General features: G+C 28.8%; 64 protein-coding genes and 1 riboswitch (1 of these 65 running past the window's edge). Of the genes, 48 read left to right on the forward strand and 16 right to left on the reverse strand.

Features of this window, described 5'->3' with window-relative positions:
* Positions 1–112 precede the first annotated feature (112 nt).
* A complete protein-coding gene (locus B3N22_RS08195; RefSeq protein ID WP_286906183.1) occupies positions 113–625 on the forward strand; it encodes an STM3941 family protein in 513 nt (170 codons plus the stop codon).
* A 7-nt stretch (positions 626–632) separates the two neighbouring features.
* On the opposite strand, the gene B3N22_RS08200 is transcribed toward B3N22_RS08195, so the two are convergent.
* Positions 633–1058 (reverse strand): hypothetical protein, encoded by a 426-nt coding sequence (locus tag B3N22_RS08200; protein ID WP_286906185.1) that lies wholly within the window; start codon positions 1056–1058, stop codon positions 633–635.
* A 235-nt stretch (positions 1059–1293) separates the two neighbouring features.
* Between B3N22_RS08200 and B3N22_RS08205 the strand changes: the two genes are divergently transcribed.
* From B3N22_RS08205 to B3N22_RS08245, 9 genes are all read left to right on the forward strand, one after another.
* Positions 1294–2004 (forward strand): CTP synthase C-terminal region-related (seleno)protein, encoded by a 711-nt coding sequence (locus tag B3N22_RS08205; protein ID WP_286906187.1) that lies wholly within the window; start codon positions 1294–1296, stop codon positions 2002–2004.
* A gap of 680 nt (positions 2005–2684) precedes the next feature.
* Positions 2685–3332: a GntR family transcriptional regulator gene (locus tag B3N22_RS08210; RefSeq protein ID WP_286906190.1), complete on the forward strand. Its 648-nt coding sequence runs from the start codon at positions 2685–2687 to the stop codon at positions 3330–3332.
* A 9-nt stretch (positions 3333–3341) separates the two neighbouring features.
* Entirely contained in the window at positions 3342–4331 is a 990-nt protein-coding gene (locus tag B3N22_RS08215) for an asparaginase (RefSeq protein WP_286906192.1), read from the forward strand.
* A gap of 82 nt (positions 4332–4413) precedes the next feature.
* Positions 4414–5190, forward strand: coding sequence for a transporter substrate-binding domain-containing protein (locus tag B3N22_RS08220; protein WP_286906194.1), 777 nt, complete (start codon positions 4414–4416; stop codon positions 5188–5190).
* 78 nt (positions 5191–5268) lie between these two features.
* A complete protein-coding gene (locus B3N22_RS08225; RefSeq protein WP_286906195.1) occupies positions 5269–5934 on the forward strand; it encodes an amino acid ABC transporter permease in 666 nt (221 codons plus the stop codon).
* Positions 5915–6655, forward strand: a complete 741-nt coding sequence (locus B3N22_RS08230) for an amino acid ABC transporter ATP-binding protein (protein ID WP_286906196.1) — start codon at positions 5915–5917, stop codon at positions 6653–6655. The genes B3N22_RS08225 and B3N22_RS08230 overlap by 20 nt, the downstream gene beginning before the upstream one ends.
* A gap of 152 nt (positions 6656–6807) precedes the next feature.
* The gene (locus B3N22_RS08235; protein ID WP_349676616.1) at positions 6808–7356 is read left to right on the forward strand and encodes a DUF1697 domain-containing protein; all 549 of its coding nucleotides are present in this window, start codon (positions 6808–6810) and stop codon (positions 7354–7356) included.
* Between the two features lie 11 nt (positions 7357–7367).
* Positions 7368–7892, forward strand: coding sequence for a GNAT family N-acetyltransferase (locus B3N22_RS08240; RefSeq protein WP_286906198.1), 525 nt, complete (start codon positions 7368–7370; stop codon positions 7890–7892).
* Positions 7893–8003: 111 nt separating this feature from the next.
* Positions 8004–9143: a hypothetical protein gene (locus B3N22_RS08245; RefSeq protein ID WP_286906200.1), complete on the forward strand. Its 1140-nt coding sequence runs from the start codon at positions 8004–8006 to the stop codon at positions 9141–9143.
* Between the two features lie 20 nt (positions 9144–9163).
* On the opposite strand, the gene B3N22_RS08250 is transcribed toward B3N22_RS08245, so the two are convergent.
* A complete protein-coding gene (locus tag B3N22_RS08250) occupies positions 9164–9412 on the reverse strand; it encodes a CPF_0552 family protein (protein ID WP_073016282.1) in 249 nt (82 codons plus the stop codon).
* Positions 9413–9874: 462 nt separating this feature from the next.
* On the opposite strand from B3N22_RS08250, the gene B3N22_RS08255 reads away from it, so the two are divergent.
* From B3N22_RS08255 to B3N22_RS08265, 3 genes are all read left to right on the forward strand, one after another.
* Positions 9875–11314: an aminotransferase class I/II-fold pyridoxal phosphate-dependent enzyme gene (locus tag B3N22_RS08255; RefSeq protein WP_286906202.1), complete on the forward strand. Its 1440-nt coding sequence runs from the start codon at positions 9875–9877 to the stop codon at positions 11312–11314.
* A 154-nt stretch (positions 11315–11468) separates the two neighbouring features.
* Entirely contained in the window at positions 11469–12191 is a 723-nt protein-coding gene (locus B3N22_RS08260; protein ID WP_286906204.1) for an EcsC family protein, read from the forward strand.
* A 465-nt stretch (positions 12192–12656) separates the two neighbouring features.
* Positions 12657–13526, forward strand: coding sequence for a CPBP family intramembrane glutamic endopeptidase (locus B3N22_RS08265; RefSeq protein WP_286906206.1), 870 nt, complete (start codon positions 12657–12659; stop codon positions 13524–13526).
* A gap of 35 nt (positions 13527–13561) precedes the next feature.
* On the opposite strand, the gene B3N22_RS08270 is transcribed toward B3N22_RS08265, so the two are convergent.
* A complete protein-coding gene (locus B3N22_RS08270) occupies positions 13562–13978 on the reverse strand; it encodes a hypothetical protein (protein ID WP_286906207.1) in 417 nt (138 codons plus the stop codon).
* A 105-nt stretch (positions 13979–14083) separates the two neighbouring features.
* On the opposite strand from B3N22_RS08270, the gene B3N22_RS08275 reads away from it, so the two are divergent.
* Positions 14084–14773, forward strand: a complete 690-nt coding sequence (locus B3N22_RS08275; protein ID WP_286906209.1) for a hypothetical protein — start codon at positions 14084–14086, stop codon at positions 14771–14773.
* Positions 14774–14818: 45 nt separating this feature from the next.
* Here B3N22_RS08275 and B3N22_RS08280 read toward each other — a convergent pair whose 3' ends face one another.
* Positions 14819–15874 carry a UvrB/UvrC motif-containing protein gene (locus B3N22_RS08280; RefSeq protein WP_286906211.1) on the reverse strand — a complete coding sequence of 352 codons (1056 nt, stop codon included), beginning with the start codon at positions 15872–15874 and terminating at the stop codon, positions 14819–14821.
* 8 nt (positions 15875–15882) lie between these two features.
* A complete protein-coding gene (locus B3N22_RS08285) occupies positions 15883–16758 on the reverse strand; it encodes a radical SAM/SPASM domain-containing protein (RefSeq protein ID WP_286906213.1) in 876 nt (291 codons plus the stop codon).
* A 265-nt stretch (positions 16759–17023) separates the two neighbouring features.
* Here B3N22_RS08285 and B3N22_RS08290 point away from each other — a divergent pair, with 265 nt between their 5' ends.
* The 6 genes from B3N22_RS08290 to B3N22_RS08315 all read left to right on the forward strand — a co-directional run bounded on the left by B3N22_RS08290 (position 17024) and on the right by B3N22_RS08315 (position 21244).
* Positions 17024–17923: a DMT family transporter gene (locus B3N22_RS08290; protein WP_286906215.1), complete on the forward strand. Its 900-nt coding sequence runs from the start codon at positions 17024–17026 to the stop codon at positions 17921–17923.
* Positions 17924–18210: 287 nt separating this feature from the next.
* On the forward strand, positions 18211–18534 hold the full coding sequence (locus B3N22_RS08295; protein ID WP_286906217.1) for a PTS sugar transporter subunit IIA: 324 nt from the start codon (positions 18211–18213) through the stop codon (positions 18532–18534).
* A 45-nt stretch (positions 18535–18579) separates the two neighbouring features.
* On the forward strand, positions 18580–18891 hold the full coding sequence (locus B3N22_RS08300) for a PTS sugar transporter subunit IIB (RefSeq protein WP_286906219.1): 312 nt from the start codon (positions 18580–18582) through the stop codon (positions 18889–18891).
* A gap of 109 nt (positions 18892–19000) precedes the next feature.
* Entirely contained in the window at positions 19001–20323 is a 1323-nt protein-coding gene (locus B3N22_RS08305) for a PTS sugar transporter subunit IIC (protein ID WP_286906220.1), read from the forward strand.
* A gap of 97 nt (positions 20324–20420) precedes the next feature.
* On the forward strand, positions 20421–20717 hold the full coding sequence (locus B3N22_RS08310; protein WP_286906221.1) for a hypothetical protein: 297 nt from the start codon (positions 20421–20423) through the stop codon (positions 20715–20717).
* 101 nt (positions 20718–20818) lie between these two features.
* Positions 20819–21244: a hypothetical protein gene (locus B3N22_RS08315; RefSeq protein ID WP_286906223.1), complete on the forward strand. Its 426-nt coding sequence runs from the start codon at positions 20819–20821 to the stop codon at positions 21242–21244.
* 56 nt (positions 21245–21300) lie between these two features.
* Here B3N22_RS08315 and fabF read toward each other — a convergent pair whose 3' ends face one another.
* Complete coding sequence (fabF, locus tag B3N22_RS08320; protein ID WP_286906225.1) at positions 21301–22539, reverse strand: beta-ketoacyl-ACP synthase II; 1239 nt, start codon at positions 22537–22539, stop codon at positions 21301–21303.
* Positions 22540–22659: 120 nt separating this feature from the next.
* Here fabF and B3N22_RS08325 point away from each other — a divergent pair, with 120 nt between their 5' ends.
* Positions 22660–23541 carry an AraC family transcriptional regulator gene (locus tag B3N22_RS08325; RefSeq protein WP_286906227.1) on the forward strand — a complete coding sequence of 294 codons (882 nt, stop codon included), beginning with the start codon at positions 22660–22662 and terminating at the stop codon, positions 23539–23541.
* A gap of 46 nt (positions 23542–23587) precedes the next feature.
* Here B3N22_RS08325 and B3N22_RS08330 read toward each other — a convergent pair whose 3' ends face one another.
* Complete coding sequence (locus tag B3N22_RS08330) at positions 23588–25261, reverse strand: flavin monoamine oxidase family protein (RefSeq protein WP_286906230.1); 1674 nt, start codon at positions 25259–25261, stop codon at positions 23588–23590.
* A 431-nt stretch (positions 25262–25692) separates the two neighbouring features.
* On the opposite strand from B3N22_RS08330, the gene B3N22_RS08335 reads away from it, so the two are divergent.
* The 16 genes from B3N22_RS08335 (at position 25693) to B3N22_RS08410 (ending at position 40028) form a co-directional block, all read left to right on the forward strand.
* Positions 25693–26682, forward strand: coding sequence for a polysaccharide deacetylase family protein (locus tag B3N22_RS08335; protein ID WP_286906232.1), 990 nt, complete (start codon positions 25693–25695; stop codon positions 26680–26682).
* 196 nt (positions 26683–26878) lie between these two features.
* Positions 26879–27349 (forward strand): chemotaxis protein CheX, encoded by a 471-nt coding sequence (locus tag B3N22_RS08340; protein WP_286906234.1) that lies wholly within the window; start codon positions 26879–26881, stop codon positions 27347–27349.
* Between the two features lie 211 nt (positions 27350–27560).
* A complete protein-coding gene (locus B3N22_RS08345) occupies positions 27561–29570 on the forward strand; it encodes a sensor histidine kinase (RefSeq protein WP_286906236.1) in 2010 nt (669 codons plus the stop codon).
* A gap of 46 nt (positions 29571–29616) precedes the next feature.
* A riboswitch (TPP riboswitch) is annotated at positions 29617–29715 on the forward strand.
* 85 nt (positions 29716–29800) lie between these two features.
* Positions 29801–30469, forward strand: coding sequence for a thiaminase II (tenA, locus tag B3N22_RS08350; RefSeq protein ID WP_286906238.1), 669 nt, complete (start codon positions 29801–29803; stop codon positions 30467–30469).
* Positions 30470–31246 (forward strand): ABC transporter ATP-binding protein, encoded by a 777-nt coding sequence (locus tag B3N22_RS08355; protein ID WP_286906240.1) that lies wholly within the window; start codon positions 30470–30472, stop codon positions 31244–31246.
* Entirely contained in the window at positions 31233–32015 is a 783-nt protein-coding gene (locus B3N22_RS08360; protein WP_286906241.1) for an ABC transporter permease, read from the forward strand. Before B3N22_RS08355 ends, B3N22_RS08360 begins: the two co-directional genes overlap by 14 nt.
* Complete coding sequence (locus tag B3N22_RS08365; protein ID WP_286906243.1) at positions 31996–33000, forward strand: ABC transporter substrate-binding protein; 1005 nt, start codon at positions 31996–31998, stop codon at positions 32998–33000. The genes B3N22_RS08360 and B3N22_RS08365 overlap by 20 nt, the downstream gene beginning before the upstream one ends.
* 261 nt (positions 33001–33261) lie before the next feature.
* Complete coding sequence (locus B3N22_RS08370) at positions 33262–34731, forward strand: family 1 glycosylhydrolase (RefSeq protein WP_286906245.1); 1470 nt, start codon at positions 33262–33264, stop codon at positions 34729–34731.
* 77 nt (positions 34732–34808) lie between these two features.
* Positions 34809–35237, forward strand: coding sequence for a GTP pyrophosphokinase (locus B3N22_RS08375; RefSeq protein WP_286906247.1), 429 nt, complete (start codon positions 34809–34811; stop codon positions 35235–35237).
* A gap of 224 nt (positions 35238–35461) precedes the next feature.
* Positions 35462–35890, forward strand: coding sequence for a hypothetical protein (locus tag B3N22_RS08380; RefSeq protein WP_286906248.1), 429 nt, complete (start codon positions 35462–35464; stop codon positions 35888–35890).
* Positions 35891–36040: 150 nt separating this feature from the next.
* On the forward strand, positions 36041–36964 hold the full coding sequence (locus B3N22_RS08385) for an aldo/keto reductase (RefSeq protein WP_286906250.1): 924 nt from the start codon (positions 36041–36043) through the stop codon (positions 36962–36964).
* A 270-nt stretch (positions 36965–37234) separates the two neighbouring features.
* Positions 37235–37390, forward strand: a complete 156-nt coding sequence (locus B3N22_RS08390) for a hypothetical protein (protein ID WP_175550831.1) — start codon at positions 37235–37237, stop codon at positions 37388–37390.
* A 160-nt stretch (positions 37391–37550) separates the two neighbouring features.
* Entirely contained in the window at positions 37551–37859 is a 309-nt protein-coding gene (locus tag B3N22_RS08395) for a winged helix-turn-helix transcriptional regulator (protein ID WP_073016223.1), read from the forward strand.
* A gap of 224 nt (positions 37860–38083) precedes the next feature.
* The gene (locus B3N22_RS08400) at positions 38084–38785 is read left to right on the forward strand and encodes a pirin family protein (protein ID WP_286906252.1); all 702 of its coding nucleotides are present in this window, start codon (positions 38084–38086) and stop codon (positions 38783–38785) included.
* A gap of 46 nt (positions 38786–38831) precedes the next feature.
* Positions 38832–39431, forward strand: a complete 600-nt coding sequence (locus B3N22_RS08405) for a nitroreductase family protein (RefSeq protein ID WP_238905701.1) — start codon at positions 38832–38834, stop codon at positions 39429–39431.
* 123 nt (positions 39432–39554) lie between these two features.
* Complete coding sequence (locus B3N22_RS08410) at positions 39555–40028, forward strand: hypothetical protein (protein WP_073016219.1); 474 nt, start codon at positions 39555–39557, stop codon at positions 40026–40028.
* A 24-nt stretch (positions 40029–40052) separates the two neighbouring features.
* Here B3N22_RS08410 and B3N22_RS08415 read toward each other — a convergent pair whose 3' ends face one another.
* The 5 genes from B3N22_RS08415 to B3N22_RS08435 form a co-directional block, all read right to left on the reverse strand.
* Positions 40053–41147: a GerAB/ArcD/ProY family transporter gene (locus B3N22_RS08415; protein ID WP_286906256.1), complete on the reverse strand. Its 1095-nt coding sequence runs from the start codon at positions 41145–41147 to the stop codon at positions 40053–40055.
* Positions 41148–41166: 19 nt separating this feature from the next.
* On the reverse strand, positions 41167–41379 hold the full coding sequence (locus B3N22_RS08420) for a hypothetical protein (RefSeq protein WP_073016216.1): 213 nt from the start codon (positions 41377–41379) through the stop codon (positions 41167–41169).
* A 2-nt stretch (positions 41380–41381) separates the two neighbouring features.
* Entirely contained in the window at positions 41382–42527 is a 1146-nt protein-coding gene (locus B3N22_RS08425; RefSeq protein WP_286906259.1) for a Ger(x)C family spore germination protein, read from the reverse strand.
* A complete protein-coding gene (locus B3N22_RS08430) occupies positions 42517–44043 on the reverse strand; it encodes a spore germination protein (RefSeq protein WP_286906261.1) in 1527 nt (508 codons plus the stop codon). The genes B3N22_RS08425 and B3N22_RS08430 overlap by 11 nt, the downstream gene beginning before the upstream one ends.
* Positions 44044–44152: 109 nt before the next feature.
* Complete coding sequence (locus tag B3N22_RS08435; protein ID WP_286906263.1) at positions 44153–44743, reverse strand: hypothetical protein; 591 nt, start codon at positions 44741–44743, stop codon at positions 44153–44155.
* Positions 44744–45122: 379 nt separating this feature from the next.
* On the opposite strand from B3N22_RS08435, the gene B3N22_RS08440 reads away from it, so the two are divergent.
* From B3N22_RS08440 to B3N22_RS08485, 10 genes are all read left to right on the forward strand, one after another.
* Positions 45123–45764, forward strand: a complete 642-nt coding sequence (locus B3N22_RS08440) for a DUF3794 domain-containing protein (protein WP_286906265.1) — start codon at positions 45123–45125, stop codon at positions 45762–45764.
* A 115-nt stretch (positions 45765–45879) separates the two neighbouring features.
* A complete protein-coding gene (locus B3N22_RS08445) occupies positions 45880–46539 on the forward strand; it encodes an SIMPL domain-containing protein (protein ID WP_286906266.1) in 660 nt (219 codons plus the stop codon).
* 118 nt (positions 46540–46657) lie between these two features.
* Positions 46658–47170 (forward strand): YcxB family protein, encoded by a 513-nt coding sequence (locus tag B3N22_RS08450; RefSeq protein ID WP_181603520.1) that lies wholly within the window; start codon positions 46658–46660, stop codon positions 47168–47170.
* Between the two features lie 100 nt (positions 47171–47270).
* Complete coding sequence (locus B3N22_RS08455) at positions 47271–47699, forward strand: hypothetical protein (RefSeq protein ID WP_021802053.1); 429 nt, start codon at positions 47271–47273, stop codon at positions 47697–47699.
* Positions 47700–47912: 213 nt separating this feature from the next.
* Entirely contained in the window at positions 47913–48656 is a 744-nt protein-coding gene (locus B3N22_RS08460) for a nucleoside/nucleotide kinase family protein (protein WP_286906271.1), read from the forward strand.
* A 152-nt stretch (positions 48657–48808) separates the two neighbouring features.
* Positions 48809–50368 (forward strand): FAD-dependent oxidoreductase, encoded by a 1560-nt coding sequence (locus B3N22_RS08465; protein ID WP_286906273.1) that lies wholly within the window; start codon positions 48809–48811, stop codon positions 50366–50368.
* An 85-nt stretch (positions 50369–50453) separates the two neighbouring features.
* Complete coding sequence (locus B3N22_RS08470; protein ID WP_286906275.1) at positions 50454–51410, forward strand: methyl-accepting chemotaxis protein; 957 nt, start codon at positions 50454–50456, stop codon at positions 51408–51410.
* A gap of 132 nt (positions 51411–51542) precedes the next feature.
* Positions 51543–52535: a sulfide/dihydroorotate dehydrogenase-like FAD/NAD-binding protein gene (locus B3N22_RS08475; RefSeq protein ID WP_286906276.1), complete on the forward strand. Its 993-nt coding sequence runs from the start codon at positions 51543–51545 to the stop codon at positions 52533–52535.
* The gene (locus B3N22_RS08480; protein ID WP_286906279.1) at positions 52532–53809 is read left to right on the forward strand and encodes an FAD-dependent oxidoreductase; all 1278 of its coding nucleotides are present in this window, start codon (positions 52532–52534) and stop codon (positions 53807–53809) included. Before B3N22_RS08475 ends, B3N22_RS08480 begins: the two co-directional genes overlap by 4 nt.
* A 91-nt stretch (positions 53810–53900) precedes the next feature.
* On the forward strand, positions 53901–54758 hold the full coding sequence (locus B3N22_RS08485; RefSeq protein ID WP_286906281.1) for an N-acetylmuramoyl-L-alanine amidase: 858 nt from the start codon (positions 53901–53903) through the stop codon (positions 54756–54758).
* Positions 54759–54784: 26 nt separating this feature from the next.
* Here B3N22_RS08485 and plsY read toward each other — a convergent pair whose 3' ends face one another.
* The 3 genes from plsY to B3N22_RS08500 form a co-directional block, all read right to left on the reverse strand.
* On the reverse strand, positions 54785–55381 hold the full coding sequence (gene plsY, locus B3N22_RS08490) for a glycerol-3-phosphate 1-O-acyltransferase PlsY (RefSeq protein ID WP_286906430.1): 597 nt from the start codon (positions 55379–55381) through the stop codon (positions 54785–54787).
* 115 nt (positions 55382–55496) lie between these two features.
* The gene (locus B3N22_RS08495; protein WP_286906284.1) at positions 55497–56519 is read right to left on the reverse strand and encodes a branched-chain amino acid aminotransferase; all 1023 of its coding nucleotides are present in this window, start codon (positions 56517–56519) and stop codon (positions 55497–55499) included.
* Between the two features lie 101 nt (positions 56520–56620).
* Entirely contained in the window at positions 56621–57004 is a 384-nt protein-coding gene (locus B3N22_RS08500; RefSeq protein WP_286906286.1) for a PadR family transcriptional regulator, read from the reverse strand.
* 153 nt (positions 57005–57157) lie between these two features.
* On the opposite strand from B3N22_RS08500, the gene B3N22_RS08505 reads away from it, so the two are divergent.
* Positions 57158–57382: a hypothetical protein gene (locus B3N22_RS08505; RefSeq protein ID WP_286906288.1), complete on the forward strand. Its 225-nt coding sequence runs from the start codon at positions 57158–57160 to the stop codon at positions 57380–57382.
* A gap of 40 nt (positions 57383–57422) precedes the next feature.
* Here the strand turns inward: B3N22_RS08505 and B3N22_RS08510 are convergent, their stop codons facing one another.
* Positions 57423–57671 carry the 3' end of a TIM barrel protein gene (locus B3N22_RS08510; protein WP_286906290.1) on the reverse strand. Its footprint extends 567 nt past the window's final position, so the window shows 249 of its 816 coding nt (coding positions 568–816); the start codon falls outside the window, past its right edge — the gene reads right to left on this strand; the stop codon is at positions 57423–57425.

Below are 57671 nucleotides of genomic sequence, written 5' to 3' on the forward strand. Positions count from 1 at the left end.
TCTTAACTTAATGACATTGGTAAATCCTCTGGCTTTTTTATTATTATTTGGTAATTATATGAAGATAATGTTATAATATTTGTAATAATTTATGAAAATTGGAGAAAAGCGTATGAATGAGATTATAATAAGAGAAAGTTTATCAAAAGTCATAAAAACTATAATTTTTGCTACAATAAATATCTTTTTATGTTTTTGGTATTTTTTTAATGGTACAGTAAATAGTATGATTCTAAATTTAATACTTGGGATACTTCTTTTGCTTTTATGTACTCTAAGCCTAGCTTTCATAATAAAAAACGTAATTCACAAAAGAGCTTTATTAAAAATAGACGATAACGGAATTACTGTTATATCCTCTTTATCTAGTATAGGTTTTCTTAATTACAATAACATTAAATCAGTTTATGCATTTGAGAAGTTAAAACAAAAGTTCTTAGCTATAGATTTAATTGACCTACACAAAGTTATTAATAATATTTCTCCATTTAAAAAGTTAATAATAAAATTCAATCTTAAATTGAAATATCCTGTTATCTGTATTAATCTAGATACTTCTGATATGGAATTTGACGAGGTTTTAAGAATAATTAATGATAGATTAGAGTGCAACTTAATTCCATAGAATATATTTATTTAAGACGTTTTAATGACATAAAAGTAATTATAGACATTAGTAGAGATATAAATACTAATATTATAGATGAAACTAAAAAACTCCCTGTAAAAAAATTAATCCCATACCATTGTCCTAAGAGCAATATTACAAAAATCAACGCCCAGTTTGCTGTCGCCCCACTTACATTAATATAAATAGTTAAAAGGGAGAGTACTAGCATTATAATTCCAAATACCAGACAATATTTTAATACACTACGATTTTTAAATCTGATGCTTATTAACAATATAAATATCCAAATCAATAAGTAGGAAAAAGTGACTATTAAATTTTTATAATTTGCAGGGCTCCCCATTAAAAATTCTTGAAAATTTAGAAATCCTCCTCCAATAACAGCCACAATAGATAATATAACTAATAATAATGTGCTAATTCTCATTTTTATCCCCCTAATATTCAAATAATTTATAAAGTTCTTTAATATATGACTTACTTATATTTTAGTTGCTTTTTCTATTAAATTCCATAACATATTGTGTATATTATGGTAATTATGTTATAATTTATATCAAATATGCTTCATATTAATAAACCAATCTCAAAGGAATCCTTTCTTTTACAAACCTTAATCTAATATCATTATTATATAAAATTTATGGGGGTGGGGCGATATAATGGATAAAAAAACAACAAACTCAATAAAAATAGGAATAATCGGTGATTATGATAGTGAAAGAATATCACATATAGCTACGAGCGAAGCTTTAGTTCATTGCGGTAGATCCTTAAATGTGCATGTAGAAATTAAATGGATATCTACTGACAGCCTTGAGAATGATGTAGAAAAACAACTAAGTGAATTCAATGGATTATTTTGTGCACCTGGAAGCCCGTACAATAGCCTTAAGGGAGCGCTAAATGGAATAAAATTTGCAAGAGAAAATAACTATCCCTTTATAGGTACTTGTGGCGGTTTTCAACATGCTGTTATAGAATACCTTGTTAATAAACTAGACTTAGGTGATTTAAAAAATGATGAGGAAAAAAGCATATTTATTACTCCCTTATCATGTTCTTTGCTTGGAGAAACCAGTAAAATTTTAATAGATAAAACCTCAAATTTATATAATTACTATAAACAAGAAGAGATTGAAGAAAGATATAACTGCAATTTTGGAGTTAATCCTGAATATGAGAAACGCTTACATAAAGATGGGTTTAAAATAGTTGGAAAAGACCTTTTGGGAGAGGCAAGAATACTTGAACTTCCTAATATGAAATTTTATGTAGCTACTTTGTTTCAACCACAATTAAGCTCAACTCCAGAGAATCCTCATAAACTTATAATAGAATATTTAAAAGCAGTTATGAAATTTAGGGAGTAGTATACAAATAAACAGTTACTCAATTGTTAACTTCAAGTTTCAATAAAAAGTTGCTTAGATTTAAGTGATTTAAACTTTGCAATACTCTTTGGATTTCTATATGCTTTAAATGAGTTTCTTTTTGCTAGAAGATGTCAGGTTAACGATAATGAAAATATTATAGATAATGCTGGAATCTAGGATCAACAAATATCAAAATGAATGCTACTGCTTCACATTCTTGCAAAAAAGAAATAAATTCTTGCAAAAATGAATTGCCAGTTATTTTACTTAATATAGATTTAATTATTAAATTATCATCAATTACAGGAGTATAGTATACGAATTGATTATTTTAAGATAAAAACTTGACAATCAGTAATTTTTAAAATATACTTTAGTAAGTGAAAGCAATGAAGCTTTAAACATCGTAAGACTTCTTTGCTTTTTTTATTCTTTAGGGAATTAATATACATTATTTCTATAGAAACGATCGTGTGGGTTTTATTAAACTTCTGTATTTTGATTCAAACTTCTAAAGAATAAAAAAACAAGAAAATTGAACGCCTGCCAGTTTTCCTCACATGCGTTTGGAAAGGCAGATGCGCAAAAAAAATCGACGGCTCATAATCGCCTTTACGATTTTTTTATTTACATTTGCTGATATATCAGTGGGATTTCAGTGAAAAGGAGGGGAATTTTTGGGACAAGTTGATAAATCATTTGCAAAAGATATTTATGACAAAATCAAATCCGATATATTAGGATTAATAATAAAGGATGGAGACTTTTTAACTCTTGCTGAACTTGCAAACAAATATAAGGTTAGTAAAACGCCAGTTAGAGATGCACTTGGAGCTTTAGAAATAGAAGGTTATCTAACTTCATTACCTAGAAAAGGGTATTTAGTAAAACCAGTAACAAATACTAATATCAAAGAATGTTTTCAAATGAGATTAATTTTTGAAAAAGCAGCTGTGCATTTGGTTTCTAAAACTGCAACTGAAGCAGAATTAAATAGAATTTTACAACTTGCTATGAATTTTCCCGATATACATAAAAAGGACAACTTCAGTGACTTTAATTCCTTAAATGACAGTTTTCATATGTCTATAGTAAAGGCCACACATAATTCTTTATTTACTGAAATGTTTAAAAATATTATGGAGAATCTTTCTAGAATTCTCATTATAGATAGTCAACATTTAATATATAAAGATGAGATTGAAGAACATATAAGTATAGCTAAAGCTTTGATCGATAGAGACAGTAAAAAAGCGGAAGAGCTTATATATAAACATATTTCACATTTAGAAAATAGAGTTTATAGTAGTCAAAGCGCTATTTAGGAGGACAAAATGAAAAAGATACTTTTATTAACAACAGGAGGAACAATAGCTTCTGTAAAAACCGATAAAGGTCTTGTGCCAGGCTTAAGTGGAGAATGGCTAGTAGAGAAGATCCCTGAGGTTAAAACCTTATGTGAAATAACTGTAAAACCTATATTAAATATTGACAGTTCAAACATGTCTTCATCTGATTGGTTGGTTATAGCTAATGCTATACATGAAGGTTTAGATAATTTTGATGGTATTGTAATAACTCACGGTACTGATACTATGTCATATACAACATCTATAGCTTCTTATATGCTTAGAAACTTAAATAAACCAGTTGTATTTACAGGTTCACAACTACCTATAGATGCTGAGGGTAGTGATGGTGTAATTAATCTATTCCAATCCTTTCAAGTAGCAACTTCTGATTTCAAAGGAATTTGTCTTGTATTTAATGGAAGGATTATAAAGGGAACTAGAGCATTTAAAATACACTCTATTAGTGAGGATGCTTTTGTAAGCTGTAATTATCCATACCTAGGAAAGTTCCAAGATGGTAAAGTTGTTTTAGAACAAAATGATGAAATTTCTGATAAGTTAGAGTTTTCACCAAAAGTATGCGATGAAGTGTTTTTGTTAAAAGTAATACCTGGTATAAAACCATCTATAGTTGATTACATAGTTAGTCAGTCCTATAAAGGAGTAGTTGTAGAAGCTTTTGGACTTGGTGGAATTCCTTCTGAATACACAGACTTACTAGAAAAATTTCAAACGATGACATGTGTTCATAAAATACCTGTTATTGTAGTTAGTCAATGTCTTTACGATGGAACTGACCTAAACATTTATAATGTTGGTGTAAGAGCTGAAAAAGCAGGCCTTATTTCTGGAAAAGATATGACTACTGAAGCAGCTGTCACAAAGCTTATGTGGGCTCTTGGCCAAACTGAAGAGTATGAAGAAATTCAAAAAATCATGCAGAAAAACTTATCAGGTGAAATTAGTATTTAATAAAATTTAAATAAATTACAAACTAATAATGTATATCAATTTTATTTTATTATATTTTTTAGATATGAAAGGGGACATAAAAATGAAAAAGAAATCAATAATAGGGCTAGTACTATCAGCTGTTATGGCTTTTGGTGTATTAGCTGGATGTCAAAAAGCAGATGCTTCTAAGGAGGATGCAAGTAAAAAATACATAATTGCTTGTGATTCAAAATACGCACCATTTTCTTTTGAAGAAGGCGGAAAATATAAAGGTATAGACGTAGAACTTTTAGAAGCTATAGCTAAAGCAGAAGGTTTTGAGTATGAATTAAAACCAATGGACTTTAGTGCAATAATCCCAGGTCTTACATCTAACCAATTAGATGGAGCTATTGCTGGAATGAGCATAACTGAAGAGAGAAAGAAAGCTTTAGATTTTTCTGAAGGATATTTTGAATCAGGATTATCAATAGTTGCAAATGCTAAAAATGCTTCATTAAATGGATTAAACGACTTAAATGGTAAGTCAGCTGCAATTAAAAAAGGTACAGCAGGATCTCAATTTGCAGAAGATAATCAATCAAAATATAGTTTAAAACTTAACTATTTTGATGATTCTCCAACAATGTTCTTAGATGTTGAAAATGGAAACTCTGACTTCTTATTAGAAGATTACCCAGTTATAGCTTACAAAATAAAAGTAGACGGATCTTCTAAATTAAAGATCGCTGGAGATAAATTATCATCAGTTGATTATGGTTTTGCAGTAAATAAAGGTAAAAATGCAGAGTTACTTAAGAAATTCAACGATGGACTTAAAAAGTTAAAAGAAAATGGCGAATACGATAAAATCGTTGGTCAATATATAGGTAAATAATTATTTTTGATAATGATAGGGAATGGATTTTAATTCATTCTTTATCATTAATTATCATTTTAGTAAGGAGAGGAAAATATGCAGCTTTTGGAAATACTAAAGGAAAGTTTGCCAAGCTTAACTACAGGTATTTTAGTTACAATTAGAATATCAATAATATCTTTGATACTTGCATTTATATTAGGAATTATTTTAGGAATCTTTACAATAAGTAAATCAAAGATATTAAATGCAATATCAACAGTATATATCTACATAATAAGAGGAACCCCTTTAATGGTTCAAGCCTATTTCATATACTTTGGTATAGCACCATTAATCGCACAAAGGTCAGACCCAATGGTATGTGCTATTATTGCAATTACTTTAAATGCTAGTGCATATATGTCTGAGATTTTTAGAGCAGGTATACAAGCTATTGATATCGGACAAATGGAGGCTTCTAGAAGCTTAGGACTTGGTTATTTTAAAACTATGCAAAAAGTTATACTACCACAAGCTATTAAAATAATGATTCCTTCTATTATAAATCAATTTATAATAACAATTAAGGATACATCTATTTTATCAGTAATAAGTATACGTGAACTTACAGCTAGTGGACAAATAATAGTTGCTAGAAACTTTAAACCACTTGAAACATATGCTGCAGTTGCTCTAATGTATTTAGTTTTAATTACTTTACTTACTTTATTATCTAAGTATATAGAAAGGAGACTTCATCGTGGTCATAAAAGCGTCTAATGTTAAAAAAAGGTATGGTAAACTTGAGGTATTAAAAGATATATCACTTGAAATTACAGAAGGAGAAGTTGTATGTATAATAGGTCCATCTGGTTCAGGTAAAAGTACTCTTTTAAGATGTTTAAATAGATTAGAGGAAATCCAAGCTGGAAGTATATCTATCTTAGGAGAAGAACTAGTAAACAACAAAAGCATAGATACACTAAGACAAAATATAGGCATGGTTTTTCAACACTTCAATCTATTCCCTCATCTAACAGTATTACAAAATATGATTTTAGCTCCAGTTGAGTTAAAGAAAATGAACAAAACAGAAGCAACAAAAAAAGCTATTGATTTATTAGATAAGGTTGGATTAAAGGATAAAAAAGATGTTTATCCTGACACTTTATCTGGTGGACAAAAACAAAGAGTAGCTATAGCTAGAGCTTTAGAAATGAATCCTAAAATAATGTTATTTGATGAACCAACATCAGCATTAGATCCTGAAATGGTTGGAGAGGTTCTTAAGGTTATGAAGGACTTAGCTAAAGAAGGAATGACTATGGTAATAGTTACTCACGAAATGGGCTTTGCAAGGGATGTTGCTGATAGAGTAGTATTTATGGATCACGGCTATATATTAGAAGAAGGCGAACCAGATAAAATATTTACAGCACCAACTAGTGATAGATGCAAAGAATTTTTAGATAAAGTTATTAATGCTAATTCAATTGCATAATAAAGCTAAAAAAACTAAAGTTATTAATTTAATTAATACTTTAGTTTTTTTATTTAGCTAAAATCGGTTATTATAATATTATAATGATCGGTTGACCAGTTGACCGGTCAACCGGTTGTCAGGTCAAGTAATTTAGGTAAAGGAGTTTTATGATGAATTATATAGCACTACTTAGAGGAATAAATGTTGGTGGGAAAAATATAATCAAAATGGCACAGCTAAAAGCAATTTTTGAAGACATAGGATTTCAAAATGTAAAAACCTATATTCAAAGTGGTAATGTATTGTTTTCTTCAGATAAAAGTGAAAGTGTCCTTATTAATATAATTGAAGAAAAAATATATACAAATGTGGGTTTTAAAGTTTCCGTAATATTACGAAGTGAAGAAGAACTTAATAAGATTATACAGAATTGTCCTTTCTCAGAAAAAGAAATATTAGAAGTTCAAGGAAATTCTTCTAGCGAGGTATTGTATGTAGCCTTTTTAAAACAAGAACCTCTAGAAGAAAATATTGATAAATTCAGTGTTTATGAAACTGGTGAGGATAAATATAAAATAATAGGCAGAGATGTTTATTTATTATTTCATGACAGCATAAGAAATTCAAAACTTGGGAATAACCTAGGTAAATTAGATAACTCTGCGACTACACGTAATTGGAAAACAATAAATAAGATTAGTGACCTAGTTAATTGTTAGGAGAATAGAATATGAAAGGATTTTTTCTGAAAAGTGAGAGGATAGGATTTTCAACATGGAATATTGAAGATTTGAAAGACGCAATAGAGCTTTGGGGTAACCCAGAAGTTACAAAGTTTATTACTTCAACTGGAGTAATGTCACATAAAGATATAGAGAGTAGACTACAAAAAGAAATAGCTACATATAATAATTACAAGGTTCAATACTTTCCAATATATCTTCTTAAAAATTTTAAAAATATAGGTTGCTGCGGGTTAAGACCTTATGATATAGAAAATAATATATACGAAGTAGGAATTCATATAAAACCAGCTTATTGGGGATGTGGTCTTGCTTTTGAAGCATTAAATTCAATAATCAATTATGCTTTTAATAGCTTAAATATAAAAGAATTATTTGCAGGTCATAATCCTTATAATAAATCCTCAGAAGCTCTTCTTAAAAAGATTGGATTTAACTATTTAAGAGATGAGTTTTACAAGCCTACAGGTCTATATCATCCTTCCTATAGCTTAAAAAATACAGTTAATTAAATCCACCTTCTTAAAATTTATATAATAAGAAGCTAATAAGAAAGTTTAATTTCTAAATATTTACTCTTATTATGTTATAATAGTTCTTATATCATATTGAAAGGAGTTTATATGAGTAACAAAATAAAAAAATATTCAAAGACAATAAAAAGCCTTATTTTAGGTGCTTTTATCGGACTTTTTTTGGCACTTTTCATTATAAAATCTCTGTCACCCTATATAGAAAGTGAAAGTGGATTGTTGTTTATATTTAAAATCTACGCACTAATAGGAGCAGTTTTTTTCTTCTATCTAGTGCATATAATAATTCACGAAGCTGGTCACTTAATATTTGGCCTTTTAAGTGGATATACTTTTGTATCTTTTAGAATTGCTTCTATTACTTTAATCAAAGAAAATAATAAATTTAAGATAAAAAAGTTTAGCATTCCAGGCACAGCAGGTCAATGCCTTATGATGCCACCTGAGCTTAAAGATGGAAAATATCCTTTTATAATATATAATCTAGGTGGAGGATTAATGAACTTATTAATCTCTTTCGCTAGTATACTAATAATTATAATTACTGAAAATAGAGTCTCGACTCTAAACTTAATACTTACTTTAGAAAGTATAGCTGGAATCATAGCTGGCTTGACTAATATTATTCCTCTTAAGGTTGGTGGAGTAGCAAATGATGGTTATAATATCCTGTCTATGTTTAAAGATGAATATGCTAGATATGGTTTTTATGCTCAACTTAAAACTTATGCTCTTTTAACTAAAGGATATAGAATGAAGGATATCCCATTTAAAGATATTGAGTGTAAAGAAGGGGTTGACCTTAGTAACCCCCTAGTAGCTTCTCTTAAGCTTTTAGAGCACTCTTGGTATTTAGATAAGATGGATTTTGATAATGCCGAACTTTGCTTAAAAGCCTTTGATTCAAATACTGATTTAATACCAATTATTAGGTACGAAATAAACTGCGAAAAAATCTTTTTAGAGCTTACAGGTGATTGTAATAAAGATGTAGTAGATAAATTATATGATGATAGCTTAAAGAAATACATTAAGGCTTCAAAATTTTCTATTAGTAAAAAGAGATTCCTAATGGCCTATGAAGCTTTTTACGAAAAAGATTTAGATAAAGCACTTAAGTATTTTAAAGAAGGAGAAGTATTAGCATTAAAATATCCTGTAAAAGGAGAAGCGGAGATGGAGTTAATGCTTATGAATTGGATAAAAAATTCTATAATAGAAAGAACCTGATANNTATCAGGTTCTTTCTATTATAAGGTCATATATTTAACCCTAACTCCATCTATATCTATAAGCTCATCTTCAAGTTCCTTTACTTCTTGTAAATCCGAGCTAAGATGTAAAAGAATTAACCCCTTTTGGGAACAAGAATCTTCACTTGCCTCATGTAATCCTAGTCTCGTTTTTATAGCGCAACCATGTTTTGTTAATACAGTTTGAACTTGCGGTGCATGAGCAGTTCTAGGATCTATGCTTAACGCCATTATTGTTGTTTCCATAAATAATCCTCCTAAATAAAACTTCACTTGATATCATTACCATTATCTATAAAAAAATTCTGATTTTTTTAATCTATTTAAATTTTTTGTAGAAAATTTTAAGTTCAGAAATATAGTTATGTATAAATATTTATTTTTATTTATAAATATGCGTAAGACCGCTAAAGACATGGGTTTGCGACTACTTTTTTAATAGTAATTTTTTCTTAAAACCTAGATTAAAACGATAAAAAAGTCCTTCAAAAACTACATTTTTTTTAAAATAACTTATATATTAAAAATTATTTGTGAACAATACGACAAAATAATATATTATGCTTTACTTTTCAAAAGTTTTGCTGTTAAATAAATGTTGTCGTAATTTTTTATTTTAATTTATACATAATATTATTAAAATTTCTAGTTTCAATTAAATATACAATTGAATATACTAGACTAATTAAAATTTAGGGGGACTGATAAATGTTAGAGCAAGAAAGCGTTCCGATTTTGAATGCACTAAAAGAGTATATAAAAGATGATGTAACTCCCTTTGATGTACCTGGACACAAAAATAGAGGGAATGATAATGAATTAAAAGATTGTCTTGGTGAAGAGATATTTAAGTATGATGTTAATTCCAAGATAAATTTAGATAATTTGATAAAACCCACTGGAGTTATTAAAGATGCTCAAAAACTAATGGCAAATGCTTTTGGCGTAGATGAGGCATTGTTTTTAGTTAATGGTACCACAATAGGTATTCAATCCATGATTATGAGCGTTTGTAGACCTGGAGAAAAATTAATAATACCAAGAAATGTTCATAAAAGTGTATTGAATGCATTAATACTATGTGGAATAATTCCAGTTTTTATAGAACCCGAAATAAGCACTGAATACGGGATTTTCATGAACGTTACTGAAGATAAGATGATTAATATAATAAGAGATAATCCCGATGCTAAAGCAGTTTTAGTAATTAACCCAACTTATTATGGCGTAACTACAAACCTTGAACCTATAGTTTATGAAGCTCATAAGCATAATATGCTAGTTTTAGCCGATGAAGCGCATGGAAGTCATTTCTATTTTAATGACAAGTATCCTGCTCCTGCAATGAGGATGGGAGCCGATATGTCTTGTGTAAGCCTTCATAAAACCGGTGGTTCATTAACTCAAAGTTCAGCTTTGTTAATAAATTCTACTAAAGTTGATCCTAAGAAAGTAAAAGCTACTCTTAACTTATTACAAACTACTAGCGGTTCATATTTATTGATGGCAAGCTTAGATGTTGCTAGAAAAAATTTAGCCCTTACTGGAGAAGCTAAATTAGATAAAGTAGTGGAAATATGTGTTGAAGGTAGAAAAAAGATAAATGCTCTAGATGGTTATCATGTTTTAGATGAACAAGAAATAACTAAATACAATATGAAGTCAATAGACTTAAGTAAACTTTGTATATGTGTAAAAGATACTGGACTTAGTGGATTTGAAGTTGTTAACCTTCTAAGAAGTGAATGCAGGATTCAAATGGAACTTGGCGATATGTACAATATATTAGCTGTTATAAGTTTAGATGATACAACTCAGGATTTAGATAAACTTGTAAAAGCTCTTAAGTATATAAGAGAAAATCATAGTAAAGATACAAAATTAAATTTTGATTTTAAGAGCTTAAGCATACCTAAAACCTTATTAAATCCAAGAGATGCATTTTTTAGTGATAAAAAGTATGTAAACCTAAAAGATGCAGTTAACAAAATAAGTGGAGATACTATAATTGTTTATCCTCCTGGAATTCCTATAGTTAGCATTGGCGAAGAGATAAACAAAGAAATTGCTGACTATATTGAGGACATGTTTAATCAAGGCGTAGAGATAATAGGCATGGTTGATGATACTATAGCTATAATTGAATAATAAATTTAGAGTAGAAAGGCACCCTAAGTAGTTAGGGTGTTTTTCTATGGTTAAAACTATAAAATTATTTATAAAATTCTAATAAATATCTAATAATTGTGTAGTAGTATAAGAATTGGTATATAATATAGTAAAAGTTAAGAAGGAGGATTTTATGTCTGAATATAAAAAATCACTAATACCTGAATTAAGTAAATGGAAAATTGAAATGATGAAAAAACCCTCGATTTTTAATAAAGCATCCAAGGGTATTCAAAATAAATTTAATGATGTTTTGCCTGAAAAATATCATGAAATAATGACAGTTGCAATTAAAAACATGATTAAAGCTGTTTTAGTTGGATCAGAATTTATAGCTAAAGATCCTATTAGAAACATATCTTTAGAGGAAAGAGATAGACTTGCAAGAGAAAAAATAGAGTTTTATAAGACTACAGCTATCGTTGAAGGAGCTAGTACAGGTGCAGGAGGATTTTTATTAGGCTTAGCTGACTTTCCACTATTACTTAGTATTAAGATCAAGTTTTTATATGAAATAGCTGCTATATATGGATATGATGTAAAAAACTATAAAGAAAGAATTTATATACTTTATATATTTCAATTAGCATTTTCTAGCCAATCTAAAACTAATAAAGTGTTTTTAGAAATGGAAAATTGGGAAGAGACCTCAAGTAAACTTCCTAGAGACATAAATGCCTTTAATTGGCGTGATTTTCAACAAGAATATAGAGATTATATAGATTTAGCAAAATTACTCCAACTAGTTCCTGTTATTGGTGCATTTGTTGGAGCTTATGCTAACGCAAAGCTTTTAGATAAACTTGGAACAACCTCAATGAATTCATACAGAATGAGATTATTTCCAAATTTATAATTTCTATAAAATAAAGCCTTCTCAAAATCATGAGAAAGCTTTCTTTTTTTTGCAAATAAGAGGAGGTAGTTATGTTATATGCCGAATTTAAAGAAAAGTAAGGATATAGTACCTTTCTTTGTGAAATAACATCCATTTTAAGAATGTTATTTAAATTATAGACAAAATATTATTAATATATTCATTAATTACTAAATTTAAATATGAGAAGTCTCTTTTGAAATATATATTAAGTTTAAATCAGAAGAAAACTCAATGGCTTTTCATATTTGTACAAAAGAGACTTCCCAAGTATTATATGAAAATTTATATGCAAGCGTTAATTGTTTTTGAACTAAATTATAAAAATAAAAGAGGAATATTATCCCTGAGGAAGAATATTATATACACATCATAAATTATCTATTCTTTACAAAGATTAATTATTCAATCTTTGTAAATTTTAAAAAGCTGGGGGGCTTACTAATGTTAATTTTTAAAAACAGGTATAATCAGCTTCGAAGTGGCTGGAAGATCGCTATTTCATTTTTAATTTTATTCCTAACAATATTTATTTTATCAATAATAATCGAACTTTTTGGTGCTATATTTTCTATTAGCCGTAATAATTCTATTTATTCACTGTTAAACATGGGGGTTAGCACAATATCTTTTATTTTGGTTTCTTTGATTTCTTGGAAACTTGTTCAGAAAGAACCTTTTAGAAATATGGGGTTAACTTCAATAAAAAGAGATGGTTTTGATTTAATATTGGGATTATTTTTAGGCGCTCTGTCTATAACCATAGTATTTTTTATACTAATAGCTACTAATAATGCAACCTTGGTTACTTCTTTTCTTAAACCTAATTTTTCTTACGAAATACTTTTAGGTATAGTACTATTTATATTAGTTGGTTTTGGAGAAGAAGTGTTTTTTAGAGGATATTTGATGTCAGTATTAAAACAAACAAATAACAGTTTCCTTATAGTTTTAGTATCTTCATTAATTTTTTCTCTGATGCATGCTAGTAATCTTAATGCTAATCCTTTAGGTTTATTTAACATCTTTTTAGTAGGAATAGTTTTTGCCTATATGTTTATTAAATCTTCAAGTATATGGATGCCTATAGGCTATCATATAACTTGGAACTATTTTCAAGGGTATGTCTTTGGATTTCAAGTTAGTGGAAACCCTACAAACGGACTATATGAAACTACAGTAGCTCAGAATAATCTAATAAACGGTGGTTCATTTGGTCCAGAGGGTGGGGCTGCTGTTACCTTTATTTTAATAGTAAACCTCGCTATTTTATATCTTTATTATAAAAGAAAGAAAACTATAAAATATGTATAAGATAAAAGGATGCACATAAAAGCATCCTTTTATCTTTAAGCGGTAATATTATTGCTAGTATTTAAATTATGTTCATCTAATTCATTTTTAATTAAGTACACAAATATTAGTATTTTGATTATTGGAATGCCAGAACTATTAGAAATCTCTAAGTCTTCTATAAAATATTTAGCTCTTATAAAAGTAATAATTTCAAATAGAATATTTGAAATATTTATTATATAGAATATAAGTAAAGCTTTTCTTTTTCCGGTAAAAATAAGAATAGGCGATAAGCAAAATAGTATTGAAACAATAAAAATTATAACTTTAACGTTAGTATTAATAGATATATCTGTCCAATTAACTACTAAGTTACTCTTTATTGACTGATACATGAAAAGTAATCCTATAATTCCGCCTATTAAATTAGATATAGCAATAATGTATAAAATCAATCTTTTTTTACTCATATAATCCCCCCTAAAAATTTAAATCATACAAAACTATTATAGTACAATAGTATATAATAGTAAAATATTGATATAGATTTATACATAATTAAGGAGATACCTAAAATGATTAAAGAATATATTAATTTAAATAAAGATGAGAAAAAACTTGCTTTTGATTTTATTACTAGAAATGACAACATCATGACTTGGGACAAATTTAATACCATGTTTGGTTCAAAAGTTTATGATTATGGAAGAGGTGTTCTTTTTTATTTTAATAATGGAAAAGTAGTTGGTAAAATAAATATAGTCCTTGAAGTGGTTGAAAAACTAAAAACTGTATATATACACTTTTTAGATTTACTAGATGTTTCTGAAGATAATATTAAAATTGCAAAAAAACTTATAGAAAAAGCTGTATTAATAGCAAATAAATATAATGCTGAAAGTATACTTTTAGGAGAAAGAAATGTTATTCAACTAAAGCTTTTAGAAAAATTAGGCTTAAATAATTCCTATAGATCTCTTAAAATGAATTTAGATGATGTATCCTTAAACGCACCTCTTTTAGATTTAATTCCACTCACACATGATAATAAAGAAGGTTCATTTGACATAGGGCTTTGCAAGAAATGCAGAGGAGTTGTTTATGGTAAATCACTTTTAGAAACTGCCATGAACTTCCTAAACAATAAAAATATAGATAAAATCTTTCTAATAGTAATTGAGGAAAATTCTAAAGCTTATACTATGCATAAAAAGAGAGGTCTTAAAGAAGAATCAACATTGAGTTATTGGATTAAAATCAAATAATAAAGGTGTAAGAAATATTACATAAAGTAGTTCTTACACCTTAGTTTATTCAAATAGTTTTTTAATCTCTCTATTTATGTACTTTGCATCGGATATAAATTCATCTGGAATTACTATAAATTTTAGATTATCTGATTTACTATTTATGTAGTTATAGATTATTTGAGCCTCGTCCACCTCGTTTTTACCTACAAAAGTCCCATCATTAAGATTAAGCTTTTTATAATGCTTTATTATATTTTGAGCTAAGGTCGTTAGTTTAATAAACGCACCTTTTTCCTTGAATACAACTTTATTTCCCTTTATAAAAAATATCTTTATGTTTTCATTATCCAAGTATTCTACTAAAATTATATTTTTATTTTCTTCAGTAAAATCAACCGCTTTAATACTTACAACTAAATAATTTATAAAAGTTAAATAATCCCTGTATTTAGCAGCTCTCTCAAAATCAAAGTTTTCAGATGCCTGACTCATTGCTTCTTCAATTTCATTTAATATAGATGAGTCTTTACCTTCTAATAAATTTATAACCTTATTAATTACGTCCATATAATAATCTTTTTTTGAGTCATCTACACATAATCCTACACAAATACCAAGAGAGTAGTTTAAACATGAACCTTTTCTTTTAAAGTCATTAGAGCATAATATTTTATAAAAATCCTTGATTCCTTCAACAGCTTTTCCAGGAGAACTTTTGCTTACGTAAGGTCCAAAATAAAGCATACCCTCTTCCGAAGTTAATTCATCAACTATTCTAAAATCAGGATATTCTTTGTTTAGATTTACATGTACATACTTATAAGACTTAGGACTTTTCATAAGCCTATTATAGGCTGGTTTTATATCTTTTATTAATTTACATTCCAACATAAAAGCTTCAAACTCAGTATCAGTAAGCACAAAATCAAAATCTTTTAAGTTTTTTACTAATTTTAAAGTTTTAGGTGAATGTGCTTTAGAATTAATAAAATATGAGCCAACTCTATTTTTAAGATTTTTAGACTTTCCTACGTATATGATATTGTTCAGAGAATCCTTCATTAAATATACACCTGGTGAAGAGGGGAGTCCTTTTACTTTTTCCTTAATATCCATTTATAAAATTACCTCCCAAATCGCTTTCTATACCCACACTTTCTGCAAAGCTCCTCAACAGCTCTTCTATTTGAAAATCCTTCTGTAATATCCTTAGCTCTAGAGCTTTCTATTATTTCTGAAAAACTACTGTTATTGATATTTCCTAAATCTATAATTCCATTTCCATCTAAACAACAAGGAACTACGGTTCCGTCTACTAATATACCAATTTGGTTTCTAAGCCCATGACAAAAACCTATACCATCATCCTCATCCTCCGTTAAGGCAGGCCAATTAAATTCATAATCTTGATTTAGATATATATATTCTGATATCTTAATTCCTCTACATTCGCTTATTTTGTCTTCAATTTTATATTGAAGATCAAATTCCCTCTCTATAATTTCTAAAATCTCTTTGTTTTTATTTAACTTAAGATTTGTATTATTGTTTTCATTTAAGTTCCAAAGTCTAAGTCCAGTTATAATCTTCTTTTCTCTAGCTTCCTTTGAAAATTCAATAACGTTATTAATATATTCTTCTTTATTTACAGTTTTTTCATTACCATCAAAACTATGAAGAGAAATGTTAATCTGCCTTAGAGCAGGGGCATTTAGTAATATATCTTTTACTTTAGTTATAAGGGTTCCATTTGTTGTTAAATTAACCTTGAATCCTTTTTTAAAAGAAATATCTAATAAAGTTTCTAATTCTGGATGGAGTAGTGGTTCCCCTTTTATATGAAAAAAAATATATTCACCATAAGGTTTTATATCATCTAGTATTTTAGAAAAAGCATCAATCTTTATAAACTCAGGTTTCCTTAAAGTTTCAGGACAAAAACTACAAGAAAGATTGCATACATTGGTTATTTCAATATAGATCTTCTTAAATTTTCTCATTTGTTATACCTCACTAACACATATATATAAATGAGAATATCACTTTTTTTAACTAAAGGAAAGCGGATTCTTTCACTCGTTATAAAAATTCAAGCAAAAAAGCACTTCATACCTCCATACTTGAATATCTGCATATCACTGTAATACCATAATTATGGTATTACAGTGATATGCGTGTATGGAGATATAATATTGAGTAATAAATGAATTTATAGTATACTTACTCTTTGTAGTTAAATTCAGCTTTAAGAAAGGATACTAAAATATGAAAATAGACAAAAAAATTATTCCGTATTTCACTGCATTAGTTACTAATATTATCTTTGGGCTAAGTTTTTTATTTACAAAAAAAGCTTTAATGGTATCAAACCCTATAACCCTAGTAGCTTTTAGATTTTTATTAGCTTTTATAATTATGAGCTTGCTTATAGTAATTAAAGTAATTAAAGTAAATTATAAAAATAAACCTATGAAATGGTTAATAGTTTTAGCTATTATAGAGCCAATAATTTATTTCATTTTTGAAACCTATGGACTTCAAAGGACTTCAAGCTCACTAGGTGGACTTATGATAGCCCTTATTCCTATTGTAGTAACAATTCTTGCTATATACTTTTTAAATGAAAAACCATCACGAAAGCAAGTATTAAGTATTATTTTATCTGTATCTGGAGTAGTGTTAATCATACTTATGGATGGCTCGAAAAACTCTGGAAATTCTATTTTAGGCGTATTATTTTTGAGTGTTGCAGTGTTTTCAGCTGCATTTTTTAATATAATAGCTAGAAAGATATCTAAACATTTTACAGCTATAGAAGTTACTTACTTTATGATGTTTTTAGGAGCAATCTTTTTTAATATAGTTTCTGTAAGTAATCATATCTTAAATGGATCATTATCCAATTACTTTGAGCCTTTAAAAAGTTCAAGCTTTGTTTTATCAATTTTGTATTTAGGAATATTATCATCTATAGTAGCTTATTTTCTTGCTAATTTTACATTGTCTAAAATGGAAGCCTCCAAATCGGCTGTATTTGCTAATATTTCTACAATAGTATCAATATTAGCTGGGGTTATTTTCTTAAAAGAAAACTTTCACTTATATCATACAATAGGTTCTGCCATGATTCTCATAGGAGTATGGGGGACAAACTATTATAAATAATAAATATTTAAAGTCTAAGTTTCATTTTATAAAGAAATTTAGACTTTTTTTCATATAAACAGATTAAATATAAATCCAAACACTTGTAAACATTATCATCTTTTTCGCTAAAACATCTAAACACTATTTATAATTCTTTAAACACTGTCTAATTTTTCAAAACAATCTTTAAACACTTATAAATTTCCTATTCAACAATCCCTTTATCTTCTACACTTTAGTGTTTTGGCATAGAAATTGCTTTAATTAATTGCATAGGTGTCAAATATTTAATTAGGAGGTTTAATATGGAGGAGTTAGAGAAAATTATAATGGACATCATAATAAATTCTGGTGATGCTAAAGCTTATTCCTATGAAGCCCTTACCGCAGCAAATGATCGAAAATATGACGAAGCAGATGAATTAATAAATAAGGCAAATGAAGTTCTTGAGTTAGCTCACAATTCTCAGACAAACTTATTACAAAAAGAAGCCGCAGGTATTAAAACCGAAGTTTCAGTATTATTTGTTCATGCACAAGACCATTTAATGACAACTATATCCGAAAAAAACATGATCGAGCAAATAATTGAATTAAGAAAGATAGTTAATCAATTACTAGATAAATAATAATTTGGGTTAATATGAAATTAATTTATTAAGGAGGAAAAATAAATGATTAAAATTACATTATTTTGTGCTGCAGGAATGTCAACAAGTGTTTTGGTGGAAAAAATGAAAGCGGCAGCTAAAACAAAAGGGGTAGATGTTGTTATAGAAGCTTTCCCAGAATCAACTATGTCAAAAAAATTAGAAGAAGGTATCGATGTAGCGCTGCTTGGACCACAAGTTAGATATAAATTACCTAATGCAAAAAAATTATGCGGTGCAAAAGGAGTACCAGTAGATGTAATAAATTCAGTAGACTATGGAATGATGAAAGGCGATAAGGTTTTAGATTTTGCTTTAAAGCTACTGAATAAATAATGCAATATAGATAATAGTTTTAAGAATTTATTTATAAGAAATTCAATGAGTTAAGCTACAAATTATATTTTAATTTGTCTTATAAAAAAATTTTAAGGAGGACTTATAAATGTCAGAAACACGTGGAGAAAAACTTATAAGTATCGTAATGAAATTTGTTGAACTCAAAGCTATTGTCGCACTAAAAGACGGAATAATATACACTCTACCTATGTCACTAATCGGATCAGTATTTTTATTACTAGCACAAATACCATACAAGCCATTTAATGATTGGATGGCTGGAATCTTTGGAGCAGGGTGGACTGAACCATTGTTCCAAGTTTATAACTCTACTATGCAGATTATGGCTATAATAGCAGTAATAGGTATAGCGTATATGTATGCTAAAAATGAAGGTCATGAACCATTAGGATCAGGAATCATAGCGTTCGCAGTATTTTTAATAACTTTAAATCAATATACAACATCTAAATCAGGTGAAGTTGTGTCAGGTGTTATTCCTAGAACTTGGCTTGGTGGACAAGGTATGGTCACAGCCATAATTATAGGACTCTTAGTTGGATTCGTTTACTCATGGTTCCTAACTAAGAAAATAACTATTAAGATGCCTGCTGGGGTTCCACAAGGAGTAGCAAATCAATTCTCAGCACTTATTCCAGGACTTGTAATAATAACAGCTACTATGTTTGTATACATGTTCTTTAGATATGCACTTAATACTACTTTAATAGACTTTATATTTAAAGTATTACAAACACCACTACAAGGATTTACAGATTCATTAATAGGCTTAATAATTACAACTGCACTTGTACCTTTCTTCTGGTGGTTTGGTGTTCATGGAGCTACCATAGTTAATGGTGTAATGAGTGGACTTACTACTGCTAATAGACTAGATAATCAAGCAATTATAGATGCAGGTAAAGAATTAACTTTAGCTAATGGAGGTCATATAGTAACAGATCAATTTGGTGCAAGCTTTGTTACTGTAACTGGATCAGGATTAACAATAGGGTTAGTAATATTAATGCTTACTATAGCAAAATCTGAGCAAAATAAAGCTTTGGGTAAACTTGCTGTAGGACCTGGGGTATTTAACATAAATGAACCAATACTATTTGGATTCCCAATGGTTATGAATCCAATAATGTTTGTACCATTTATATTAGCTCCAACAACTTCAGCTATTGTAGCATATATAGCTATGAGAATAGGCTTAGTTCCATTATTTACTGGTGTAACTGTTCCTTGGACTACACCTCCTATAATTTCAGGATTTATCCTAGGAGGATGGAGAACAGCATTAATGCAAATAATTTGTATAGGAATTTCAGTTGTTGTTTATTTCCCATTCTTTAAAAAGATAGATTCTATGAATCTTAAGAGTGAGCAAGAAGCAGAAGCTGAAGCATCAGGCTTAAATGTTTAGTATGTTATAAAAATTTATGTAAGAACTAAGTATCATATTTATGGTACTTAGTTCTGTTTTATAAAAAATATAATAAAATTAAAGGAGAATAGAACAAATGAAAATGTATAAATTAAGAATTAGAGGAAGCTTGAGTGACTTTAAAATTAGTTACTTATATTCATTAAATTATCTAGATTTTAATGAACTTGACTATGAAGGTTCTGAACAGCAAAAATATTCTTGCTTTGTAAAAGAAATAAAAAATAATATAGCTCCTCAACCCGTATATGTAGATATTAGAATGAGTGATTGCCATTTAGATAGAGTTATATCCAGAAAACAAATTAGCGAAATAAATGAAGTTACTTCATTCATAAATATACTCCCAATTTTTATTTGGCATAAAGGGTAGACTTGAGTAGTATTCTTATTAGTTAAAAGTATATTACTAGTATTTATCAAACAAATTATGTTATTATTAATTATATAATTTGTATTAGTGAGGTATTTAAAGTGGGAGATGTTCAATTACAACAATTATTAAACAAAGATAATAAAGTTCAACTTTGCACTCTTGATTTTCCTGAAAATATACTTAATTTAGATAGGAAAAATGAATTTGGTATAAGTTTAATATCTTTAGATGAAGATGTTAGAAATGAGCTTGAACCAAATTCCCCTTCTTATTTAGAAAGAATTAGTTGCTTAAAGGATCTTCACGATTCTGGATTTAAAACATTTATAAATCTCGAAATTAATCCCAAGATAAAACTTGAAAGTGCCGCTTTAAGTAAGTTGCTTAAAATAGTTTCTTTTGTCGATAAAATTCTGATAAAAAAATCTTCTTTTGACTCTAATGATATTGTTTTTAATTATTATTACGACACAATAGTAGATTATTGTAACAAAAATTATATAAAATATTCTATATTAGATTAATGTATAAATGCTTTAGTAAGATTTTAAAATCTTGCTAAAGCATTTATATTTTTCAACTAATCTTTATATTTTTTTAAAACCAAGCTTGCATTATGACCACCAAATCCAAGAGAATTAGTAATTCCATATGATATAGTTTTAATTTTTCCTTTATTAGGGGTGTAGTCTAAATCACAGTTTTCATCTGGAGTAGAATAGTTTATTGTAGGCGGAATGAATCCCTCTTTAATTGATAAGGCTGTTATAATTGCTTCTACAGCTCCAGTAGCGCCTAACATATGTCCTGTCATAGACTTTGTTGAGCTTATAGATATATCATAAGCATAATCTCCGAATACAGTCTTTATTGCAGCTGTCTCATTTTTATCCCCAACTTCTGTAGATGTTCCATGCGCATTTACATATCCAATATCTGTTGGACTTATTTCAGCATCTTCAATGGCCATTTTCATACACCTAGCCGCGCCTTCCCCTTTTTCTGCAGGTGAAGTTATATGATACGCATCATTAGTGCATCCATATCCCACGATTTCTGCTATTATATTTGCATTTCTTTCTAAAGCTTTACTATATTCTTCAAGAATAAGTATTCCAGCGCCTTCTCCCATAACAAACCCATCTCTATTTTTATCAAATGGTCTAGAAGCTGTTTCTGGATTTTCATCTATTGTCATAGCTTTGCTTGAAGAAAAACCTGCAAGACATAACCTAGTAATGCAAGCTTCGGCGCCTCCAGCAATAATTACATCTGCATCACCTCTTTGTATTACTTTAAACGCATCCCCAATAGTATTCGTAGAAGTTGCACAAGCAGTAACAGCACATTCTACAAACCCTTTAGCCCCATATTTTATAGCAATAAGCCCTGAAGCCATATTAGATATCATCATAGGTACTAAAAATGGGCTTACTCTTCCAGGCCCTTTTTCTAGAAGTACTTTATGTTGATTCTCCAAGGTTTCAATTCCCCCTATTCCTGAACCAACAATAACCCCTAGACGTTCTTTATTTATTATGTCTAAATCAATTTTAGAGTTCTCTATAGCCATTTGCGCAGCTGCTATAGCATATTGCGAAAATCTATCAGTCCTTCTAATTTCTTTTTTGCTTATATATAACTCACCATTAAAATCCTTAATTTCAGCTGCTACCTTTGTTGGTATGTCAGAAACATCAACTCTTTCTATTTTGCTTATTCCACTTTTACCTTCTTTTATATTATTCCAAAACTCTTCTGTTCCCATTCCTACAGATGATACAACACCCATCCCTGTTATAACTACACGTTTTTTCAAGCTAAAAACCTCCATAAATTTCAGATTTTTATAGTATTATTTACATAAATAAAAATATCATATATAATTTACTCAAAATGAACAGTTATTGCTTTCAACTAATAATTTATGAGGAGTATTATGCTGAATTTAAAAGATACATTAGAGGTTTGCGTAGAGTATATTGAAAATAATATATATAATAAAATAACATTAGATGACCTATCAAAAGAAACGGGTGTATCTAAATATTATCTCCACAGGATGTTTAAATCATTAACAGGGGAGTCTATTATAGAATATGTTCAATCAAGAAGATTAACTTTAAGCATTAATGAATTGGTTTATACTAACAAACGAATAATTGATATAGCCATGGATTTTGGATTTAACTATGAACAATCCTATATAAGATCCTTTAAAAAGAAGTTTGGATATACACCTCTTAAAATACGCTCAAAAGATATATCAGTTATTATTACAGAGAAGATTAATACTGATGAAATTCTAACTATAGATAACTCAATTACATATAAACCTTTTTTTGTATTTAAGAAAGGTTTTAATATTATAGGAACAGAACATAAGATTTTAAGTAAGTCTGGGGATAATTCAGCTAATGCTTATGGCCGTGAGTTTTTCTACAATAATAAGAATATCATTGAAAATCCTATTAACCCTCACATATATATTGGATATACTGACTGGAGTAAAAATCCAGATGGATATATATATTATATGCCTTCTGTACAAGTTGAAAATCTAAAATATATTCCTGAAAACATGAAAGGAATAGCAATATCTGATCATGAATATGTTGTATTTAAATTTATTGGATTTTTCAAGCCTGACTATATTAAGGGCAAACATATAGGAAGAATTTTAGCACACTTATATAGAAAATGGATATTTCAATCGGACTTTAAATTTGCAGACTCCTTTAGACTTGAATATATAGATAATTCTTTGTCTAAAGATAATTATTGTGAGCTTCACATATATCAACCTATAAAACGTGTATAAACGTAAAATGGAGTCTTGATTAAATAATAATCAAGACTCTAAGAAATTAACTTCTATTTCTAGCTACCTTAGCTAAATCATTAGCAGCAAGTTTACCAGTATATAGAGATCCTTGAATCCAGCTAGGGGTTGAAGAAACATGCTCTCCAGCAAAGAAAACCCTACAATTGTATTCTGGTTTTAATAAACTATCACCAAATATTCTTTTTTGTTCTGGCATATATTTACATACCGCAGCTCTAAACCATTCTTCATTATTCCAAGTTATATACTTTGAATCCTGAACTATAGAATCTAAATATTTATTCGGTAGCCCATGAACCATTTCCACCTGCCTCTTAACTATTTCATCGTGAACAGCAATAGGAGTATTTCCTAAATAAACAGCTTCTCTTCCTTGATTATATGAAGCTATAAGTACGCCAGGATCACTTGGATTTCTACCATAAGGATGATCCGAAGGATATATTATATTAGTTATTGACATATCTGTAAGTGAATTTCCTCCATTAATTCGTCCATACTCCGTATCTTCCTCCCAAAAACGTTTTTTACAAAGAAATAAAGTTTTTTGAGTATCTACATAGTTTATTTCTTTTATTCCTTGCATTTTTATATTAGAAAATACAGGAGCAATTTCTACAGTCCTAAGAGTGGAAAAAGGAATAGCACAAACAATATAATTAAAGCTTTCATAATATTTTTCAGTAGAATTTTTATTATTATATTTTATAAAGACCTTATCGCTAGCTTCAGATTTATATATCCCAGATACCCAACATCCTAATTTCCATTTAACAGTTCCTAAACTATCTAATTCCTGATTAGTATACTCTATTGGTGCTTCTGCTTTTAGAGACTTATAAAACGCTAAAGGAAGATTTGATAAACCATCTTCTATTCTATATACATATTCTAAATCAACAGGGTAGTTCTGTGATAAATAGTGGTTATAAGATATATCCAGCAATGGTGATAAAGTTGGATCGACACTTGTTATAAGCTGTATGGCCCCAGGACTAAGACCTAAAAATTCAAAATTCTGACGTAGGCTAACATTTAACAAGGGAACATACTCAGGATTATATACAGATAAAATTTTCAGTATTTCACTTCTTACATAAGGAGATAAGTTTTTCATTGGACTATTCATTGCGTAATCATAAAGCTCTCTCCAAGAAGTATTTCTTTCAGTTGGAGTTAAATTAAACTTTGGATAAAAGTGTTTTTCGATTTCTCCATGATAATTTCTAATTCTAGTATTTTTAACATATATAAATCCATTTGGATCTCTTTGAATAAAAACATCTGTATTAAGTTTAAATAAATTGATGTAGTGCCAAACACTTTCATGGGATACTGGGATTCTCATAGCTCCAAGTTCACCGTAAAGTTTTTTGGCCTCATCAAAATAATGAGTATAAATTCTTCCACCAATTCTTTCATCATTAGCTTCAAATATCGTAATATCGCACCCAAGTTTTCTAAGTTCAAATGCGGTCGCCATTCCAGCAACTCCAGCACCAATAACACCTATTTTTCTTCCTTTTAAACTTCCAGCTGGCGAATAATTCAAAATATCAGGCGGCGGACTTAGAAGTTTAATTATGTTCTCAAAGTCTTCTTCTCGTCCTGCTGTTGATAAAGCTCTTTTAAGTAGCTTATATCTGGCTTCATCACTTGGATTTGGAGGTTGATTTATAAAATGATTTGTTTCCATGTACTCAGATTACTCCTAATAATTACTATATTAATAGATATTATTTAAAAGTAATTATTAGACTTAAAATTTCTATTTTTGATATAATTTTGCCTGTATATTTTTTAATTCACCATTAACTTAATTAAGCATAAAATAAAAAAAGAAATAATCTCTAACCCGATATAGAGATTATTTCTTCTTGACATCAATTGATGTCTTCTTTATCTTACAATAAAGAAAATGTTTAGTATATGGGGGACTAAACTAATAAAGAAAGTAATTTAAAATTTAATATTTTTAGGAGTAACTTTCTCTATTAGCTTTATTATAGCCCTAAATTTTTACATTTATTCAAATAATCAAATATTTATCAAAATTTAATTTTTATGTAATAATAATTTATAATAAAAGGAGTATAGTATAATTATATCATTTTTAGGGGGATAATCATGAAAAGAAGGTCAAAATCAAGAAAAAAGAAAAAAATTATAGCTAGGTATGTAGTATTTTGTTTATTATTAGTAATCGTTGGTTTTTTTAGTGGTAAATACTTGTTAACAAAGTTTTATTCTCCAAGTAGTCAAGAAGAAAGAGTTCTTGCTGGAAACTCTTCTACAGATGAAAAAGATTCATCTAATGACGATTCAAAATCCAATTCAACTGATAAAGATACCAAGTCTTCTAATGAAGAAGCGAACAACAATATTGAAAATGGAGATAAATCTCCTTTAAATCAAAATAATCAACAAGAAATAGATCCTATTTCTGATAGTAAAAAAGTTAAGGACATGCTAAAATCAGGAGTTTATACAAGCAAAGAAAAGAAAATTGCTTATCTAACTTTTGATGATGGTCCTTCAGTAACTGTTACTCCAAAAATTTTAGATATTCTAAATCAAAATAAAATCCATGGAACTTTCTTTATTGTGGGTAGTGAATTAGATAAGTCAGATAAAGCAAAAGATTTATTAAAAAGAATAGTAAATGACGGGAATACTTTAGCTAATCATACTTATTCTCATAACTACAAAACTCTTTATCCAGGTGGACATGTTAATGCAGCTGCCTTTATGGATGAAGTTGAAAGAACAAACAAACTAATAACTGATGTTGTTGGAGAAAAACACAAGCCTAGAGTAGTTCGTTTTCCTGGTGGACACGCTTCTTGGAAGGGTACTGAAGAAGTAGACAGACTATTAGATGAAAAGGGTTATGTTTATATAGATTGGAACTCCTTAATTGGGGATGCAGAGGGAAAGCATAGAAATAAAGAGGAACTTATCCAAAGATTTAATCAAACCAAAACTGAAAATGCTAAAAATGGAGATTTAGTTGTGCTCATGCATGACACTTACGGAAAAGAATCTACTGCAGAAGCTCTTCCTCAATTAATAAATGAATTAAGAAATGAGGGTTATGAATTTCATACCTTAATGTAGTCTATAAAGATGATTATTTAAAATAGTAATCATCTTTTTTATTTCTTCTACTTTTTTATAGCATATTGAGACATATTAACCATCTAAGCTTATTTTTTCTTTATATATTTTATTGAGTTATATTTAATTATTTTATATAATTAAATATAACTATAAAAGGAATTAAAAAAGTAGAATTTGAATGAGGTGAAACTGGATGAATGTTAAGCATATAGATCCCTTTGTAGAATCTTTTGTTAATGTGATGCCGCAAATAGGTTTATGTAATGTTGAAAAAAAAGGAATAATACTTAAAGATAATTTTATATCAAGTCCAGGAGTTATGATTGTTTTAGACATAATTGGTGATATTAAAGGAAATGTTATTTACGGAACCACTGTAGATAATGCTAAAAAAATTGCTTCTATTATGATGATGGGTATGCCTGTAAATAACTTTGATGAATTAGCTCAAAGTGCCATATCAGAACTTACTAATATGCTTACAGCCAATGCAGCCACTAACTTATCTTCCCAAAATATTTCAATAAACATTTCAACTCCAACCTTAATTGATGGAGACTTTAAGTCTAACTCAGACTTAGCAAAATTAATATCTGCTGAATTAGCAATAGATAATATGGATTTTCAAGTTAGTATTTCTTTGGATCATGGATATATAAATTAAACTAAAATAGTGGAGAAAAATTCCACTATTTTTTTTATTTTATAAATATCTTTCCTAAAGTTTAAACATTCGTATAAAATGAAAAATTCACATTATTTTATTATAATTTGTTGTATTTTTGTTATATTATAGAAATAAGTGAGTATATATAATATTATTAATGATGAATTTGAGTTCAGACATTAAAATATTTGCTTTAGGGGGTTATAATATGGATAATATCATAGAAACATCTTATATTATAGAGAACAATGGGATATTAGAATATATAAGTGAAGATTTTTTATGTTTATCAGATTTTAGTAGAGAGGATCTAATTTCAAAAAAAATTTTAGATGTATGGGACAATAAACTTAAAATTAATATAAAACTAGAAACTCTAGGTGAAGTACAAGAAGCCTTTCTATTTACTAAAAACTTAGAGGTTAGATTTGTAGTTATTACTAGAGCCAAAGATAAATTAACGGATGGAACTAAATATTCTATCTCCGAAATACCAGAATCAAGATTTGAGCATAATAATATGTATTTAGAAGAAATATACAGATCCAATATATCTGGAATAGCTGTATATAGTATACCAAACATGATACTTATTAAGGCAAATGAGCAGTATTTGGATTACCTTGATGAAGCTTTTAATAATAAGTATGTAAGCTTAGGAAAAAAAATCGAACATATAAATACAGGATGGAAAGGCAGCCAACTAGAGAAAACTTTTAAAGAAGTTATTGATACTAAAAAAGCTGTTCAAATTAAAGAATATCTTCATAAATGTTTCCATAAAGATGCAACATATTGTGATTTAATTATTACCCCCTTATGCACTAGTGGTGAACTAAAGTATTTAGTGGTAAATACTTTTGATGTTACTACTCGGGTATTAAATAGGCTAAAAATTTATGAACAGTTAAATACAATAAAACTTAAAAACTTAGAGCTTATAAAAAAAGAAGAGGAATTAAACCTAAAAAATGAAACATTAAACTCAATATTAGACAATATTTATGATTGTTTAGCAGTTGTAGATGGTAATGGTAAATACTTGAGTTTAAGCAAAACTTTAAGAGATTATATTTGCTCAACTACAAATAAAGAACTTACGTATATTGGCGAAACTTTAGATAACGGTTCTGAATACTATGACATACATGGCAACCTACTTGCAAAAGAGGATTTACCAGTTTCGAAAGTCATAAAAGGAATAACTGTAAAAAATCAAATAGTTGTAGTAAAAAAAGATAATAAAAATTTTTATTTAAATTTTACTGCAATACCTATTTATAAGGATAAAGATAATATAAAGTTCTGCATATTAGTTTGCTCTGATGTTACTAAAACTTTTAAATATGAAGTTCAATTAAATATTAAAAATAAAACTCTTCTAAAAGCAGAAAAAGAGAAAAACCTTATTCTAGAGCAGTCTATGAAAACAAAAGATGACTTTCTTTATTTTATTACGCATGAGTTTAAAACACCTATGTCTGTAATAAACTTAGCTATACAAGCAATAGAATCTATTTGTAAAAATGATTTTACTCCTAGAATAAATAATTATTTAAAAGTAATTAAGCAAAATACCAATAGACAACTAAGATTAGTAAATAACCTTCTAGAAGTTACAAGAATTAATTCTGGTTATATTAAAATACACGAAGATACCTTTGATATTGTATATGTACTAAATTCTTTAGTTAACTCAATACAACTATACGCAAAACAAAAAAATATACACCTTATCTTCATATCGCACATCTCTTCAAAAAATGTATTATTAGATGAAGAAAAATTAGAAAGAATTTTATTTAATCTTTTATCAAATGCTCTAAAATTTACTACTGAGGGTAAGTCTATTACAGTAAATTTATCTTCTGAAGTTATATCTAAAGAAGAATTACTTGTTATTGAAGTTAAAGATGAGGGCATAGGGATACCTAAAGAAAAACAAAAAGTTATTTTTGAACGTTTCGGACAAGTTGATAGTAGTTTATCGAGTCAAGCAGAAGGGACAGGTCTCGGACTTTATCTTGTTTGTCTGTTGGTTAAAGCTCTTAAGGGAAACTTAAAATTAGAAAGTGAGTTAGGAAAAGGGAGTACCTTCACAATAAAATTGCCCATTAATTCGTCTGTACCTAAAGAAAACTTTAATGATTCTTTTGTCTCAAGCGATAGCAGAATAATACAAGCTACAGAAATTGAGTTTTCGGATATTTATTTCTAACTTATACAGATAACTTGACATATTTATCTTTAGAAGGTAAAATTTTATTGTGCACTAGGGGAGCTGTTAAGGCTGAGATGAATTTATTCAGACCCTTGAACCTGCACTGGGTAATGCCAGCGAAGGGAAGTGAGAAGTAATATGAAACTTAATCTATCTTAGATTGGTTATTAGATTATTAACTCTTTTCGAAGTGGTATTATCACTACTGCTTTGAAAGGAGTTTTTTTATGCAATTTTCTGAAAGATTATTTTTAAAAGGAAAACCTATATGGAATTCTTGTTTAGAACATCCATTTTTAAATGAGCTAAGCCAAGGTATACTTCCAGAGGACAAGTTTTGTTTTTATATAAAACAAGATTATGTTTATTTAATAGACTATATAAAATTATTTGCTTTAGGAATGGTTAAATCTAGTTCACTTAAAGATATGCAAGCTTTTTCAAAATGTGCACATACTATAGTAAATATTGAGATGGATGGTCATATCGAATTTGCTAAAAAATTTAGTATATCAAAAGAAGACTTAGAAGGTACAGAACCCAATTCTAGCAATCTATCTTATACTAAATTCATGCTGCAAGTATCAACAGAAGGTGGTCTTCCAGAACTTACTGCTGCTTTGCTTCCATGTATGTGGAGCTATGCTTATATAGGTAAAGCTTTAATCAACAATAAAAAAGCATTAGCACATCCTCTTTATAGGGAATGGATAATGACATATGCAAGTGAAGAGTATAACAATGAAAATAATTGGTGTATAGAGCTTATGAATAGAATATCAGAAGGATTGCCTGAGAGGGAACTACTAAAATTAGAAGAAATTTTTGTATTATCCTCTAAATATGAGTACATGTTTTGGGATTCATGTTACAAAAAAGAAAGTTGGAGCATTTAGATGAAAGCCTTAGAAATAGAAAATCTAACATTTAAATATAATGATACAAATAAGCTAATCCTAGAAGATTTATCTTTTAATATTAATAAAAATGAGTTTATAACAATAATAGCGCCAAGCGGCACAGGTAAAAGTACTCTTTTTAGACTTATTTTAGGCCTTCTAAAACCTAACAGTGGCTCAATAAGAGTTAGTGATATCAAAGGTAAAAATATAATAGGATACATGCCGCAAAAGGATTCTTTAATGCCTTGGAGAACAATCTTAGATAATGCTGCTATAGGTTTAGAGCTAAATGGACTTAGTAAAAAAGAAGCTAGAAATAAAGTTTCTACATATTTTGAGAGCTTTAACTTAAGAGGCACAGAAAATCTATATCCTCATGAATTATCTGGTGGTATGAGACAAAGAGCTTCTTTTTTAAGAGCGATAGTTAATAATCCTTCATTACTTCTTCTTGATGAACCATTTTCTTCATTAGATGCTCTAACAAGGAGAAAAATGCAAACTTGGTTACTAGATCTATGTCAAAAAGAGAAAAATACTGTTTTTATGATAACACATGATATAGATGAAGCCTTACTTTTGTCAGATCGAATACTAATATGTACAGAGCTTCCATATAAAAATTTAAAATCCATAGATGTAACATTACCTAGACCTAGGAACTATGATACAACTTTGACTCAAGACTTCTTAACTTTAAAAAAGCAAATTTTAAATATTTTAGATAGTTTTGAAAACATTAAGGAGGAGTTTTTAAATGACTATTTTTAAGAAAACTTTCCTGCCTTTTATTATTGGAACCTCTATACTCTTAGCTTGGGAGTTTTTAGTGCCATTTTTTGATATACCAAACTTCATTTTACCAAGATTCTCAAAGGTAATAGAAGCTTTATGGAATCAAAAGGAGATATTATATAAGCATTCATTAGTAACTTTAGGAGAAGCATTATTAGGTCTTAGTATATCAGTAGTAATAGGTGTATTCTGTGCTTTTTCTATATATTCTTCTAAAAGTATTAGTAAAATATTATATCCTATTATTGTGGTTTCTCAAACCATACCTATAATAGCCTTATCGCCAATTATGGTAATGTGGTTTGGATATAGTATATGGTCAAAGGTTTCGGTTGTTATTTTATTTTGTTTTTTTCCAATTGTAGTTAGTACCTTAGATGGACTAAATAGTGTAGACAAAGATTTAGAAGATGTCTTAAAAGCATTGGGGGGAAGCAAAACCCAAATATTTATAAAACTTCACATGAATTCAGTACTACCAAACTTTCTAAGTAGTTTTAAAATATCAGCAACCTACAGTATTGCTGGTGCCAGTATAGGAGAGTGGTTAGGTTCTGATAAGGGACTTGGAATTTATGTAAAAAGGGTAGCTGGTATGCTTCAATCGGATGCAGTTTTTGCTGGTATTTTGGTTTTATCCTTTTTAGGATTGTTTTTGTTTTCAATTGGTCTTTTATTGGAAAAGATTTTATTAAAATATAGAAGAGGAATAAAGGAGAATACTTATGAAATTAAAAAAATTTAGTCTTATTTTATGCTTAATCATGTTAGTAAGCTTTACGTTATTGTCTTGCACTAAAAAAGATTCAGAAAAAAATGCTGATAACTTAACTGAAATGAACATACTTCTAGATTGGTATCCAAACGCAGTTCATTCTTTCCTATATGCTGCAGAAGAGCAGGGATACTTTAAAGAAGCTGGCTTAAAAGTTAATTTAATAACTCCAGCTGGTACAGAAGACGGTATTAAGCTAGTAGCTACTAATAAAGCTGATTTAGCTATAAGCTATCCAAAACAAGTTATTTTATCTAGAGGAGAAGGAATCCCTGTTAAATCTGTTGGAGCAATTGTTAGAAGTTCTCTAAATCAACTTATGGTTCGTAAAGATTCTGGAATTAAAACTTTAAAAGATCTAGAAGGTAAAAAGATAGGTTTTCCTTCTTTTGAAATTGATAAAGAGACAATTAAAGAAATGGCTAAAAAGGCTGGCGCAGATCCTTCAAAAATAGATTTTGTAGATGTTGGCTATGATTTAATGGCATCTATGCAAACTAAAAGAGTAGATGGAATTATAGGCGGATATATTAACCATGAAAAGATACTTTTAGAAAAAGAAGGTATAGACCTTTTAACTTTTAATCCAGTAGATTATGATGTACCTAATAACTATGAATTAGTATTTATCTCAAGTGATGATTCCTTGACTAAAAACAAAGACAATATCGAAGCCTTCCTAAAGGCTGCAAAAAAGGGATATGACTACACGGTAGCTAATCCTAGCAAATCATTAGATTTAGTTCTTAAAATTCAAAATGAAAGTTTTCCATTAGAAGCGGATATAGAAAAACAAAGCTTAGATATATTAATGCCTTTAATGGAAGATAAATCAGGAAACTTTTTAACACAAGATGAGGAAAACTGGGAAAAAAATATTAAATGGTTAGAAGATAAAAATTTACTTAAAGGTACAATAAATCCTAAAGATGTATATTCTGAACTGACAAAATAAAAAATAGGAGATAGTTGAGCTATAAGTTTCAACTATCTCTTATATATTTCACATAAACTTTACATAGTTATCACATTCGTGAAACATCATAATGATTTAATATATATGTACGTGAGTAATATTTTTTATGATCCCCCTCATAAATATATATTAATAAAAAGCAATTAGAAATAATAACTAATTGCTTTTTATATTTTGAAAATAAAATAATATAAATTATGTTATAATTAATGTAAAAGATTACTTAAAAGGAGATTTACTATGGGATTTTCAAAAGAGTTTTTATGGGGTGGAGCAACTGCTGCTAATCAATATGAAGGTGGTTATTATTCTGATGGTAGAGGATTAGCTACTTCTGATGTTATAACAGAAGGTAATTTACACACTCCAAGAAGAATTACATTTAAGCTTGAAGATGGAACTACCTCTTCTGTTCCACGATTTGATGCTTTACCGGCAGGGGCTATTGGGTATATTGACAAAGACTTTTATTATCCAAGCCATGTAGCAACTGACTTCTATCATCATTATAAGGAAGATATTAAATTACTTGCAGAAATGGGTTTTAAGTGTTTTAGAATGTCTATAAGTTGGACAAGAATTTTCCCTAATGGAAATGAAAGTGAACCAAATGAAAAAGGATTAAAATTTTATGATGAAGTATTTGATGAATGTTTAAAATATGGGATAGAACCTGTAGTTACTATATGTCATTTTGATATTCCTAAATACCTAGCTGACAAAATGGATGGATGGTTAGATAGAAGAGTTATAGACTACTTTGTAACCTATTCAGAAACCTTATTTAAACGTTATAAAAATAAAGTTAAGTACTGGATGACTTTTAATGAAATTAATTTATTAAATGGATATACAACATTAGGTACTAGAAACACAGATGAACAAACTCGTTTTCAAGCAATTCATCATGCATTTATAGCTAGTGCTAAAGTTGTGAAATTAGGACATGAAATAAATCCCGATTTTAAAATTGGAATGATGTTAGCTTATATATTATCCTATGCAGAAACTTGTAATCCTCTAGATGTTCAAGAAGATATTTCTGGCTCTAGAGATCTTAAATATTTCTTTAGCGATGTACAATGTAGAGGTTATTATCCTTCCTATAAACTAAAGGAATTTGAAAGAAAAGGTATTATTATAAAAAAAGAACCTGGAGATGATGAGATACTTAAGGAGGGAACCGTTGATTATTTAGCTTTTAGTTATTATAACTCTCATGTATCTTCTTCTAATAAAGATTTAGAGACTACTGAAGGAAACATATTTAGAGTAGTTAAAAATAAGTATCTTAAAGAATCAGAGTGGGGCTGGCCTATAGATCCAGTTGGAATAAGAGTTTCTTTAAATTATTTATATGATAGATATCAACTTCCTTTATTTATTGTTGAAAATGGTTTAGGAGCTACAGATGTAGTTGAAGCTGATGGTTCAATAAATGATGATTACAGAATCAAATATCTAAAAGAACATATAGAAGAAATGAAAAAAGCTGTTGAAATTGATGGTGTTGACTTAATGGGTTACACACCTTGGGGTTGTATAGATCTAGTATCAGCTGGAACTGGTGAAATGAAAAAACGTTATGGGTTTGTTTATGTTGATATGGATGACAAAGGAAACGGAACTCTTAAACGTAGTAAAAAGAAATCCTTCGGATGGTATAAAAAAGTAATTGCTTCAAATGGTGAAGATTTAGAAATGATTTAATATAAAGTAGGATCTATTCCTACTTTTTTCTATTTTCATTTATGCTATAATTAGCCTTAAGAGGAAGTGATTAATTAATGATTTCTTTATTAGAAAAATCCATAATTATTGCAACAAGGGCTCATAGTGGACAATTTGATAAAGGTGGCAATCCCTATATTCTACATCCTTTAAGGGTAATGCTTTCTTTAGATAATAATGAGGATAGGATAGTCGGAATACTTCACGATGTATTAGAAGATACAAGTATAACTTTACGACATTTAGAGGATAATGGGTTTCATGGTGAAATAGAAATTCTTGATGCATTAGTTAGCATCACAAGAAAATCAAATGAGTCTTATAAGGACTTCATATTAAGAGTTAAATTAAATCCTATAGCTCTTAGAGTAAAATTAGCTGATCTTAGAGACAATATGGATATCTCAAGAATTAATAATCCAACTGAAAAGGATTTTGCAAGAATAGAAAAATATAAAAAAGCATATAAGCTTTTAACTGACTAATGTATAATATTAATGGGATATTTCTTAAATAGCTAATCAGAAATATCCTAAAACTTTTTAACTTTTTTTGTAGTTTTATAATTTCTATTAACTTTGCTATTAATAGCTTCATCATCGTTAAATATTATTTTTACAAGAATTTAATTTATTATTCTCGCTTTAATTCTATATCTTTTGTTATAATAATTAGATAAAGATGTAAAATTTAATATTAGGAGGAATTTATGAAGCTACTTTATAGAATTCTATTTATATTACATTTAGTCGTTGGAATTGGCGCTATTTTTGGTGGACTAGCTGCTATTACCAATCCTAATAATCCAGTTGGAGTACCAACTTCAATTCTTAAAAACTCTCCTTTTTCTAACTTTTTGATACCTGGCATAATCTTGTTTACAGTTATTGGAGTTGGAAATCTTTTAAGTGCATTAACTCTTTCTTTAAAGTCTAATTATCAAGGATATATAAGCAGTACTTTTAGCTGGGCTTTAGTAATTTGGATTATTGTGCAGTGTATTATGCTTGGGGATGTTGTTTTCTTACATGTTCTATTTTTTACACTAGGATTAATCCAAGCTATTTTATCAGCCACTATACTATTCAATAAAAGTCAGTTCCCAGCTAATATACTTAATAGATTTTTCTCAAAATAATTTGTTTAAATTTAATATTTATTAAAAACAACTGATAAATTTTATTAGTTGTTTTTTCTTTATATATTAAAGCTTAAAACCCTTTACATTCATCTGAATATATTGGTAAAATAGTAAAGATGAAATAAAATAACCAAGGAGGGTAAAATAATGAAAAATATTAATATTGGTAATGGAAAAATTCAAGGCTCAGAGATTGCTCTTGGATGCATGAGAATGAGTGCACTTAATAAAGATGAAGCAGAGAAAGTAATTAAAACCTCACTTGAAGAAGGAATAAACTTTTTTGATCATGCGGATATATATGCAGGTGGAAAATCAGAAGAAGTTTTTTCGGAGGCTATTAATTTAACCTCTGATTTAAGAGAAAAAATCATACTTCAAACGAAATGTGGTATTGTTCCAGGAAAAATGTTTGATTTTTCTAAAGAACATATACTCAATTCTGTAGATGGAAGTCTTAAAAGACTTAAAACTGATTACGTAGACACCTTGCTTTTACATCGTCCAGATACTTTAATGGAACCTGAAGAGGTTGCAGAAGCTTTTTCAAAATTAAAAGAGAGTGGTAAGGTTAAACACTTTGGTGTGAGTAATCAAAATCCAATGCAAATAGAATTACTTAACAAATATTTAGGTGACAATTCTATAATAATCAACCAACTTCAATTCAGCATAATGCATACTGGAATGATTGATTCAGGAATAAACGTTAATATGAAAGTAAATAATTCTATAGACAGAGATGGAAGTATATTAGAATATTGTAGGCTTAAAGATATAACAATCCAAGCCTGGTCCCCCTATCAATACGGATTTTTTGAAGGTGTATTTTTAGGAAATGAAAAATTCCCTGAACTAAATGATACTATTGATGAATTAGCTGAGAAAAAAGGAGTAACCAATACAGCTATTGCTACTGCTTGGATTCTAAGACATCCAGCTAAAATACAACCTGTTGTAGGTAGTATGAATTCATCAAGAATAAAAGATATATGTAGGGCATCAAGAATAGAATTAACAAGAGAAGAGTGGTATAAGATCTATTTAGCTGCTGGAAATAAGTTGCCTTAATAAATTATAATAACCTCATAGTTTAAAACTATGAGGTTATTATAAATATTTACTTTACATAAATCCTAATTGTTAACAAGAAACTAAAAAATTCATATACTAGTATTAATAAATAAATCAACAAGCAGATTATTTTAAGCTCTGCGAGCTTCTACAACAACAAGACCTCAATGAATCTAATGAAGCTCTGCGAGCTTCTACAACAACAAGGTGTTTAAATAATTCATATTATAGGGATAATTGTTAAATAATATGAAAAGGAGATTTATTATGAGTAATATAGAGAAAGTATTAGAAAATGAAATAGAAGAATTAAAAAAAAGTTTATATAATTCTAATGATAGATTAAAAATTCATTATGAAATCGAAGAAAAAAAACAAGAGTTGATTACCCTAAAGTCTGAAGGTAATATCTGTTGCAAATAAAATTTTATCTATCTTTCATTAAAGTCATTTAATCTTCTGGGATCAGTATATTATAATATTATTTGGTAAATTGATTAAATTTTGCATATTACTATAATATAATAAGACACTTACTTTTATACAGTTAATATGCTATACTGAAACTAGGTGGTGATTTAATATGGAAAAATACCATATGTGTCCCAAATTTGAAAATGCTTTTGAATTATTGGGAAAAAGATGGACTGGATTAATTATTCGAACCTTAATGAGTGGTCAAAAAAGATTTTCTGATATTGCAGATGCAATTCCTAATATGAGTGCTAGAATGCTTACAGAACGTTTTAAGGAGTTAGAAAAGGAAGGAATAATTACCAGAAAAGTTTATCCTGAAATTCCTGTTCGTATAGAATACGAACTATCAGAAAAAGGTAAAGAATTAGAAGCTACTATGGATGAAATTCAAAAATGGGCAGAAAAATGGAACTAAGTTTTTTTAATGATGTAAATAAAAAATAAAAGATATTNNAATATCTTTTATTTTTTATTTTTGAGAATTACTATTGACTAATAATTAACCTTATGGGATAATAAATATAAAGTCACTTACTTATAGTAACTAAATACTTATAATAAAGTTAGTGATTAATTGTTTATTTATAGATATTTGAGTATTATTTTATAATTAAATGTTTAAACTAAGGAGAGATTTTCATGATAAAAAAAATTGAAAATAAAAATATGGGTAGAAGTAATCTTGGTTGGCTTCAAAGTATTTTCCACTTCTCTTTTGCAGAATATTATAATCCTAAGAACATGAATTTTGGTTCTTTAAGAGTATTGAATGACGATCTTGTAAAAACTAATACAGGATTTCCAACACATCCTCATAAAGATATGGAAATAGTATCTTATGTGGTAAAAGGAGCTCTTACTCATGGCGATAGTATGGGAAATGAAAATACTTTAATTCGTGGGCAGGTTCAGTATATGAGTGCTGGTACTGGAGTATATCATAGTGAATATAATCTAGGCGATGATACATTAAGATTTCTTCAAGTATGGATATTACCTGATAACACAGGATATAAACCCAATTATGGCGATTACAGATTCACTTGGGAGGAAAGAAAAAATAAATGGCTTCACATGGTATCTAGTAAGTCTGGAAATGCACCTATAAAAATCAATCAAGATTTCAATATTTATTCTATAGAATTAGATAAAAATGAAGAAATTGATTTTCCTGTAAATAAAGGAAGGCAAGCATATATACTTCAAGTTGAGGGTAGTTCTAGTATAAATGAATTACTTCTAAATGAAAGAGATGCGGCTGAAGTAATTGAAGAAAATATATATATCAAAGCAAAAAACACTTCTCATATTTTAGTTCTTGAGATGAAGAAAGACGAATAAAATTAGAAAATAATAATAATTTATATTATATTGGAGGTAATTTAAAATGGAAAAAAATTTTTATGATGTAGTTAAAGGAAGAAGATCTTATTATGGAATAGGTAAAGAGGTTGTAGTATCTCATGATAAAATACAAGAAATTGTAGAACATGCCGTAAAATATGTTCCATCGGCATTTAATTCTCAAACTACTAGAGTATTAGTACTTTTAGATAATGCTCATGATGATTTATGGAATTTAACAATGGAAGCTTTAAGAAAAGTAGTTCCTGCAGATCAGTTTAGCTCCACTGAAGATAAAATCAACTCTTTTAAAGCTGGATATGGAACACTTTTATTCTTTGAAGATAACAGCATTGTTGAATCTCTGCAGCAACAATTTGCTCTATATAAGGATAATTTCCCTGTATGGTCTCAACAAACAAGCGGTATGCATCAATTTGCTATATGGTCTGCTTTAGAAGCTGAGGGTTTAGGAGCATCCCTACAACACTATAATGAACTTATAGAACAAGATGTTAAGTCAAAATGGAGTGTACCAAATAGTTGGAAACTAATCGCTCAAATGCCTTTTGGAAACCCAACAACAGAACCTGGTGAAAAAGAATACAAACCACTAAAAGATAGAGTTAAAATTTTTAAATAATACAAAATTTAAATCGTAAGATTCAATTCTTACGATTTTTTTATATTTCTAATTCACAGTTTCTTCTCTTTATTCATATTTATAATTACTATCGATATAATTTTTATAGAGAGGAGTAATAAAATGCCTGTAAGTAAAAAGAGAAAGAAGCTAGGTAAGAAAAAAACAGATTACAATAAAAATAAAATAAATAAAGTAATTAAAAATTACAGCAAATTATTAGATAATTACATTCCATTATTAATAGATCTACCTGTAATAGAGCAAACCCCTTATACTTTAAGCAAGCTACATGGACTTGGAGAATTAACTTTAAGCTCACCTCAACTGTCTGCAGTTGTAAAACCTTTAATTAATAATAAATCTTTAGATTTTGAAACTATTCAAAGCAATCTTAAAATTAGAACAATCTTAATGCTGTCAATTCATATACTTTTAGATATAATGCCAGATGATATTGAAGAAAATAACTTTATAGATAAACTAAAATATTATTATTCATTAGTAGACACTTTCTATAAATTAGATTCAATACCGTTTACCAAAAACCCTGAAAATACTACTTTTTTTATAAAAGATTTATATTTATCTAAATAGGATAGTTTACGTAGAGAAATAGACTTATTTGGTTTTAAGTTTATTTCTCTTAACTTTTATTTCTATTACTATTAACATTATTAATGGAATTATTATTTGAAACGGGAAGGCATAATATTTATATATTTTTGTTGCCCAATAGCTCATTTCCATTATGCTATCATAAACAAAATAAGCTAAATAACTCATGATTAATCCTGTCTGTATTACAACCGATCTATAGTCTTTTAAGTTAAAAAGCTTAGCAATACCATTACTAGCAGCTAAAAGACATAAACTTATCTTTACAAAAACACCTGCTGCAAAAACTATGGATACCGAACCTTCAACTCTTTGAATAAAATCTCCAATATTAATTTTACTAACAGCTAGATACGCAGGGAAATATAAACCCTCTACCACACTTTCCCCTAAAACAAATAAATTTCTAAGGGCGATTACTAATATGAATATCCCTGCTATAATAACACTACTTATGTATACCTTATAGACTAAATTCTTTTTTTCTATACAATATAAAGCCCCCATAAAAACTATACTTTCAGCATATGGAAATGATATTGTAGAAAATGCTCCATCTATTATAGGGATCCATCCATTCTCTACAATAGGTTTAATATTGCTAATATCTAAAATTGGTATAGTACAAAATTGTATTATAATTATTACAGCTATACAAGTTATAAATAACACTTTTGAAGTTCTTGCAAGCACTTCTATTCCTGACTTTACTACCCATATACATAAAACCCCTATACATATAATTGAAATGAAAATAGGCGTTTCTGGCATTGCCAAAACGTTCATAAATTCTCCAAAATTACGCATAACTAACGACCCAAGATGAAGAAAGTACCAAATGTAAAGAATTGTTAGTATTTTCCCAAATATTTTTCCAAACAGCAATTCAAAAATATCAAATATAGTTTTCCCTGGGAATGTAGTTGCTATTTTAGAGTAGGCAGAAACTATAATTATGGACACTAAAGTAGCTATAATTATAGCAATCCACTTATCTCTTTTTGCTTCAGGAGCTGCTCCTAAAATTAACGTACTTCCCATTATAAATAAAGTTAGCATACTAAAACCTTCAACAAATGATATTGTCTCTTTTCTCATTAAAAACTCATTCCTTTATCTATAGTTTTCCTAAAAAATTTTTTATTAAACTTTCAATTAGTTTTGCTGGACTGTATATAGAGATTTTTAATGCTAATAAAATTGCTATAATGAATGAAATTAAACACATTACTGCACTTACATAAAAATCTCTTTTTTCTCCACTTTTAAATAAAGTAACTTGATCTATAAATACTATAATTATGTATATTGTAATTACAATTACTACCATGTTTAATCTCCCATTATAGGTTTTGAAGTAGTTGCACTATTTTTTATTTGTACCTTTGATATTACCTCAACTTCTAAATTTTCGAAGTTATATTCCCAATTATCTGAAAATTCTTTCCAGACCTTAGGATAATCTTTATGTAATGTAATTCCAAATCCAAAAATATCTGATTTATATTCTTTTTGTATCATATTTATGGAATTGTAAATACTTTCTTCAAGCATATTAGCTAATTGCTTCTCGATTACTTCTTTTTCTTCGCTGGTATTGAAAGGCTGCTGAGTTTGATACTCTGCAATTGATACTATCGTATCTGTAAAAACTTGAACTTTCATTTTACCTTCATCAAATTTATATTTTACTTTTGTACGATTTTTAAAAATCTCAAAAGAAATAGGTTCTGAAGATTTCCTTCCCAGTACTAGTATCCCTGTTTTTATTTCATCAGTAGTAAAAAGTATATATTTAGCTATATCTCCGTCTATCATACCTACAAGTTTATCATCTTTAATAACAGCCATACCTTCAATTCTAGGAACTTCTTTTTCTCCACTTTTATCTATAAATATCAATGGAAGTGATGTATTTGAGTCTTTTTGTTTCAAAACATCTAGAAAATCCCATAAATCAACTTTAGGAGCAGTTGAAACATTTTTTTCATTCTGTATTACTTTACCTAAATCAAAAGAAACTATCATGTTTTCATTCCGTTTAGACATAAGCACTTCTTTAGCAGTTTTTTCTTTTGATATTAACAAATATATATCAGTTCTAGTTTCTGCATCCCTAACGTACCAGTCAATAGATTTACCCATTCCCTCTCTAGCTAATTCCTTACTTATAATTACAATTTTAGCATGAGAGAAGTATAATCTTCTGCTTGAAACTGAAATCATGTTCCTTATAATATCAAATAAACTATCTCCACAAAGAGTTATATATTCTGAATTATTAGATATATCCTTTCCTTTTTTAATATTAACTATCTCAATCGTAACCTCATATTTACCATCTAATTCACTTCTATCTATTGCTATACCAGCTACTATTGAGAGGTTGTTAATTTCCCTATAATTCCAACAACCAGTAAAAAGATATGCACTTATAATAACCATAACTATATATTTAACTTTTCTTTTATTTTTCATCTCTAGTACCTATCTTTTTCCCTTTTAATGTAGTTTTAATTGTAACTTTGTAAGAGTTTAAGTTGAGATACCACCATGGACTGCGTATAAAAGTGTCTTTTATGTTTTCCATTTTTATTGTTCCAACTTTTAGCATATATGGGACTCCAAAAGAGCTTAATCCCATTGTGTATATTAAGACACCAATTATCCCAAATACAATTCCATATAACCCCATAATAGATGCCAAAAATAAAAATATGAACCTCAGAAATATATTCACTCCTTTCATCTTTATATTTAAAAGCGCAACAATCCCTGTTAACCCTACAACTATTACGATTGGTGCACTAACGATTCTTGCTTCTACAGCTGCTTGCCCTAAAACCAGCGCTCCAACAATACTTACAGCCTGCCCCATATCAGATGGAATCCTTGTTCCTGCCTCTCTAAGTATTTCAAATATTATTAGCATAGCTAATGCTTCTACTATTGTTGGAAATGGAACACTTTCTCTAGCAGAGGATATACCTAAAAGTAGAGGAGTGGGCAACATTTCTTGATTATAATTTACCAGAGCAACATATAATGAAGGCACACTAACTGAAAAGAAAAAACTTAGTATCCTTAATAATCTATTAAAAGATGTAAAGAAAAAATTCGCATAATAATCTTCATTAACTTGAAAATACTCCATAAACAAAAATGGCAATGTTAATGCAAATGGTGTTCCGTCAACAAGCAAAGCAACTCTTCCTTCGAGTACCTTTCCTACAATAACATCTGGACGCTCAGAGCTTCCAATTGTCTCAAATGGAGATAGAGGATTATCTGTTATCATTTCTTGAATATACTCAGAATCTAATACTCCGTTTATATCTATTTTATCTAGTCTAGAATTTAACTCATCTAAAATTTTTTGTGGGGCTATTCCTTCTATGTAGCACATACATATTCTTGTATTTGTTTCACTACCTACTTCCCTAAACTGAAATCTTAAATTAGGATTTCTAACTTTTCTTCTTATCAAAGATATATTAGTTATTAGTGATTCTGTAAACCCTTCCTTTGGTCCTCTTAATGTTTTTTCAGTACTAGGCTCAGTTATATTTCTCATCTTCCAACCCTTAGTATTGATTACCATACAATCAGAAAAACCTTCCAAAAAAACAATAGTATCTCCAAGTGTTATTGATTCAATAATTTTTTGAATATCATTTGTTATCTCAATATAAGTTGATATTATTATTTCACTTTGTATTAACTCAAATAAGTTTTTATCACTATCAAAATCTGAAAAATTACAATTCATAATGGGTTCAATTACCGTTGCACTAATAAAGCTATTGTCTATCATCCCCTCAAAATATATAACACAACATTGTAATTCTTGATTAAATCTATTTTTAATAGTTCTAACTTTAAACGTACCATCATCCATAAAAATATCAGAAAATAACTTCATGTTATGTTGGATAGATTTTGTTAAACTAGCTTCTTTAGAATTATACTTGTTTCTTTTACTTTCTTTAACCATTACATCACCCTATAATTTTATTATCTAAATTTATATGATTTTATAATTTCCTAGATAACAAAAAAATATCCTAAAATAGAAGTATTTTTTCTATTTTAGGATATATTAACTAACTATTAGGTATCTTTAGTTCTTTTTTGCCTGTTACTGAACTCTTTTCATCCATTTTAAAAGTTGATTGAGCCTCTTCATTTACAAAATATATATTTCCGTCAACTTTTGCATCAACAAGCTCAAAGTTTTTTGAAGCCACATATAAATCTCCTTTGAAAGTACCACTCTGTATTCTAGCATTTAAACTATTTATAGCTAATTTAGGTGCTGTAAGAGTATATCTAGCGGTAACTTTCTTATTAGCATCTTGAGCATAAAGAGCTAGTTTACGTTGGTAGGTTTCATTTCCTTGTTCATCTTTTTTACCATTTTTAAAATCACCTTCTAATGCTATATCATGATCAATAGTTAAATCATTAAGAATAGCAATAATCCATGTTCCATCCTTAGTTATTGCTTTATCAAAATCTTCTTCCTTACTAACTATTGAAGGAGTTGTTACTACATCTGTAGTTTCATCCTTTTTAGTATCTTCAGTTTTCGTGTCTTTAGAGTCTTTAGTTGTATCCGTATCAGCTTTACCACATCCTGCCAATATAGATAAACTTAATACCAATGTTGCAATAATACTTAATATCTTTTTCACTATAAATTCCTCCTCATATTTATATTTATTAATCCTTATTAGGCTTTACTGCCCTAATATTGTGTGAATATAAAACCGGCATTATACATTCTTTAGATATTTATTATAGAAGTTCTTTAAAAAAGTTCTTAAACTTATTCCATTTGAATACTAAATTAACAATTATCCTTCAAGCCATGATTTAGCACAAAGTATATTATATCTATATTTGGTAATTTAATACAATTAAAATTATTAAAAAAATTACTTTATAAAACACTTAATTTGTGTCATTTACGACACCTGCGAATATAATGTAATATAAATAGCTAATGACAAAATTCGATAAAAACTATTTTGTTTTATCGAGACATTATTTTATATGAGGAGTGAAATAATTATGGCATGTAATACAAATCAATGTTATAGAAGTCAATATAATCAAAGAGGAAAATATCAACCTAAAAAACCAGAGTGCAAAAGATTAATCCAAACCCCAGTTGTTATAGGTTGGGGTGAAAAACAAGAATTAGTTGTAGCAGATTTACTAATATCCCCACCAAGCCCAGCTGTTTTCCGTATAATAGGTGTTGATGAATTTGTTGTTATAACAAACACTAAATTGATACCAATTTGTAGCAAAAAAGGTGAACATTCTGTAAAAGTAATAGTTGATGGATATATAGATAAAAATATTAACTATAAAACTATAACAGACTTTACTGCTGCTGATATAAATGGTCCAGTATATCACTTTACAACAAGAATACCTTTTAGTACTTTTGTAGAAGTAAAAACTTGCGAACCTGTAAGTGATTATTCTGATGCTTATGGAGCAAACTGTAATAAGTGCCATCACAGAGAACATTATGACGTAGAAATATTGGATGCATTTGTTGAAGGAGCTTCAGACGAATTATTAGATCCAAACCCAGTAGCTGCTGGTGCACCTGATTGGGCAGTAACCTATAATAGAATTCTTGAAAAAGCTCTTGTTCGTGTTGAATTAAAAATCACAAAGGATTCTCATATATCTATATAATTATTCAATACTATTTTTAGGTAGTCTTCGGACTACCTTTATTTTTTTAAATCTCGTATTTTTATAAAAAAATAGCATATTATTTAATAGTTATTTATAAAAAGGAATGGTGAGTATGTATAATTATAGATATCCTATAGATAATTTTGATTTAAAAAAGCCCGGTAATATATTAAAAGTAACGGGTGAGGGCATTGTAAATGTAAAGCCCGATATAGCCCAAGTAGTCATAGGCGTTATAACAGAAAACTTGAAGTTAAAAGAATCTCAAAATGAAAATGCACTGATAGTCAATGGAATAATCTTATCACTAAATAACATGGGAATTAAGTCTAATGATATACAAACAACAAATTATACTGTAAGAATAAAAAACGACTATGTAGATGGAAACGAAATCTTTAAAGGCTACGAAGTTAGTAACTATTTAAAAATATCAGTTACAGATATAGATTCTGTCGGTGAGGTTATAGATGTTTCTGTAGATAAAGGTGCTAATTTTATAGACAAAATTAACTTTGTTATTTCTGATACTACAAAATATTACAATCAAGCTTTGAAACTCGCTATTGAAGATGCTCAAAATAAAGCTATTATAATGTCTAGTAAACTAAAAGCAAAAGTTAATATATTACCACTAAAAATAGTAGAGAAGACTAATATAAGTAACGAATTCTCACCATCTTTAGCATTAAAAACAACAAATTTTACACCTATAGAAGCAGGAGAGACTTCTATACAAGCCCTTATAGAAGCAGTATTTGTTTATATCTAAAACGTTTATAAAAGTATTTAGTTTATACTTACTAAATACTTTTGTTTATTTAATCTAGTATCTATGATAAAATCTACTTGTATTTAGCAATAATAATTTTACAAGGAGAGTAGTTAAATTGGATTCAAAAAAAGATATCAAAATTAAAGGAACCTTATCTCTAACTGATTACAGTGATCTTAATAAAATTTATATGCGTAATATTTTCAAAAGGATGGTAGCTATTGTATTTATATCATTTCTAGTTATGTATGGTATTTTATTTTATAAAAGATATGGAGTTACGTTTGTTGTTATAGCTTCTTTATTGGGCTCTGTATTCGTTTATATAGCAATATATATAGCTACAAGCATTAAAACAAAAAGAAGTTTTAAAAAGAATTCTTCAAATAAATTCAATTACATATACACTATAAATAAGAATGGTATACATGTTCAATCAGAGTCAGGCGGACGTCAGTATTATTGGAAAGATGTAACTGATTCTTTAAAATACAATAACTTATACATATTTTATGTTAGCAAATCTCAAAGCATATTAATTCCCGAAAGATTTTTTAAAGATCCATCTGAGCATGATACCTTTAAAAAATTTCTTTTTGCTAACTTTGAAAATCCACAAATAGATTAATCAATAAGAGACCATTTTTTGCTGAAAGTGGTCTTTTAATTATTTTCTATGAGAATAAATTAAACAACTTTAGTTAAAATTACTTTTGGAGGTGATTTTAATGGATGGAAATATAGAATTATTAAACTATATCTATCAAAATTCTGAAATGGGAAAAGATACATTAACTCAGCTAATAAAGATGACTACAGATGAAAATTTTAAAAACAACCTACAGTCACAATTAAATGAATACAATAGTATCTTTAATGAAGCAGATGAAAAATTAAAATCTAATAACAAAGAATCAAAGAGCATAGGTACATTAACTAAAGTATCTACTTATATCTCAATAAACTTTAATACCTTAATAAACAAAACCCCGTCACATATGGCAGAGATGTTAATCCAAGGTAGTACTATGGGGATAATTGATATAACTAAAAAAATTAAAGAATATAAGAGTCAAGATCAAACAATATTAGGTTTAGCTAATAAGTTACTACAATTCGAACAAAAAAATATTGATGAGTTAAAGAATTTTTTATAAAAATTCTAAAGCTATGCAAATAGTTTATTGCATAGCTTTTTTGAATAAAATATTGAGTATGGGTCTTAAACCCGCATGAACACTATATATAGATATATAGTTAAATAGATATCTATATATATTCCTCGAAATTGTACTAAATCAATTCCTAATGTTATTAGATCACTTTAATCTGGTAAAAAATTAAAATATTTGATAAACGAGGTAGTTATTTTGAATTTAGAATTAGAAGTTAATGGCTTTAAGTATAATGTTATTTATTCGGAAAGCGAAATAAAGAAAATATTTATTCCTTTATTAAATAAATTAATATCCATTAGGAGGCAACGTAATAATCGTATTATAGTGTTTCTAGCTGCACCACCAGCTACAGGTAAATCTACATTGGCTTTGTTTTTAGAGCAGTTGAGTAAAAAGTTAACAGATTCTTTTTATGTGCAAGCTTTACCCCTAGATGGATTTCACTATACTAATAGCTATTTGAAAAATCATCGAGCTACTATTAACAGCAAAGAATATAATCTACATGATATAAAGGGTATGCCTGAAACTTTTGATTTTGAAGGTTTATATAAGTCTATTAATAATCTAAAAAATAAAAATGTAAAATGGCCTATATATGATAGAATTTTACATGATCCAATATCTGATGCTATTGAAGTAACTTCAGATATAATCATCATCGAAGGTAACTGGCTTTTATTAGCAGAAAATAAATGGGACAAACTAAAAGAATTATGTGATTATAGTATCTTTATTGAGGCAGATGGTGATATATTAAAGGATAGATTAATTAAACGAAAATTAAAAGGCGGAAGTACCTATAATCAGGCACTTGAATTCTACAAAAGAACCGACAGTAAAAATGTAAATAGAGTTATGGAACATAGACTAAGTTCTGATATTACTCTAAAGCTCTTAGAATCTGGTGAATATTCTTTAAAGACAGAGTTATGATAAAGTTTAATGAATTCTTTACTTGACATTCTATACCAATAAGAAAACCTAATAAATTTAATGAAGTTCTTCGAACTTCTACAGCAATAAAGTGAGTGAATAATTTGGCAATATAATCAAATAATAACTATAATTATGAAAGGAGTAGTACTATGAAACATAATGATTTGCCAAATGCTAATGAATACCTAAAATCTTATTGGATAGATTCTACTGATATTACTAATTATCCCGCACTTCAAGAAGATATAAATGTTGATGTAGCTATTATTGGTGGTGGAATAGTTGGAATAACTGCAGGATATCTATTAAAAAATAAAGGAGTTAAATTTGCTATACTAGAAGCTAGTCAAATTGCTCAAGGAACTAGTGCCTTCACAACCGCAAAAGTGACTTCTCAACACAATCTTATATATGAAACTATTAAAAATTCCTCTGGAATAGAACGTGCAAAACAATACGCAGACGCAAACCAATCTTCTATAGATTTTATTGAAGATACAATAAATCTTCATAAAATTGAATGTGATTTTGAAAGATTACCAGCATATGTATACACAAATGATGATTCATATATTAAGAAAATAGAAAATGAGGCAGAGATTGCCTCTAGTCTTGGAATAAAGGCTAAAGTAACTAATTCCCTTCCTATAAATATCTCTATCAAAAATGCTCTCATATTTGAAAACCAAGCACAATTCCATCCTAGAAAATATCTTTTAGCATTAGCTAAATATCTATCAAACGGATGTAATTGTATTTTTGAAAACACAAGTGTTTCAGCCATAGATAAAGGGAATTCTATAGTAATAACTACTAGTACAGGAAAAAAAGTAACCGCATCAAAAGTCATAATTTCCTCACATTTTCCATGTTATGATGGGTTAGGTTTGTATTTAGCAAGGCTTAGACCAGAAAGGTCGTATATTGTAGCCGCTAATATAAAAGACACTTTTCCTAATGCTATGTTTATAAGTGCCGAAAAACCAACCCGTTCTTTAAGATACCAAAATAACAGAGGAAAGCAGCTAATCCTAATAGGTGGAGATGGACATAAAGTAGCCCATGGAGAGAACTTCAGCAATCATTATTATAATTTACAAAAATTTGCCCAAGATACCTTTAAAGTTGAAGATTTTTTATACAATTGGTCTGCCCAAGATTATATTACTCTTGATAAAATACCTTACGTTGGTAACTTATCTCTATCTGATAAAAATATATACGTGGCTACAGGTTTTGGGAAGTGGGGTATGACAAATGGAACAGTAGCCGCTAGAATACTTGTAGATAAAATTCTATCAAAAAATAATCCTTGGGAAGAAGTATATAATCCATCTAGATCACTAACTTTACGTGCGTACAAAAACATAGTTACAGAAAACTTTGATGTTGCTAAAGAATTAGTTATGGGGAAATTAAAAGGTGGAGAAACTAAGGTTACTTTAAACATTGGTGAAGGCAAGGTTATTGATATAGATGGTAATAAATATGGTGCATATAAAGATGAAAATGAGGTGCTTCATCTAATTGATATAACTTGCACACATTTAGGATGCGAATTAAAATGGAACGATGCAGAAAAATCTTGGGATTGTCCGTGTCACGGATCAAGATTCTCTTATGATGGAGAAATATTAGAAGGTCCCGCTACTCACAAATTAAATCATTATAAAGAAGGTACCAATAAAATACATCCTAATTTTGTATAATTATTTTATTAATGTGATATGAATCATATTTATAAACTTTTTAAACCATTATACTATTTCTTATAGATATTATGGAGGAAGTAGTATGATTATAAATTTTATTAAACCAAAAAAGAAAACTGTTTCTAAGGAAGAACTTAAAGAAACAACTAAAGTCACAGAAAAAAAAGATAGTGATATAGTTGCTTTTATAAAATCTATAAAAGCTTTATTAGAGAAAACTGTAAGTCAACATCATGTTGTAAATAATCAACATAGCTCTTTATCCAAGCTGGCAGACAAGATAAAATTACATATGAGTAACTTATCTGGTTTAGCAGATAAAACAAATACATCAACTCAAAATCTTCATTCTGAAAGTGAAAATTTAGATATTACAACTAACGCTTCAGTAATTAAATCTAAAGAAGGAAAAATTGCTATTGAGGAAATGGCCAGTATAATAAAAACTCTTCAATTAGAAAACCAAAATAGTATGAGCAGTATAAATCAACTAGTGTCTAGATTCAATAAGGTTAATGAAATAGTTGGTTTAATAACTAACATAGCTACTCAAACTAATCTTTTAGCACTTAATGCAGCTATAGAAGCAGCTAGAGCAGGTGAACACGGAAGAGGATTTTCTGTTGTCGCTGTTGAAATAAGAAAGTTATCAGAAATGACTAAAAAAAGCACTACTGATATATCCCTTTTAATTGAAAGTATAAAAAGTGATACTAAAACAGTATTAAACAACTCTTACAAATCCAGTTCAGTAATTCAAGAAGGTGTAAAGGCCTCCAACATTGCTGTAAATAAGGTAGATGAAAGTTTATCTCATATATATTTAGTAGATAAAAGAGTAAAAGAGGTTATTAAAACTCTTAATTCTCAAATAACTAATATAGAGGATATGCATCTTGAAATTAATGATATTTACGATATTCTCAAAATAACTACTGATACTATACTAAATCATATAGATGAAGCTAGCTTAGTAGATGCTCAGCTTTTAGCTATAAAGGAGAAGTTATCTTCTTATGAAATTAATATTGTAAAATAAATAACTACCACCTAAAGCTAGGTGGTAGTTATTTATTATATCCACTATCTCATTTAAGCCATATTGAAATTTTTGTAACAATATCTTTTTATTTAAATAAATTATTAATAGAGTACTCTCTATGGAGGAAAAATGAAAGGTGAAAAAATAGATTGTATAGATTCAGGCACAAAATTTTGTCCTTGTCATTTAGCTGAAGCTGGGGAATGTATCTTATGTTCACAACTTCATGGTGAATGCTTTTGTGATTGTTTAAATTGGAAAGGAGTATGTATATATCAAGGATGGATAGCTAACGGAGAAAAAGCGAAAGAAGGAAGAAAAACTTATACTTGTAACATATTAGAGGCTGAACTTTACGAAAAAGACTTATTATATATAAAATTTTCTTTACCTGAGGATTTATCTTTAGATTTAATGAATCCAGGTAGCTATATATTCCTAAGAACTGATGAGAATTTCTATTTTGATGTTCCTATTTCTATAATGGACTGCAATATAGATGATAATACTGCCTCTATATTAATTGAAGTAAGAGGAATTAAAACTAAGAGATTATTAAATGCTAAAGCTAATGATCCATTAGTTATTAGGGGCCCCTATTGGAATGGTATATTTGGGCTAAAAAATATAAAAAACACTGTAAATTCTAATTGTTTAATACTTGCTAGAGGTATAGGTGTAGCTCCTATGATACCTGTTATAAAAGCACTTCAAAAACAAAATAACAACTTAAATATTATAATTGATAAAGCTCCTTATAAAGAAGTATATGTGGATGATTTATTATCTTCTTTGAATCTAACCTATACGGAAGCTAACCTTTTGGAAACAGGAAAACTTACTGATAAATGCAAAACTATTATACGAGATTCTATAGAAAAAGATAATGTTAATCTAATCCACTGTGGTGGAGCGGATATACTCACTTTCAATGTTATGAATTTCTTAGATAATATAAAAGCAGATGATGTTAGTTTATCTTGTTGTAATAATTCTAAGATGTGTTGTGGTGAAGGGGTTTGTGGAAGTTGTACTGCTCGTTTTGCAGGTCATGTAGTTAAGAGGCTATGCAAAGTACAATCAGATCCAAGAAATATTTTTGAAGGAAGGAGATTTATATGAAAGTTCTCGTTATTGGTGGTGGATGGGCTGGCTGCGCAGCTGCTATTACAGCTAAAAAGGCTGGAGCAGAGGTTCATGTTTTTGAAAAGACAGATTTGTTATTAGGATTAGGAAATATAGGTGGAATAATGCGAAACAATGGTAGGTTTACTGCTGCTGAAGAACTTATTGCATTAGGTGCACCGGAGCTTATAAATTTATGCGATAAAAATTCAAATCATAAAAATATAAAATTTCCTGGACATGAACATGCCTCTCTTTATGATGTTACATCAATTGAACCTGATGTTAGAAAATTATTAACTGATATGGATATTAAACTTCACCTAATTACTAGGGTTACTGATATAGAACAAGATGAAAAAATCATTAAAGGAGTTCGTTTATCTAATGGAGAATATATAGAAGGCGACGTAATCGTTGAGACCACTGGTTCAACGGGTCCAATGGGAAACTGTCAAAGATACGGAAATGGCTGTGCAATGTGTATCTTAAGGTGTCCATCTTATGGGCCTAGAATATCTATTAGTGAAAGAGCTGGAGTTAAAGATTTTTCTGGTGAAAGAAATGATGATAAACTTGGAGCTTTTTCTGGTTCCTGTGAAGTTGCTAAGGACAGCTTATCAGAAGAGTTAAAGAATCAGCTAGAGACAACGGGAGTAGCAGTCCTTCATGTTCCATCAGAAGATGTAAATTATGATAAGCTTGAAGCTAAAGTTTGTCAACAATATGCACTTAAAGAATTTGCAGAAAATCTTGTAATGTTAGACACAGGACATGCTAAGCTAATGACCTCATATTATCCACTTGATAAATTAAGAAAAATACCTGGATTAGAAAAAGCAAGATATGTAGATCCTTTGGCTGGATCTCAAGGTAATTCTATTAGATATCTATCCGTTGCACCTAGAACAAATGATATGAAAGTAATAGGAGTTGACAATTTATTCTGTGCAGGTGAAAAGTCAGGTTTATTTGTTGGACATACTGAGGCTATTTCAACTGGAAGCTTAGCTGGGCATAATGCAGTAAGATTTTGTTTAGGTATACCTTTATTGACTCTTCCTACCTCATTATCCATAGGTGATATTATATCCTTTGCAAATGAAAGATCTCAAACAAGAGAAGGTAGAAAATCGAGATATACTTTTGCTGGATCAGATTACTTTAAAAGAATGAAAGACCTTAATCTATATTCTATAGATGTTAAAGAAATAGAAAATAGAGTTAAGAAGGTTAGCCTAGATAACGTATTTAATCAGAAATTAGTCTAAATTAAGCTTTTATATTGTCGAAAACAGTCTCCAAAAATAGTACTTAATAATAGAATATATTAAGTACTATTTTAAAAGGGGGTATGCATAAATGAAATATGCAATAGCTGTAGGACATACTTTGTCAGGTGCTGATTATGGTGCTGTAGGATATCTAATCGAAAGCATATGTACTAGACAAATAGGAGAACTAGTTCAAAACTATCTCTTAGCACAAGGTCATACTGTTGTATTTTGTAGAATTGATAATGCTAGCTCAGTTGGGCAAAGCCTATCTTATAGAGTTAATAAAGCAAATTCAGAAAATGTTGATTTATATGTAGAGATTCATCTAAATGCTGGTGGAGGAACTGGTTCTGAAGTATGGATTTACAGAACCGGAAGTACTGCAGAGCAATATGCTAAAAGTGTTGTAAATAGTCTATCAGAGCTCAACTATCCAAATAGAGGAGTAAAAACAAGCCAAAATCTTTATGTTTTAAGAAATACAGTAGCTCCTGCTATATTAGTTGAATGCTGTTTCGTTGATAATAGAGCCGATGCTGACAGATACAATGCTGATAGCATAGCTAGAGCCATAGTGAAAGGACTAACTGGAACAAATTCAAACATCACTCCTGAACCATCAATACCGGCTACTCCTCCTAGTGCACCAAATAGCGGTAATAGCAATATAAGAACCCTTCAACAAGAAATAAATACACAGTTTAATTCTGGATTAGTAGTTGATGGAATTGCTGGCCCTAAAACATTAGCAGCTGCTCCTATGGTTAGTCAAGGGGCTCGAGGTAATATAACTAAGTGGATACAACAGAAATTAGGCATTGCAGCAGATGGTATATTTGGGCCTCAAACTAAACAGGCAGTTATAAATTTCCAAAGATCTAATGGATTATCTGCTGATGGAATAGTTGGTCCAAACACGTGGAGAAAATTATTAGGTTTATAAATTAAAAAGCAGCACAATTGTGCTGCTTATATATTTTCCTTACTAAATAACTGTTTTATATTGCCCTTATGCCTATAAATTAATATGATTCCTGAAATAGTAGTTGTGACTATTATTGGTAAAGGTAATCTCATTACTACACAAGTTAGTGGAATTATTAATCCTAATATTATAGATCTAATAGCTACTATATCTGTAACTTTCTTTAAAACTATATGAAATATAGCTCCTGTCATTACTGGAATAGGGGCTATTAATACAAATGCACCAAGTGTAGTATTTACACCTTTTCCTCCATTAAATGAAAGAAAGGGAGTAAAATCGTGACCTAATATACTTGCTAAAGCTACCACTGAAATATATACTTCTTTATTTATAGATAAATTAAATTTTGTCCATATTAAAATACTAATTAAAACTGGAAGAAGTCCTTTTAGTATATCTATAACTTGGGTTATTAGTGATATCTTAGTTCCTGCAATTCTTTTTACATTTGTTGAACCTATATTTCCACTGCCTTTTGTCCTTATATCTATCCCATAAATTCTTTTAATAATAAGATATCCTGTTGGTATAGAACCACACAAAAATGCAACTAAAAAACTTACAATAATAATCATTATGCACCTCAAATAAATAATTTTCATCTTCTCGAGAACTTATTATAGCACATATTAAAAGTAATTGTCACAAATTCAATTAAAATCTTAATCAATTTTGTGACAATCTTAAAGTTATCTATTTAACTTTATATATCCAGCCTTCTGGTGCATCAATATCTCCTACCTGTATACCGCATAATGTCTCATATAACTTTTTAGTAACAGGCCCCACTTCAGTCTCACTATAAAAAACATGAAGTTTATCATTATAATCAATTCCTCCTATAGGAGTAATTACAGCAGCTGTTCCACATGCACCAGCTTCTTTAAACTCATCCAAATTATCTATTAATACATCTCTCTCCTCAGTTTCAAGTCCTAAATATTCTTTAGCTACATGTAATAATGAATATTTAGTTATACTTGGCAGAATAGACGGTGAAACTGGAGTAACAAATTTATCATCTTTAGTTATTCCAAAAAAGTTTGCTGATCCAACTTCTTCAATTTTTGTATGAGTTGCAGGATCTAAATATATACAGTCTGCATAACCTTTTTTTGCTGCAACTTCATGTGGGTATAGGCTTGACGCATAGTTACCACCAACTTTTGCACCACCAGTTCCATAAGGAGCAGCTCTATCATAATCCGAAACCATAAAATTAACTGGTGTCATACCACCTTTAAAATATGGACCAACAGGCAAACAAAATACACAGAATATGTATTCTGGAGCTGCTTTAACTCCTATATTATCTCCAACACCTATTACAAAAGGTCTTAAATACAAAGTTGCTCCAGTTCCATAAGGAGGAACGTATGCCTCATTAGCTTTAACAACCTGCATACAAGCGTCTATAAACGTTTCTACAGGTACTTCAGGCATTAATAGCCTTCTACAGCTTCTATTTAATCTTAAGGCATTTTGATCTGGTCTAAACAATTGAATTTCGCCATCCTTAGTTCTATAGGCTTTTAATCCTTCAAAACATTGCTGTCCATAGTGAAGTGCAGTAGAAGCTTCGCTTACTTTTAGCATATTATCTTCTACAAGATTCCCCTCATCCCACTTCCCATCTTTCCAGTTAGAAATAAAACGAAAATCTGTTTTTAAATATGAGAACCCCAAGTTACTCCAATCAATATCTACTTTTTTCAAATAAATTACCCCCTTTAGGATTTGTTAGTTTTTTTAAATAATTTTATTCTACACCAAAATTCCATATTTTTATATAAAATTTAAAAAACTTGTTTAAATATTTATAAAAGCATACTTATCATTATATCTAAAATACCTTTGGTCTTCTTTAAGTTATCAACATAATCACTTATGTTGTTTTTATAATAATCAATCCCAGAATCAGTTATAGTGTATATTTTTTTACTTCTTTTGTTTAAAAACTCATCGCCAAGCCATTTCGAATTAACATACCCACGTTCTTCTAAATCATAAAGAGTATCATATACAGTTGATGAAGAAACAGGATAGGGGAGTGATGCATTTTCAAATTTGTTTCTAAAATCCTCTAAAATCTTGTTACCAAAAACCTCTTCCCCTTTAGATAGTTTTTTTAATATATAAAAAATATATAATTGTTTTGTATTAACTACATTTCTAGGAGCTACAAGTCTATTTCTCTGCATAAATTATCACCTCCAAATTATATTATACTCCAAAAAGATACTGTGGCAAATTTACTCTTATTCTTCACTAAGTAGACAAAGTTTTATTCTTATTAACATTTTATGGTATAAGTGAATAACATATACTATACAAAAGAGATTGGAGTGATTAACATGTCAAGAAGAAGATGTGGCTGTTGTTCTACCACCGCTAGAGACTGTTGTACCACAAGAAATTACGGTATATGTAATCCACCATGTGCTTACAACTCAGGATGTTCACAAGGATTTGGATGCGGTTACCCTTATAACTCAATTTTTGGTACCAATTGTTTCTTTAATAATCCAATGCTTATTTGGTTATTAGTGCTTGGAAGAGGTCGTTTTTTCAACTGTTAATATTAAAAACTCCTTGCAATAATGCAGGGAGTTTTTATAATTATAAAGAGTTATAAAGATCTTTCATATATAAAGCATCTTTTTCTAATATAGGACTTTCACATATTATACATCCTTTTACATTATAATCAACAAATGCCTTTAGGCAAGCTTTTATATTAAAATCACTTTCAGCTAGTGGAAGATGATTTCTTTCTCCCTTATCTGTATAATTTATTCCAGATAAATGAATATGTAAATCCTCTAAAGCATTTCGTCCTAATTCTTCACCTACATATTCAAGAATTTC

The organism is Clostridium sp. UBA1652 (assembly GCF_002320975.1).
Classification (GTDB): Bacteria; Bacillota; Clostridia; order Clostridiales; family Clostridiaceae; genus Clostridium_T; species Clostridium_T intestinale.

Coding starts and splice junctions, on each gene's coding strand:
- B3N22_RS08220 (WP_286906194.1), top strand. CDS start 4,414: ATGAAAAAGAAATCAATAATAGGGCTAGTACTATCAGCTGTTATGGCT.
- B3N22_RS08255 (WP_286906202.1), top strand. CDS start 9,875: ATGTTAGAGCAAGAAAGCGTTCCGATTTTGAATGCACTAAAAGAGTAT.
- B3N22_RS08360 (WP_286906241.1), top strand. CDS start 31,233: ATGACTATTTTTAAGAAAACTTTCCTGCCTTTTATTATTGGAACCTCT.
- B3N22_RS08505 (WP_286906288.1), top strand. CDS start 57,158: ATGTCAAGAAGAAGATGTGGCTGTTGTTCTACCACCGCTAGAGACTGT.
- B3N22_RS08345 (WP_286906236.1), top strand. CDS start 27,561: ATGGATAATATCATAGAAACATCTTATATTATAGAGAACAATGGGATA.
- B3N22_RS08250 (WP_073016282.1), bottom strand. CDS start 9,412: ATGGAAACAACAATAATGGCGTTAAGCATAGATCCTAGAACTGCTCAT.
- B3N22_RS08235 (WP_349676616.1), top strand. CDS start 6,808: ATGAATTATATAGCACTACTTAGAGGAATAAATGTTGGTGGGAAAAAT.
- B3N22_RS08470 (WP_286906275.1), top strand. CDS start 50,454: ATGATTATAAATTTTATTAAACCAAAAAAGAAAACTGTTTCTAAGGAA.
- B3N22_RS08270 (WP_286906207.1), bottom strand. CDS start 13,978: ATGAGTAAAAAAAGATTGATTTTATACATTATTGCTATATCTAATTTA.
- B3N22_RS08400 (WP_286906252.1), top strand. CDS start 38,084: ATGATAAAAAAAATTGAAAATAAAAATATGGGTAGAAGTAATCTTGGT.
- B3N22_RS08355 (WP_286906240.1), top strand. CDS start 30,470: ATGAAAGCCTTAGAAATAGAAAATCTAACATTTAAATATAATGATACA.
- B3N22_RS08465 (WP_286906273.1), top strand. CDS start 48,809: ATGAAACATAATGATTTGCCAAATGCTAATGAATACCTAAAATCTTAT.
- B3N22_RS08415 (WP_286906256.1), bottom strand. CDS start 41,147: ATGAGAAAAGAGACAATATCATTTGTTGAAGGTTTTAGTATGCTAACT.
- B3N22_RS08455 (WP_021802053.1), top strand. CDS start 47,271: ATGGATGGAAATATAGAATTATTAAACTATATCTATCAAAATTCTGAA.
- B3N22_RS08420 (WP_073016216.1), bottom strand. CDS start 41,379: ATGGTAGTAATTGTAATTACAATATACATAATTATAGTATTTATAGAT.
- B3N22_RS08335 (WP_286906232.1), top strand. CDS start 25,693: ATGAAAAGAAGGTCAAAATCAAGAAAAAAGAAAAAAATTATAGCTAGG.
- tenA (WP_286906238.1), top strand. CDS start 29,801: ATGCAATTTTCTGAAAGATTATTTTTAAAAGGAAAACCTATATGGAAT.
- B3N22_RS08325 (WP_286906227.1), top strand. CDS start 22,660: ATGCTGAATTTAAAAGATACATTAGAGGTTTGCGTAGAGTATATTGAA.
- B3N22_RS08445 (WP_286906266.1), top strand. CDS start 45,880: ATGTATAATTATAGATATCCTATAGATAATTTTGATTTAAAAAAGCCC.
- B3N22_RS08370 (WP_286906245.1), top strand. CDS start 33,262: ATGGGATTTTCAAAAGAGTTTTTATGGGGTGGAGCAACTGCTGCTAAT.
- B3N22_RS08225 (WP_286906195.1), top strand. CDS start 5,269: ATGCAGCTTTTGGAAATACTAAAGGAAAGTTTGCCAAGCTTAACTACA.
- B3N22_RS08330 (WP_286906230.1), bottom strand. CDS start 25,261: ATGGAAACAAATCATTTTATAAATCAACCTCCAAATCCAAGTGATGAA.
- B3N22_RS08440 (WP_286906265.1), top strand. CDS start 45,123: ATGGCATGTAATACAAATCAATGTTATAGAAGTCAATATAATCAAAGA.
- B3N22_RS08395 (WP_073016223.1), top strand. CDS start 37,551: ATGGAAAAATACCATATGTGTCCCAAATTTGAAAATGCTTTTGAATTA.
- B3N22_RS08500 (WP_286906286.1), bottom strand. CDS start 57,004: ATGCAGAGAAATAGACTTGTAGCTCCTAGAAATGTAGTTAATACAAAA.
- B3N22_RS08205 (WP_286906187.1), top strand. CDS start 1,294: ATGGATAAAAAAACAACAAACTCAATAAAAATAGGAATAATCGGTGAT.
- B3N22_RS08285 (WP_286906213.1), bottom strand. CDS start 16,758: ATGAGAAAATTTAAGAAGATCTATATTGAAATAACCAATGTATGCAAT.
- B3N22_RS08480 (WP_286906279.1), top strand. CDS start 52,532: ATGAAAGTTCTCGTTATTGGTGGTGGATGGGCTGGCTGCGCAGCTGCT.
- B3N22_RS08280 (WP_286906211.1), bottom strand. CDS start 15,874: ATGGATATTAAGGAAAAAGTAAAAGGACTCCCCTCTTCACCAGGTGTA.
- B3N22_RS08245 (WP_286906200.1), top strand. CDS start 8,004: ATGAGTAACAAAATAAAAAAATATTCAAAGACAATAAAAAGCCTTATT.
- B3N22_RS08405 (WP_238905701.1), top strand. CDS start 38,832: ATGGAAAAAAATTTTTATGATGTAGTTAAAGGAAGAAGATCTTATTAT.
- B3N22_RS08380 (WP_286906248.1), top strand. CDS start 35,462: ATGAAGCTACTTTATAGAATTCTATTTATATTACATTTAGTCGTTGGA.
- B3N22_RS08265 (WP_286906206.1), top strand. CDS start 12,657: ATGTTAATTTTTAAAAACAGGTATAATCAGCTTCGAAGTGGCTGGAAG.
- B3N22_RS08340 (WP_286906234.1), top strand. CDS start 26,879: ATGAATGTTAAGCATATAGATCCCTTTGTAGAATCTTTTGTTAATGTG.
- B3N22_RS08300 (WP_286906219.1), top strand. CDS start 18,580: ATGATTAAAATTACATTATTTTGTGCTGCAGGAATGTCAACAAGTGTT.
- B3N22_RS08410 (WP_073016219.1), top strand. CDS start 39,555: ATGCCTGTAAGTAAAAAGAGAAAGAAGCTAGGTAAGAAAAAAACAGAT.
- B3N22_RS08390 (WP_175550831.1), top strand. CDS start 37,235: ATGAGTAATATAGAGAAAGTATTAGAAAATGAAATAGAAGAATTAAAA.
- B3N22_RS08430 (WP_286906261.1), bottom strand. CDS start 44,043: ATGGTTAAAGAAAGTAAAAGAAACAAGTATAATTCTAAAGAAGCTAGT.
- B3N22_RS08275 (WP_286906209.1), top strand. CDS start 14,084: ATGATTAAAGAATATATTAATTTAAATAAAGATGAGAAAAAACTTGCT.
- B3N22_RS08385 (WP_286906250.1), top strand. CDS start 36,041: ATGAAAAATATTAATATTGGTAATGGAAAAATTCAAGGCTCAGAGATT.
- B3N22_RS08260 (WP_286906204.1), top strand. CDS start 11,469: ATGTCTGAATATAAAAAATCACTAATACCTGAATTAAGTAAATGGAAA.
- B3N22_RS08295 (WP_286906217.1), top strand. CDS start 18,211: ATGGAGGAGTTAGAGAAAATTATAATGGACATCATAATAAATTCTGGT.
- B3N22_RS08485 (WP_286906281.1), top strand. CDS start 53,901: ATGAAATATGCAATAGCTGTAGGACATACTTTGTCAGGTGCTGATTAT.
- B3N22_RS08290 (WP_286906215.1), top strand. CDS start 17,024: ATGAAAATAGACAAAAAAATTATTCCGTATTTCACTGCATTAGTTACT.
- B3N22_RS08375 (WP_286906247.1), top strand. CDS start 34,809: ATGATTTCTTTATTAGAAAAATCCATAATTATTGCAACAAGGGCTCAT.
- B3N22_RS08310 (WP_286906221.1), top strand. CDS start 20,421: ATGAAAATGTATAAATTAAGAATTAGAGGAAGCTTGAGTGACTTTAAA.
- B3N22_RS08425 (WP_286906259.1), bottom strand. CDS start 42,527: ATGAAAAATAAAAGAAAAGTTAAATATATAGTTATGGTTATTATAAGT.
- B3N22_RS08365 (WP_286906243.1), top strand. CDS start 31,996: ATGAAATTAAAAAAATTTAGTCTTATTTTATGCTTAATCATGTTAGTA.
- B3N22_RS08305 (WP_286906220.1), top strand. CDS start 19,001: ATGTCAGAAACACGTGGAGAAAAACTTATAAGTATCGTAATGAAATTT.
- B3N22_RS08215 (WP_286906192.1), top strand. CDS start 3,342: ATGAAAAAGATACTTTTATTAACAACAGGAGGAACAATAGCTTCTGTA.
- B3N22_RS08475 (WP_286906276.1), top strand. CDS start 51,543: ATGAAAGGTGAAAAAATAGATTGTATAGATTCAGGCACAAAATTTTGT.
- B3N22_RS08195 (WP_286906183.1), top strand. CDS start 113: ATGAATGAGATTATAATAAGAGAAAGTTTATCAAAAGTCATAAAAACT.
- B3N22_RS08240 (WP_286906198.1), top strand. CDS start 7,368: ATGAAAGGATTTTTTCTGAAAAGTGAGAGGATAGGATTTTCAACATGG.
- B3N22_RS08200 (WP_286906185.1), bottom strand. CDS start 1,058: ATGAGAATTAGCACATTATTATTAGTTATATTATCTATTGTGGCTGTT.